Origin of the sequence: Shewanella sp. SM71, from assembly GCF_025653905.1 — a bacterium.
GTDB classification, from domain to species: Bacteria; Pseudomonadota; Gammaproteobacteria; order Enterobacterales; family Shewanellaceae; genus Shewanella; species Shewanella oncorhynchi.
Genome location: NZ_JAKKRW010000021.1, coordinates 57672 through 101612, shown reverse-complemented (window position 1 = coordinate 101612; position 43941 = coordinate 57672). Strand labels below are relative to the sequence as shown.

Genomic DNA, 43941 nt, shown 5'->3' with positions numbered 1-43941 from the left:
AACGCAAACGCGCCGATGGTAGTGTGGGGTCTCCCCATGTGAGAGTAGGTCATCGCCAAGCGCCTAATTTAGGTTAACGTGTAGACGTTAAGCTAAAGGAGCGGTAGTTCAGTTGGTTAGAATACCGGCCTGTCACGCCGGGGGTCGCGGGTTCGAGTCCCGTCCGCTCCGCCAACATTAAGAGATAAGCCTCATCGAAAGATGAGGCTTTTTTCGTTATGGTGTCGCGGATAATTCGTGTCAGTGACGTTGATGCTTCGTGCTCGAAGTACATGGTTATCCTCATACTCGGCCATCATGTAGATGACATCCTTACCAGAATATGAATTTTTTGTTTTAAAGCTAAACCTATTCTATTAATTAGCAAAATTTATCCATTCCCGAAAGCCCAACTGGTCATCCTCTGTAGCTCCTCAATGCATTCAGGCTATCGAGCATTACATAACAATATCCGCCATACCTATTGAAACAACGATTTGCCAATGTGTGCTGCCTTGGCCATGACTACGTCTGCTCTATCGGATTCAATTTGATTCAAACGGTTGCTGTCTAATGGCACTAGGACGTGTTCCTGTTGTAGCCCAAAGCCATGCTACTTCATTTTCAAAAAGGGTAGATAAGCGCACAGATGCCGCAAGGTGCGCTTATGAAGGAGGACTACTGGTTGTGCTCAGAATGTTTGCGATGGAGAACTTCAAGTAGTTCATCTTCGAGTTCGAAGCGTGTTTCCATGTTATGGGCGAGCTCAGATAGGTCTTTATCGAGTTGATATAATACGAAATCGTCTTGTGTTTCCGCATATTTATCGTTGAAATCTAATGCTGCATTCGTGGTTGGCGTGATTTTGGGCAATACTTGTTGCGCGAGCGTTTTGCTTGATTCGCCATATTCACTGCAGGCATTAACGACTTTATCATAGACCTCGAAATGTCCTTCGGAGACATAGTCAACTAATAAGTCACAGAAAGATTTAACATGTTCGAACGAGGGAAGCGATTTTTCTGATTTACTATAAGGAGGAAGCCCAGCAATTTGGCAGTAATGCACTAACAGTTTTCGACGGTTTTTTAGCCATTGATCAATAAGCTTATTTGAACCGCCCCACTTCTGTTCTGCTTTTTCGAGTTCTCTCAGCATGATGCATTCCATTTAAGTGCCAGCACATAACTCTAATGTAGGGACAAGTTGCTAATCGATCAACTCTTTTCATGCGAATTTGCGAGAATGACGAAATGGACAAACCAGCTGTTTCGTATCGAAAAATGCAAATAAAAAGCCCAACGATAGAAACCTATCGTTGGGCGAGTAAAGTTTATAGCAGGCTCGATGCGACGAGCTTCTTGATTGTTCTTGCTAGCGCAGACTTTTTATACCAAAGGCGGGGAACCGGCGCAACTTTTTTCTGTCTGAGTGTGACTTCGTTACGAATAAATAAGCAGTATGTTAGCTGGCTAACATTTTCCGGTTTATGCGGTCAAATCGACGCCAATGATGGGGAATAGCTCACATAAATTTGCACATAAAGGTTACATTATTCGCGTAAATGCTAAACTACCGACCCAGCGGATCTCAATAAGACTAGGAACCAAGCCCAATGGCAGAATTAAAGAATGATCGTTATTTACGCGCCCTACTAAAAGAGCCTGTCGATGTGACCCCTGTGTGGATGATGCGTCAAGCTGGCCGTTATCTTCCTGAATATAAAGCCACTCGCGCTCAAGCGGGTGACTTCATGTCTTTGTGTAAAAATCATGAGCTTGCCTGTGAAGTCACGCTGCAACCTTTACGTCGTTATGATCTTGATGCGGCGATTTTGTTTTCCGATATCCTAACTGTGCCCGATGCTATGGGTTTAGGTTTGTATTTTGAGGCGGGTGAAGGCCCACGTTTCGAGCGCCCAACAGACACTATCGATGCGATCAAAAAGCTCTCAATTCCAGATCCAGAAGATGAGCTGGGTTATGTGATGAAAGCCGTTAGCACTATTCGCCGTGAACTGAATGGCGCAGTGCCGTTAATTGGCTTTTCTGGTTCACCTTGGACCTTAGCGACTTACATGGTTGAAGGTGGTTCGAGCAAAACCTTCGAAAAAATTAAGAAGATGGCTTACGCTGAGCCAATGGCATTACACATGCTGTTAGATAAATTAGCCGATTCAGTGATCCTATACCTGAATGCTCAAGTTGCTAACGGTGCGCAATCTTTGATGATATTTGACTCATGGGGCGGTGCGTTATCGCACTCTGCTTACCGTGAGTTTTCTTTGCGTTATATGCAGAAGATTATTGATGGTCTGACACGCTTTGCCGATGGCCGTAAAGTGCCAGTGACGCTGTTTACTAAAGGCGGTGGTTTGTGGCTAGAAGCGATGGCAGAAACTGGCTGTGATGCACTAGGTTTGGATTGGACGGTAGACATTGCCGATGCCCGTCGTCGTGTAGGCCATAAAGTGGCATTGCAAGGCAACATGGACCCATCTATGTTGTATGCGCCAATTCCACGTATCGAAGAGGAAGTGGGCCATATTTTAGCGGGTTATGGTGAAGGTACTGGCCATGTATTTAACCTAGGCCATGGTATTCATCAGCATGTCGATCCAGAACATGCTGGCGCCTTTATCAAGGCGGTTCATGCGCAATCAAAGCAATACCATAAATAATTTTGGGTTTGCGAAACAGGCCCGCTTGCGGGCCTGTTTTATATCCGACATTTGAATTTGATAGCGTTGGAGCTTCTGGCGAAGGTATCTTTATGGATTAGCGTATGCGGTGGTTTCTATCGTCTGCGAGCTTAATGAGTCTTACTTTTAAATAACGACTTAAATACCCTATATTCACATACTGATTATGTGTGAATTATCTTGATAAAAAGTAAAATTCAGAATTGTTTAATTTATAAATTTTATTTTTAAATCAAAGGTATGAAATGGATTTAATTGCATGAAAATGTCTACTTTAGCAACGACTAAAGCGAAGTGATGTTTAATACTATTCGCAAATGAGATATGTTGCATGGCGCAGTGAAGGATTATGCAAGGCCGTCAATCAATTTAGTCATAATAAGCCGTGGTAAGAGATGCACATTGGCAAGAAAATAATGGTATTTATTGCGGGCTTTTGTCTCCCTGCGGTGGTAATTGTCTCCTATTGTCTTGGTTATTGGTACGACCATCGCGTCGAGCTATTACGTCAAGATAGTGCTAACCGTGAGCTTGCCAATATCCAGCAGCAGTTTCAAATTGATGTCGATCGCTTAACCTTTCTCACTAATATCTATGCCTTACCTTTGTCTCAATTAGATGAAGACCAACTTAAAAAGCTTGAATCCTCGTGGCGCGATAGCTCAATGTCAGCCAATCTGAGTTGGTATATTCTACGGCAGGGTGAATTGCACCCTTTTTTCCCCAATGAACGTCCCTTTGAGAATGATAAGTTACGAGAAATCGCCAGTGCTATTGTCAGTGCCGATAAGCCCAGTGTTGCTGGCGCTTATTTGATGGGCCAGTATGCTTATGTCGTTACTTCCGTGGCTTCTGCGTCCAATGAATCTGTGCTGCTGGTACGCCAACTGACTGATAAAGACTTACTGGAATATGCTCAGGCCTTATTGGTTACTAAGGTGAGCATGAGCCATTCTCGTGAAGTTACACCAACAGTTGATGGTGTGCACAGTGACGCGATTAACATTCCAAGCCTGTTAAAAGATAAGCCTGTCTACCTGCAAGTACTGTTTTCCGATGGTCCCTTTAGGGAGGTTAAATTTCAACTCGATTGGGTATCGCTTGGATTTATTCTCTTTGGTGTGTTTATTGTTGGTCTTGGTTATATTTGGCTGCGTTCGGGCTTACTCAAACCCTTTAAAAATCTGATGCATCAATTGGCGCTGGTCGATCCTATGTCCAGTGTCTATCAACCCGTTACAAGCGAGGGTAATGAAGAATTAGAAGTGCTCGCCAGCCGTGTTAATAGCTTGCTGGCCAGAATTTATCAGCAAAAAGAACGCGCGAAAATCACCTTAGAATCCATTGCTGAAGCGGTGATTTTGACCGATGTCGATGCCAACGTGATTTATATGAATCCACGGGCCGAGTTGCTTCTCGATGTTGCTAGTTGCTATGCCATAGGTCAAAGCCTTGCGAGTCTGTTAAAGGCTGGGGAGCAGTTGAATCAGGCGGTTTTTACCTGCATTCGTCTCGAAGAATCAGCGCCGCAGGTCGAGAAAATCAAGCTATTAACTGCTTCGCCTCGGATTATGGAGCGCAGTATCAGCAATTTGCGTAATCACGATAAAGAAATTGTTGGTACTGTCGTGGTATTGCGGGATATCACTCAAGAAGAGTTGCTTAAACACCAGCTACAAAAAAGGGCAAATTTCGATAGCATTACAGGGCTGCTAAACCGTCAGGCATTTGATGAGCAGTTACCCCAATTTGCCGCTTCAGCCAAAACTATCGCCGTTTGTTATCTCGATTTGGAGCAATTCAAGTTGATTAACGACAGTTGTGGCCATACTGCAGGCGATCGTATGCTTGCTATGGTGGCCAAGGCAATGCAGGCTTGTCTTGGGCCACAGGAGCTATTGGCGCGCCTTGGTGGCGATGAGTTTGGTTTAGTGATTTGTAATCGTAGTGCCTTATCTGTGGCGCAATTACTGAAGCAAATGATCGCACAAGTCTCCATGCAAGTGTTGAACGATAAAAACTGTAATTATAAAGTTGGCCTCAGCATAGGTGTTGCTTTTGGCCGAGCCCCCTATATCGATGCACAAGAGTTATTAAAAGACGCTGATATCGCCTGCATTGCCGCTAAAGCTAAGGGCGCCAATCAAATTCATTTTTACGATGATAAAGATAAAGAACTCACCTACCAAAGAAATGCGCCTAAGTGGGCGGTGCGTATCGCGCAAGCGATTGAAGAAAACGAGTTGATCCTGTATTACCAACCGATCCGCGGACTAGGCAGTGGTCCGCAGCGACAACGAATGGAAATTCTGTTACGAATTCAAGAGCCCTGTGGCCGCATTTTGGCGCCTGCGCAGTTTATAGCCGCCGCAGAACGTTTTAAGTTGATGCCTGATATCGATAAAGAAGTCATCCGCAAAGCTTTTTTATGGTTGTCTTTGAACCCCGTGCTTTGGCCTGATCATTGTATTTCGATCAACCTTTCGGGCAATAGTTTAGGCGCCGAAGGTATGGTGGAATATATCGCCCAGCAGCAACACATTTTTGATATTCCAAGCCAATGTATTTGTTTTGAAATTACTGAAACCACCGCGATCCAAAATCGCAATCGTGGTATGGAAATGTTGAAGCAGTTACGTAAACTCGGTTTTTCATTTGCACTGGATGATTTTGGCAGTGGTTTTGCCTCTTATGGCTATCTGCGTGAGCTGCCCGTGGATTATGTCAAAATCGACGGCTGTTTTATTAAGAATCTCGCCGTGAATGCTAAAGACTACGCCATCGTTAAATCGATTCAGGATGTTTGTCGGGTTATGGGAATCGAGACTGTTGCTGAATTTGTTGAGAATCAGGATATTATTGACAGATTGTTGAGCATAGGCATTAACTATGCGCAAGGTTATGCGATAGGGCGCCCGCAACCCTTAGCTAATTATCGTGAGCAATATGAGATGAGGCTTGCACAACGCGCGTGAAGGATTGCGCTTTTAGCGTGATTATGCCAATTTAGCAAAAGGCGTAATTAACATGGCGATAACAAAGGAATGACTATGGATGGACTCACTGGCAAGGTCGTGATCATCACGGGTGCCTCAGAAGGTATTGGTCGGGCGCTCGCCGTGGCAATGGCGCGAATGGGCTGCCAACTGGTGCTCAGTGCGCGTAATGAAACACGTCTCGCCTCACTCGCTTTAGAAATCGCTAATTATGGTCCGCCTCCTTTTGTGTTTGCAGCCGATGTCTCCAGTCCTGAACAGTGTGAAGCCTTAGTTGAAGCTGCAGTTGCGCATTATGGCCATCTCGATATTTTGATTAACAATGCTGGCATGACTATGTGGTCACGTTTTGATGAACTGACTCAGCTCTCGGTGCTTGAAGACATTATGCGGGTGAATTATCTTGGTCCTGCGTATTTAACCCATGCCGCGTTACCGCACTTGAAAGCCAGTAAAGGCCAAGTGGTGGTTGTGGCGTCAGTCGCTGGATTAACGGGCGTTCCTACTCGTAGCGGTTATGCCGCTTCTAAACATGCTGTGATTGGTTTTTTCGATTCTTTGCGGATTGAATTAGTGGATGACAATGTGGCCGTAACTGTCATTTGCCCCGATTTTGTGGTGTCACAAATTCACAAACGCGCCCTTGATGGTGCAGGTAATCCTTTAGGCAAGTCACCGATGCAAGAAGCTAAGATACTGACGGCTGAGCAATGCGCTAATATGATGTTGCCAGTGATTGCAACTCGAGGCCGTCAACTGATTACTTCACTTCGCGGTCGTTTGGGGCGTTGGCTTAAGCTGATCGCACCAGGCTTAATCGACAAAATTGCCCGCAGGGCGATCGCCTCCGGGCACTAAAGTCTTTGCCACTACAAGCTATTTGCCACTCTTATTGAGGTGCTTAATGATGGATTGTTCTGCCTCACTTTGGGTCGCTTTGTCCCCATCGATATCGATAGTCACAGTCGCGTTATGGCCCGTCATATCCTCTGCAATATGAAACCAATCTGGATGCCAGTAAAAGCTGGCTCCTTCTAGGGTTTGCCAGTTATGTACGCCTGATTTTTCACCTTGATAAATAAGATCTTTTATCGAATAACCCATATATTTACCCCATTAATTTCATGATTGTTAAAAATATAAGAAGCTAAATGGTGCACGTCATCTTAACCTAGGTGTGTGCTTTACATCACATTTTCAGGTAAACATAAACCCCGCCAGAGCGAGGTTTATGAATAGCGTTAGTATCTTAGCGAGATTAAGGTTTAGCACACTTATGGTTTGGTGCACTGGGTTGGCGAACCCACGCCTTTCCACTGTGTAGTGCCATCAGTGAGTGACAGGGGCACAAAGGTTAAACCTTGGCTCATATTGGCGGGTGGCAAGTCGGTTTCTAACTCATACATGCCCATGGGGATAGCCCCTGATGTGGCATTGGCGGCTGTTTGTGCGGCCGCAAGGCTTGAGTAGTGCAGGCCTAACATATCGAAATGGCTGCGCCAATCTTTGCCTGTGAGTTTACTCAAAGACACTAGCATAAAGTCGTTGCCCGGAATATCTTTCACCGTTTTGCCACCGTAGACACTATTGCCTTCAAACGAAAATTGGCTAAAGCCCAGTTTGCTACGATTCGCTTCCCAATCACTGGCGTTATTCGCATATTTACCGAAAATACGACTGTGTTGATACAGCAAGGTAAAGAGATTAAAGCCATTGTTGAGAGTGGTGCCGTCACTGAGCGTCATGCCGTGAGCCTTAAGCGCCATTTGGATGTAAAACGCCATGCGATAACCGTTATGCACTGCATAAGCATTGCTGGCCCAAGGCGCAGTGTATCTGTCTTCACCAGCATCGAGCACCTTACAATTGGCGCCAAACACTACGCGTTTACCACTGGTGTCTGTTGTACCTGCGGCATCGGACATAAACACATAAAAGAGATCCTTGTGGTTCATGTGACCATCGGTCACTGTGCCTGTATTGCTGTCGCGCAGATAATGGGTTTTCCACTTCACCACATAGGGGAAGATATTGTTGGAGTTTTCCCCTGCGCGGCTGCCATAACCTGCCCAGTTTTCATTATCACTTGCCGCAGCATATTGCACATTGAGACGGTTAGTTTGCAGATTGTGGCCTAACTCATGGTTATCACCCCAACCCGTTGGGTCGATATTCCATGCTGCGTCCCAAGGATTACCGCTACAACCTCCACCGCACTGGGCATTTTGGTCATAATTCGCGTGTTGAATGATAGTGCGGGTATGCAGACTATTATCGATACAGTCGTCGCCAAACAGTCCTTTGCAAGCCGCTAGCACATCGGCGGGTAAGGATTCACTTAAGCTCTTGCCTTGGATCTTAAGTCCCGCAAGGGTGTAAACGCTGTTGATATGGTCATCGACAATACTTTTGAGTAGCGCGTTTACATCGGGTACATCCCCGCCGATGGCGTTTAAAAAGCGTTCGCGACGCAGATGCTGCTCGGCACCATCGGTACGCAAGTCCACATGGGGTAATTCGGTATTTTGGATGCGATCGTTAAAGGCTGCTATTTCTGCAGGGTTTGAAAAATCCATAATGGTCGGATGTTTAGCCACATGCTCAGCGTTGACTTCGACACTTAACGCGCCGCCATCAGTACTCGAAGTATCACTACTGATATACAGATAAATCGGCCCGCCGTAGGGGGAAGAAAATTCAAGACTTTGTCCTTGAGCTAAGCGCAGGCGTTGCTGCGCCAACTCCAATGGGCCGCGGTAGATTTTCTGCTCATAGGCACGGTTAGTATTGCGTCTGTGGTAGTTGAGTTTGATCTCCACATTCGCAGCGCTGCTATCGAGACGAGTCAGCTTAATGGTTTGTCCTGGCAGTGCATACCAGCCCGTGGTCGTCCATTGGCCTGCATAGGGCACGCTAATAGTTTTACGTTCTGTGACAGTCGCAGGATAAGCGTAGTGCGCATTGCTGCCCTTGCTGAGGTTGGCTCTGTCGGTAACATATTCACCTAAATCTGGCTGGGCTAAGTTATGGCTACGGGCATAGCTGACGGTCCAATCGGCAAATAGGGCCTGCTGCCACTGGGCGTATTCGCTGTAGGCTATGGGGTAGTCAATCTCGCTGCGATACTTATCGGCGAGCAGCAGTCCGGCCTTCATCAAGGGGAAGTCTGCTTTGGTAAACACATCGATAGCATGGTTATCTAAGGTTTCAGCATTGGCTCGATACCAATCGGCACCCGCCTTGAATGAGTCAACAAAGGCGGCAGTATTACAACTCAAGTAATTACCGCCACAGTCGTTGAGTACTGAGGTGTCGAAGCGGCCTTCGTTAAGCTTACCGAGCAAATTATTCACTTTGGCCAGGGCGGTGTCTTCGACCAAAATATCGGTCACACTGAGGTTATTGGCATTGAGTTTTGACCAGTAATTGCCAGAGGTAGAAAGCCCCATCTCAAGGTAAAGTGGCGACAGTATTGGGCTTTCATTACGCCAGTAGTTAGAGAGCAACAAGGGAATTCCTGCCGCTTTGGCGTTAGCGATCGCGGCTTTTATGCCTGCAAAACCGAGTGACTGACGGTCTATGTCACTAATGATAATCAGATCCGGTTTCAGTGTGTTGATACAGTTGCTTAACTCGCTGTAGTCACAGGTATTTGCTGTATTAATGCTATGGGCTGCGGGGTAGTTGTTTGTGAGCCAAGTGCGGATCCCTTCATTATGGGGAAAGTACCAACTGTCAGCCTTGCTCGGCATTTGGGCGGTCACTATGCTGAGGCCGTCGGTTTTATCGGCGCCTTTGGTCAGCCAGCCTAAAAGGTTTTTCAATAAAGTATCGGTTTGCGCCGAAGTGTTGACAGAAAATAGATTTCCTCCCATGGCCGCATATCTTTGCCCCTGTTGCTCGCCCGCCATCACTAACCCACGAACGGCGCTTGCCCCACTGCCATCGACATTTGATGGTAAGACAGTAAAAGTGTTCTCCGGCATAAAGCTCGAAAAGGTAATTGAGTCATGGGTTGGATGCCAAGAGATGCTGCTACCGACACCTTGATATAGCTGATTTATCTGGGCTTTACGTTTGATGTCGATATTAGCGAGTTCGGCGATGCTGAAATCAATTAACTCACTCGCACTGGCAAGCCTGTGGTCTTGGTGTTTAATGGCATTTTCGGCATTACTGATAAATGTCGGCGTGATAGTGCAATCGGCCGTCATGGCCGCAGTGGTGTAAGTCAGCACATTGAGCGTGCCACCACAGCCAGTAATGCCCTCAAGCGTAAAGCCGGTATCGGCAGTAACGCTAAAAATAGCGCTTTTGCCAGACTCCACTTTTTGGCTGCTTGGACTCAGTGCGCCACCTATTACCGATAGGCTGTTGGCGGTGTATTGTACCAGCGCGGGAGGTTGGACTGGCGGCTGAGTGGGTGGTGTTGTCGTGCCAGCATCTTCTGAGCCGCCACCGCATCCGCTAAGCAGTATGGCAATGGAGGCATAAAGTAGTCTAATCCTCATGGGGAGTCCTTGAACTTGGTGTATTTAACATTTGGTTGACATTGTATCTTGTTGCTCCTGTTTTCAATAGAATTAATTATATAATTTTATTGAAAATCATGATGTTATATTTGACGCTTGTCAAAAAACAGGCACAAAAAAACCGGCTTCTTGCCGGTTTTTTAATAGAGATATTAATTAATCTTGCTGTTCACGTGCGATTGCGCGATAACCAATATCGGTACGGAAATACACATCATCCCAGTGAATTTCATCAACCAATTTATAGGCGGCTTTTTGCGCTTCGGTGACTGTGTTACCCAGTGCCGTCGCACACAATACGCGACCGCCGTTGGTAACGACGTGGCCGTTTTTCATCTCAGTGCCCGCATGGAAAACTTTGCCGTCGTTATCGCCAAGGCTGAGACCGTCGATGACATCAAATTTGCGATACTCATCTGGGTAACCGCCAGCAGCCAATACCACGCCCACGGCTGCGCGCTCGTCGTATTCGGCGGTCACTTTATCGAGTTCGCCACGGGTGGCGGCTAAACAAAGTTCCACTAAGTCAGACTTTAACCGCATCATAATCGGCTGGGTTTCTGGATCGCCAAAGCGGCAGTTGTACTCGAGCACTTTGGCACTGCCATCGGGGGCAATCATTAGACCTGCATAGAGGAAGCCTGTATAGATATTGCCTTCTGCCGCCATACCATCCACGGTTGGGCGAATGACGTTTGCCACAGTCCAATCGTGTACCGCTTGAGTCACCACAGGTGCTGGCGAGTAAGCGCCCATGCCGCCAGTATTTGGGCCGTAATCGCCGTTATCACGGGCTTTATGATCTTGGCTGGTGGCCATTGGCAGAATGTTTTTACCATCGACCATCACGATAAAGCTGGCTTCTTCGCCCTTGAGGAATTCTTCGATCACTACACGAGAACCCGCTTCGCCAAATTTGTTGCCGGCGAGCATGTCATCAATGGCGGCATCGGCTTCGGCTTGGTCTTGGGCGATGATCACGCCTTTGCCTGCGGCTAAACCATCGGCCTTGATCACCACTGGATAGCCAGTGGTTGCTGTCAGTTCACCTACGTAGGCTTTGGCATCGCTGATCTCGGTACAGTTTTTGTAACCCGCCGTTGGAATATTGTGGCGGGCTAAAAAGTCTTTAGTGAAGGCTTTTGAACCTTCGAGCTGAGCTGCGGCCTTAGTTGGGCCAAAAATCGCTAAACCTGCGGCGTTGAAGGCATCGACGACACCGATCACGAGCGGCGCTTCAGGGCCGACTATGGTCAGTTCAATCTTATTGGTTTTGGCAAAATCCAGCAGGGCAGGAATGTCGGTGGCGCTGATCGCCAGATTCTCAACATTAGGTTCTAGGGCTGTGCCCGCATTGCCCGGTGCTACATAAACGGTATCAACTTGAGCCGATTGAGCGGCTTTCCAAGCTAGGGCATGTTCGCGGCCGCCGCCACCAATGATTAACACTTTCATGGTTAAAACTCCCACACATCGCAAAGGAAAAGGCCCTAATCGCTAGGGCCAAGTTTGATTTAAGTTGTTATCAATGACGGAAGTGGCGCATGCCTGTCATCACCATGGCCATGCCGTGCTCGTCTGCTGCTGCGATGATTTCAGCATCGCGCATTGAGCCACCCGGTTGGATGATGCAGCTAATGCCCGCAGCCGCTGCGGCATCGATACCGTCACGGAAGGGGAAGAAAGCATCGGATGCCATTACAGAGTTCACCACTTCTAAGCCTTCATCGGCGGCCTTGATGCCAGCGATTTTCGCGCTGTAAACGCGGCTCATTTGGCCTGCGCCGACACCGATAGTCATGCCGTCTTTGGCATAAACGATGGCGTTAGATTTAACGAACTTCGCCACTTTCCAGCAGAACATTAAGTCTTTCAGTTCGCTTGCAGTAGGTTGACGTTTAGAAACCACTTTGATGTCTTCTAAACCGACCATACCTTGATCGCGATCTTGCACTAGTAAGCCGCCGTTAACACGTTTGTAGTCTAAGGTTTGGGTCTTAGTGCTCCACTGACCACATTCCAATAAACGCACGTTGGTCTTCTTGGCAACCACATCGCGCGCCGCTTGGCTAACGCTTGGGGCGATAATCACTTCAACGAATTGACGCTCAACGATCGCACTCGCCGTCGCAGCATCTAATTCGCCGTTGAAGGCGATAATGCCACCGAAGGCTGAGGTTGGGTCAGTTTGATAAGCGCGGTTATAGGCATCGAGTAAGTCTTTACCTAAGGCCACACCACAGGGGTTAGCGTGTTTAACGATAACACAGGCGGGTTCCAAGAATTCTTTTACGCACTCAAGGGCGGCATCGGTATCGGCAATGTTGTTATAAGACAAGGCTTTGCCTTGCAACTGAATCGCGGTAGCCACAGAAGCTTCATCAATTTTAGTGTCAACATAGAAAGCCGCTGCTTGATGGCTGTTTTCGCCATAGCGTAAGTCTTGTTTCTTCACTAATTGGGTGTTGAAAGTGCGTGGGAACTTAGAATCAGCAAAGCATTCGTCCGTGCTGTGTGCAGGAACCATAGTGCCGAAGTAGTTGGCGATCATGCCATCGTAACCCGCAGTGTGCTCAAAGGCCGCAATCGCTAAGTCGAAACGCGTCGCATGGGTCGTGCTGCCATTGTTAGCCGTCATTTCTGCCAGTACGCGTGAGTAATCGGCGGCATTAACGACTATGGTAACGTCTTTGTGGTTTTTTGCCGCCGCGCGCACCATAGTTGGGCCGCCAATATCGATATTTTCGATAGCGTCTTCTAAGGTACAACCGGCTTTAGCCACAGTTTCAGCGAAGGGATAAAGGTTAACCACAACCAGATCGATGGCATTGATATTGTTATCGGTCATCACGCTTTCATCAAGACCGCGGCGCGCTAAAATGCCGCCGTGCACTTTAGGGTGCAGCGTCTTAACGCGACCGTCCATGATCTCAGGGTGTCCTGTGTAATCAGATACTTCGATAACAGGCACGCCATTATCTGCTAACAAGCGAGCGGTGCCGCCAGTTGATAACAATTCTACACCTTGGGTGTGAAGTGCTTTGGCGAACTCGAGAATTCCGGTTTTATCTGAAACGCTTAACAGCGCGCGACGAATGGGTCTGGCATTATTTGCAGCAGTCATTTGGGTACAGGGTCCAGTTATTTTAGTTTCAAGGATCTTTCGGAAAACAGAACAGCGTTAACGCTGCACTGCTTTCCAAAAGTCCCTTGGTCCTATTTTTACTTTATTAGTTAACTTTTTATCCCTTCGTCACAGCGCGCGTATTCTAGCGTAAAACTCGATTTACGGGTGTTTTTTCTGCGTGATTTCACAATATTCATATCAGAACAAAGCGGCATTGCCGTGTTGGCTTTCAGTAAAGTTAAAATTACCTCTTGACCTTGGAGTAGGCTCCAAGGTTTATACTTGCATTATTGAGTTGTATGCTGGAAATGATCCCTGAGTTGTGGGTTATTTCGCAAAGGATGAAGACATGTATCGTATTGGTGAATTGGCGGATTTATGTGAGGTGAAAGCCGACACGTTAAGATTCTACGAGAAGCACGGCCTACTCGCGCCTTCGAGCCGTACTGAGTCTGGCTATCGAGTATATACCGAGGCCGATGCTGCGCGATTACGCTTTATTTTACGGGCGAAAGCTGTGGGTTTTACCCTCAATGAAATCAGTGAATTGCTGTCGATTGAACTCGATAAATCTAACCGAGTCTGTGCCGATGTAAAAGGCATGGTTGATTGTAAATTGGCTCAAGTACAGGCAAAAATTGCTGAGCTGAATCATTTTCAAGCGAGTTTACAAAGCTTGTCTGATGCCTGTTGTGGTGGGCCACGTAGCGCCGAACATTGCTCTATTTTAGAGGCGTTGGAGTCCAGCACTGAGCGGGTACGCGTTGAGCATCACTCTCATAATGTAAATCAGTATCAAGCGCAGAATAATCACGGCAAAGCCATTTATGAAGAGTCAGGGAATTAATTATGTTATTGAAGAATTTTATTGATCTGTTTTTAGACTCGGCGCCTTGGTTATTACTGGGCCTGATTTTAGCTGGGCTATTAAAAGTATTCGTGCCAATGGCGTGGATGCAAAAGCAGCTAGGTGGTCACGGTTTTAAAACCGTAGTGAAAGCGGCGCTGCTTGGCGCACCTTTACCTTTGTGTTCCTGCGGAGTGATCCCCGCCGCCGTAGGGCTGCGTCGCTCGGGTGCTTCTAAAGCGGCCACCACCTCCTTTTTAGTCTCAACCCCTGAAACGGGCGTCGATTCCATCGCGGTTTCTTATGTGTTACTTGGCCCCTTTATGGCAATCATTAGACCGATTGCGGCCATTACCAGTGCGATAGTGGCGGGCTTACTCGTTGGTCGCGATGATGACGATGGTAAGTCAGTGGTTAAGGTAGATACTCAATCAGATAAGCCATTAGAGGGTGAGGCGTCTTGCTGCGCCTCAAAATCAGTGGCTCAGCCAGAGATGGTAAAAGCCGAAGCGGTTAAAAGCTGCTGCTCATCGACTACGCCTGCGATAACGCCCGTAACGTCTTCCTGCTGTGGTAATGACAATGTTGATGCACCTGCAGCCGAGCCAAAGCCGAAGATCAAAATGACGCCTATGGCGGTGCCGAGCTTAATGGCGGGTTCTTCAAGTGTTATGGCTGTTGGCGGTCAAACCATGGGATCTGCTCAAACTATGGGTTCTGTGGTCAAGGTTAACGCTGTTAAAGTAGAAAGCGTGGGGTCATGTTGTGGCAGTCAAACCACAGAGCCTGAAAAAATAGTGGTGGTGAAAAAAGGCGCTTGCTGTGGTGGCAGTGCTAAGGATGCTGAGCAGGTGAGTACTAACACTGCAGGCGATAGCTGCTGTGCCTCTACTCAAGATATGGCGACTGAGTTTAAGTCGCAATCGGTACTCAGTCGTATCGGAATTGGCCTTAAATATGCGGCAACGGATTTAGTGCGTGATACTACGCTGTGGCTGCTGGTGGGCTTATTTTTCGCAGCTCTGGTACAAACCTATGTGCCGGCTGACTTTTTGGCTAAATGGGGCGATGGCATTCTGGCTATGCTAGTGATGGTGCTCGTTTCTGTGCCTATGTATATTTGCGCGACCGCATCGACACCGATAGCCGCTGGATTATTACTGGCGGGAGTGTCACCGGGTGCTGTACTCGTGTTTATGATGGCAGGTCCGGCAACCAATATCGCGACTTTAGGCATAGTGGCTAAAGAGCTAGGTAAACGTGCGCTGTGGGGCTATCTTGGCGGTGTGATTGGCGTAGCCTTAGTGGCCGGTATGTTGGTCAATTATCTGGTTAATACCTTTGGTTTTGTGGTGATGCCACAAATTGGTGAAGAGCACCAAATGTTACCTCAATGGCTAGTGGCAACCTCTGGCATATTGCTGGCGTTACTCATGGCAAAAGTGGTTTTTGAGAAGATCCCAAGAAGCTGGGTTCGCCGCAACGATTGCTGTTCTTAGTCGATTCATATTCCGCTAAGCAGTATCAAAAACATAAACATCCCAGTGTTGTTGCTAACACTGGGACTTTTTATGGGATTGATTTGCAAACCTATCAGTATTTGTTTGCTTTTTTATCGTCGATAAACGTAGGCAGCCTGTCTGCTTCAGCCTTGTTAATCAATTAGGATGTGAAGGAGCTTATCTCCGCCAAGGTTAAGTTGCGCCATTTCCCTACATCGATATCTAAGGTCACTGCGCCAATTTGCGCCCTGTGTAGGGCAACCACTTTATTGCCCACGGCGGCAAACATCCTTTTGACTTGATGAAACTTGCCTTCGGTGAGTGTGAGTAGCACGGTTTTTTCATCCACTTGCTGCAGTGTTGCTGGCAGAGTGAGGGCGGTTTCGCCCTGTAGATTTAGCCCTGCGGCAAACTTTGCGGCTATGGCTGCAGTCGCTTCGCTGTCGAGTGGATCTCGCAGTTGAACACGATAGATTTTTTCGCACTGATATTGAGGCGAGATAATATTAAACGACCAGCGGCCATCGTCAGTCAGTAGCACTAAGCCTGTGGTATCAGCATCTAGGCGGCCAACGATGTGCAGGTCAAATGCGCGATCGATATCGAGCAGATGAAATAGCGAAGGGTAGGCTCCATCCACATTTGAGCACAAGGTATTAGCAGGTTTGTGCAACATGATATAGCGAGATGGGCGTGGCGCTAGCGGCTTTCCATTAAGGCTGACAGTATTATTTTCATGTACTTGCATCGCGCAGTTTGTCGCGATAGCGCCATTGACTGTCATTGAGCCGCTAAGAATGGTGACTCTTGCGGCTTTGCGATCAAGATCTGTGCTTTTACAGAGGAATTTATCGAGGCGCATAGTGAAATCTCAGGAAAAACAATCAGCACAGGTGTTTAAGTAAGCTGCATTATCGCGACTTAGGGAGGATAAGCAACTGCCCTGTCTGAATGTTAAAACTAAGCGTACTGATTTTTAATGTTATGACCTTTGTGGAGCATTTTGCTGTTCGTTTTGTGTTGATTTGACCGCAGATGTTTTCTATTTGAGCCACTCGATGAGCATGTCGTTTACTAAGTGGCTGCTTATTGAGTCGCAGTGCAATGTATTTTATGGGACTTGTTAAGGCGAGGAAAAACTTGGCTTAGTATTAATAAGTAATTGAGCAAAAATGTAAATACTGCTCAGAATACAGCATATTCCTAAATAAATGAGTAAGCCGAACTCCGTTTGGCCAAAACTGCTGGCAACTAATGGGCCTATTACTGACCCCACCGAATAGCTCAGTAGCATCACTTGAGTCGCTGAAACAATTTGGCTAGCAGGCAAGTCGTCACAAGCTAAGCTGATTGCAATCGGGTAAAGGGCAAAAGCGCTGGCGCCAAGCAAGAGAAATCCAATAATCAGCGTCATATTTGAATGCTGAGTGAGCAGTAATAATGCTGCGAGACCCAGTAGGCAAAAGCTTACTATCAAGCCACTTTTGTTAACTCGAGGAGATAAATAACTGACTAAAGGTTGTACCAGCATGCCACCCACTATGATGAGGGCCATAAATTGTCCTGTTTGCTGATCAAGCCCCATATCCAGTGCCACATAGATGGGAAGTAAACCATAGATAGGGCCAAGCAATAATCCAGAGACTAAACATCCCATAATGGCAGGCTGACTTAGGTTTTTTAGCGCAGACAATGACATTGATTGTTGTTCGCTTACCTGAGGTTGACCGCGTTTTACCAGTAGCGCGGGTAAACTTGCCGCGGCTAATAATCCCATGATCACTAGGTAAGGTAGATTGCCCTTTGTACCTAAATAATCAATGGCTAATTGTCCTAAGGCAGTGCCTCCATAAAGCGCTGTCATATAAAGTCCAAGCCGCTTAGCGCGTTGCTTTTGGGTATCGGCCATTAATAGCCATGATTCAACCACCACAAAAACTCCTGCAACCGCAAATCCCGCTATAAGTCGAGAGGCTAACCAGACTCCACTTTTGGGGATTAATATCATAGCGACAACGCTGCAAAGAAGGATATTCAAAAAAAGGATAAAGGCTTTACTGTGGCCGATACGGGCAACAACAGGAGCAATACAAGGCGCCCCCAGTAATAAACCTAAATAAAAAATACTGGCCAGTAATGGAGCAAGTGAGGTGCTGAGTTCGAAAAAAGTGAGCGACAGTGGGATTAAGCTCATCAAGTAGCCTGATGCCAAAGCAAACAAACTTAACCCTGCTACGGGGACGAAAAGGCTGGGCTTTTGAGCCGACTGAGTTAAGGCAATTTTTTCCACGGGCGGTTCCGAAAACAGACAAATAATATACAGCGGGCGGGGTTGCGGTCGCGACTTTAGGCTGGATCGCTGACAGGGTAAAGTGAGTTAGATTGACTGTGATGGTGAATAATATTTGTGTTTACGATTCATGTAGATATTGGGTTTTCTATGTTGCCTTGTTGCAATACGTTTGTGTTGGTCGCTTGCTGTTCACTGCGTCGCAGTTTTAGTGCACATTCAACGATATCTAGATTCGATTTAGCGCTACACATTCAATTTTGTGCCAAATTGGGGGAATAATATCTAATCCTACCAATGATCAGAAGGTATGATTAATTAGTTGATTATCACCTTGGTAAAAAGTGTGGCGTGATCTATATCTCAGTTTTAAACATTAATTAAATTACAACGTGGGCAAGGTTTTGTTCGATCTTTGTCCGTTTGAAATTTTAAAACAAAGGTGTCGATCAGAATTTGGTGATTATTGTCGCTAATCGGCCGTTTGTGCGTGCTAGCTCAGCAATAAATGTTGTTGCCAAGTGATAAAATTACAAAATAAACCGCTTTGCCAAGTGTGATCTATGCCCTAAATTTGCGTCAAAATAAAATGGTATTAAGGTTGTAACCATGTCTTTAACAGATTCAAGTACTGCTCCACCCAATAAAGCTCCCGTCAGCGAGGGGCTCGATAAGAAAAAAATGCTGATCCTAGTGGCTGATATCGTGCTGTTATTTGCACTTTATTACGGTTTACCTTTCGAACAAGGGGTGAATACTGGGCTGGCCATTTTGTTCTTTGCAGCGATTCTTTGGCTGACCGAAGCGATTCACATCAGTATTACTGCGATTCTCGTTCCTATACTCGCTGTATTCTTTGGGGTGTTTGAAACCAAGGAGGCAATGAGTAACTTTGCCAATCCCATCATTTACTTATTCTTTGGTGGTTTCGTATTGGCTGCGGCCTTGCATCATCAAAAGATTGATACCCTCATAGCGCAAAAGCTGCTGTTAGCCTCTAAGGGCAAACTCAGTATCGCCTGTTTGATGCTGTTTGGAGTAACTGCGCTGCTATCGATGTGGATCAGCAATACCGCGACCACGGCGATGATGTTGCCATTGGCACTCGGGATTTTGCAGCAGCTCGACCGCGAAAAATACCACAGCACCTATGTATTCCTTCTGCTCGGGATTGCCTATTCGGCCAACATAGGTGGTATCGGTACTTTAGTGGGTAGCCCACCGAATGCGATTGCTGCGGCCCAAGTGGGCTTGAGTTTTAGTGATTGGCTGAAGTTTGGTATTCCAACCGTTATCCTCATGCTACCTATGATGTTGATTGCCTTGTATTGGTATTTTAAGCCTGATCTTTCTGCCAAATTCGATGTGAATGTTGAAGCTCAGAAGCTGACATTTCAGGGGAAATTTACTCTGCTTATCTTCCTGACTACCGTATGTTGCTGGATTTTCAGTGTGCCGTTAGCCAAGGCATTAGGTGGCATCACTCAGTTTGATACCATAGTTGCCTTAGGTGCCGTCGTTTTACTCTCGGGCTTAGGTTTGGTCGGCTGGAAGAAAATTGAATCGACCACAGATTGGGGCGTACTCATATTGTTTGGTGGCGGTTTAACACTGAGCGCAGTACTAAAAACGACTGGCACCAGCGTATTTTTAGCTCACTGGATGACAGATATTTTCGGTAGCACCCACATGTCGTTGTTCGTCTTTGCTGTGATTGCTTTTGTGGTGATGTTGACTGAATTTGCCAGTAACACCGCCAGCGCTGCACTGTTAGTGCCTGTATTTGCTGCGATTGCTGAGGCATTAGGCATATCGCCTGTGATGTTATCTGTGCTGATTGGTATTGCAGCTTCTTGCGCCTTTATGCTGCCGGTGGCGACACCGCCCAATGCTATCGTTTATGGTTCTGGCCATATCAAGCAATCGGAAATGGTGCGAGTGGGTATGATCATCAACTTTATCAGTATGATAGTCTTGGGTATTATCGCCCATACCTTCTGGGATATTTAACACTGATATAGTTCATGGCAACTTTGTGTTTCAACGTTGCCGCTAGAATAGTATTCGCCTTATGAAGAGCATAGGGCGGATACTGATTTTGTTTTTAGCTGAGTCGTACCGAGTTTTTGGGCTTAGTGTTTCGAAGTTTACTCTATGCTTATGTTTTGCACTTAATTTGAGCTTAAGTTGCGACTAAAAGTATTTGCGCTATAAATTGCTTGATGTTGATAACGTAGATAAAAGATTTCTTTTACATTGATGATATCAATCTGTTCAATGTCATTTTTATATAATACGGGAGTGGTATCGCCTTCAGTGACAGTAACGGCTTGTAAAATAATATGCTTATCTGTTATGGCAAAAAACACTTTTGCTTGCTGTAAATTCTCTGAAAGATAAACATAAGCTGTCTGCGGCTCGGCAGAATTATGATCACTGCGAGTAAAGGCTATCCCTTGTTCGAATGGACGAATGCATTGCTGAGTTTCATCGTTCCAAGTCCCTCCCTTGTCGAGACAAGTATCAATTGTGAGATGTTGTTGTAAACCCCATCCTGTCACCACTAGCAAGAGTACTGCGCCCAGTAAGAACATTGCTTTTTTCAATTTTCGTTACCTTTACAAAATTAGCTCGGCTGAGCGTTTGTATCTTAGCTCAATCCTCTTATTTATAGGCATTTAACCATTGGTTAAACGCTGAGGAGGGTAAAGCTCCGGCTTGCTGGGTGAGTATGTGGCCTTGTTTAAAAATCATTAAGGTTGGAATAGATCGAATATTAAATTGAGCCGCGAGGGCTTGCTGTTCTTCAGTATTGATTTTACCGAAGCGAAATTGAGGCTCCCAAGTTTTAGCTGCTGCAGAAAATATTGGCGCAAAACTTTTACAGGGCCCACACCAGCTGGCCCAAAAGTCAACGACAAGGGGAAGCTCTGATTTATTAGCATGGTTGGCAAAGTTTGCGCTATTGAGTTCAATTGGCGCAGCCGTAAAGACACTGAGCTTACATTTACCGCAAGTGGGTTGTTGGTTTAAACGCTCATCGGGAACGCGGTTTAACGTATCGCAATGGGGGCAGGCAATAATCATGGCAAAGCTCCAAAATAAAACGTTTATATGACTTATATATTGGGCTAACCGACAGTAATTTAAAGAGCGAGTGATGATGTTATCGCCCATGATGACCTTATTATTAAGGATAAAGAAGTGAACCGAGCTGCAGAAATGTTTAGATTGCGCCGACAAGCCCGCTCGTCGGTGATAAAATCCTGCGCAAAGTTGAATATCACGCCCTAAGTGCGAACAAGAAAAGAGAATGAAGATATGACTGAATTAGAAGTAATCGATCTGCAAGTGGGCGAAGGAAAAGAAGCGGTAAAAGGCGCACTGATCACCACCCAATATCGTGGATTTTTGCAGGATGGTACCCAATTCGATTCATCCTATGATCGTGGTCAGGCGTTTCAATGTGTAATTGGTACTGGCCGAGTCATTAAAGGCTGGGATCAAGGTATTATGGGGATGAAAGTGGGTGGCAAACGTAAGTTGTTAGTCCCAGCTCACTTAGCCTATGGCGAGCGTCAAGTGGGGGCACATATCAAACCAAATTCTGATCTCACCTTTGAGATCGAATTGCTCGAAGTGCTGACTCGCGACTAAGCGTGACAGGACTGCGAGAGTCTGTGTAAGCTCAATTGAGCCAATATGATTCTGGCTCATTTTGCACTCCTCGCTATGTTTCTTCGGCATTGGGTGATTTACACTGGACTCAATTTTCCCACTTAAAGGAAAGAGATTTGTCGTGGCTTCGGATACTGCAGCAGAGTTAATTGCGCAACTTCAGGCTGAGATCGCTCAGCTAAAAAGTGAAAACGCTCATTTAGCAGCGTTGAATTATCGTGCCGAAGAAAAACTCTTTGCGGCCCTCGATGGTAATGGTTTATGTCTATGGGAACAGCATATTCCAAGCGGAAATTTAACCATATTTAACATGCGCTGGGGCGAAATGCTCGGGTTTAGTCCTGAAGAGTTTGCTGCCCATGTTGATATCTGGAAAAGTAAATTACACCCAGAAGATAAAGAATGGGTGATAAAAGCCTTTGAAGATCATGTGAATGGTCAAGCCGATTACTATCAAGCAGTTCACAGAATGCTACACAAAGATGGCAGCATAACTTGGGTGTCCGATCGTGGGCGTATTGTCGAGCGCTTAGCTGATGGAACACCACTGCGAATGATGGGCAGCCATATTGATATTACTCAAGAAAAGCGCTACGAAATAGATTTAGCCCGTTTAGCCCACAGTGATCCACTCACCAACTTAATGAATCGCCAAGCTATTGCCAAAGTATTCGATGAATCCTCGCAATCAGGTATTCACGGTGCGTTATTTTTTATCGACCTTGATGGTTTTAAAGCGTTAAATGACCGTCACGGCCATAAGTTTGGTGACTGCCTGTTGATGCACGTTGCGCATACTTTGGTATTTCACGCAGGTGAATTCGCGCAGATCGCACGGTTAGGGGGTGACGAGTTTGTGATATTACTGCCGTCATTTGATCGTGAATCTTTAGGGGTGCTCGCACAATCATTGCTCGATGTTTATCGAGATAAATTCCTGCTAGAAGGTTGTGAAGTAGAGGTAGGCCTGAGTATCGGTATTGATATATTTGGCTATGGTGATAGTTTTGCCGAGAGTTGTGATCGCGCGGATGCCGCCATGTATCGCGTGAAACACCAAGGAAAGCATGGATATTGTTTTTATCAGTCGTCGGAATAATGATCCAAGCCTGCAGATCTTAGTAATACTTCATTTAGATTTGATTACAGTGCCTTATTCGAACAAAAAACCACCTTTAATGGTGGTTTTTTGTTTTTAGCTTTTTAAGCTTAGTGTCATCAGCTTATGGAGTTACAAAATTAAATGGTTGATGGCAACTGACACAATAGTTTTCAGATTTTTTGTGTACATGGTGGCACTTACTGCAATCAGTTTCTGTGTCGAAGTGGCGATTTTTATGAGGATTGGTTGGTTTTACATCCGCCGTTTTTTCCGCTAATTTCTTAGTGTTGTGGCATTGTACACACTTGAGCATAGGGACGGCTTGTCGTTCTTCTGCACCATGGCAGCTTGCACATTTAAGCCCTTTCGCCATATGAGTTTGATCGAGTAAAGTACTCTCTTTAGCGAACGCGCTGCCAGCGAAAATACCCAAAATAATAGCCAATATAATTGTTAAGTTTTTCATTGTTTGATCCCATTATTCATTTCACAGGATGCCAAAATGTGAGGCATCCATTATTGATGACTATGTGTTCTATAGTTTTGCTACATATTTGCCCGCTAAATAGCCGAAGGTGTAGCAGCGACCTAAAGACAAGCCAAATACCGTTAATGGGTAGTCAACGCCACCATAGAAACCTGCTCCTAAGTTACCAACAATGAATAAACCTGGAATTTCCTTACCATCGGCATCAAGTACTTGGTGGTTGTCGTTAACGAGAATTCCTGAACATAAAGTAGAAATACGCATACGACGGTGAATACCGTAAAACGGTGGTTTGAGCACTGGTACCATTTTGCTTCTAGGTTTACCGAAGTCCTCATCTTTACCTTTTTTGCACAGCTCGTTATAACGGTTAACGCTGGCAACAAAGGTTTTTGGATCGCACTCTAACTTCACCGCCAATTCTTCTAATGTGTTAGCTGAATGGGTGTTGATCAAAGAGGGAAATACCCCTTTTTTTTCACCTGGAGCTTCAGGCATATAAACTTTAAGCTCTTCAGGAGAATAGAGGTGGCCAGGCCAATCCTTCGCTTGCGTCATATAGTCAGAATCAAATACTTGTGAGTAATGCCCCGCATTCTGCTCATCTTTCAAGTAGTTATTCATTAGAGACATCTCAACCTTCTCATTCACAAAGCGCTCACCTTTACGGTTTACCGCTAAGAATGGCATGTCACACATGGAAGCCGGGCCGGCATCGAAGTCGTGCAACATTTTGGTATGTCCAACAGGTTCAATAACGCCGCCAGCCCAATAGGCCATAGCAAAACCGTCACCAGTACGATCCATTTGTTTACGTTCAAAGTTTTTCAGTTCGGGGATGAAGAAGTCACACATGGCTTTGTTATTTTGATAGTCACCAGAGGACAGAATGACACCTTTCTTCGCCATGTATTTGTGGTACTTACCATCACGAGTTTGAGCAATGACGCCGATGACTTTTCCTGACTCATCCTGAATTAATTGTTGTGCAGGAGTATTAAAGAAAAACTTAACGCCTGCTTTTTCTGCTGTTTTAGCTAATGCGCGCATAGCATCACCCGTGGTGTAGGGTTTAGGGCCGCAGAAAGAAGTGATAAAATTTAAACGGTCATCAGTATCAGCAATTCCGCGAATACCGTGCTGCACTTTGGTACCTTGGTCAACAATCTGGCCGCCACCTTGTTTCACTCTATCGATAACCCAAGTGACAGCTTCACCTGAATTGTAAGCCCATTGCTTAAGAAGACCGGGATGTGAACGGTGCGCGTTATCCGCCATTAAACGGCTAACTAAAGCTTCAATTGCTGATTTATCACTGTTTTTCAGGTCAATCCCTGAACCAGTGTTTCCTTGAGAGACTGGGATGGCTTGCTTTTGTAAACACGCAACGGTTGCACCACTTTCTCTGGCAGATAGAGCCGCAGGCACACCAGAAGCTCCAGCACCGACGACAACAACATCAAAGGTTTGGGTTGTTGCAATATCTTTATCAGCAATAGGTTTTGGCTTAGGTAGAAAATTGAGCGTTGCGCCACCAATTTCGCCATATTCAGTGCCAACTTGAAGTGGTGCTGCACTCGCTGAAGCAATACCAAGACTTGCAAAGGCTAAGCCACCACTTCCCACTGCAGCTCGAGTTAGGAAACTTCTTCGAGATATACCATTCTGAAGCACGCTAGCAGTGTATTGATCGATTTCTTTCGGTTTCTGTGAATGCTCTTTACTCATTTTGATACTCCTTGGGTCCTCATTGCTAAGGTCGATATGACATCGTTAGCAACGACAATGGATCTGGCCATAACCGCATGTGATTTGTTTGCTTTAAAAACTAGAAGTGCAGTTGCGTGAAAGTGATTAAATTCTCATCCATTAACAACATACGTTTAAATGTATGACATATGATAATAAACCAAAAGAGGTATTAATTACATCTTTGCAGTGCTTCACAAAATGCTGGCGTTTTGAGCGATGAATGTGATTATTCTTTTTGAAACAAGCTAATGTAGGACTTTCTTTATTAAATAATGCAGTGAATTTTTTGAGGAAGATAATTTTCTTAAATACAGTGATCAAAATAAAATATGTGTTGTTAAGCTATTTCACTACATATATTTAGTGTTCTAGGTTTACGGGAGTTAATTGTGGTAACGAGGCGTTAGAGTCATCGTTATTTACGCATCCGCTAAATAAGACACATGAAATAGCCATGGCTGGAATAATTAAGAAATTATTTTTTCCATTTTTGATCTCAATAATTAAGTCAACGCATTCACCGCAACATTTAAATGGATTGAGAATTTTGCAGTGTAAAAACCGGGTGTATCCAACAAGGCGTGATACACCCGCATTAAGTTTGGTGCAGGGGAGTTGTATTTGTGACTATTTACCTAAAACAAATTTATAAGTGACATATAAACGCAGATCGTCAAGATCTTCAGCTTGATCAAAATCGACCATGGCATAACGCGCCTTAAGACCTAGGCCCGATAACATGCCTGAAAATTTATAGGCGATTGAAAAGTTTGTTTCATTAAAATCTGACGCAGTCCCCTCTGGCACATCGTACTGCCCATAAAAGGCATAGGCTTCTAATCCACTCACCCCTAATTTTTCAAAGTCATAGGCCAGCTTTAACGCGTTGACCTCTTCATTCGCCCGTGCAGATTGATATACCTGTTGAATGACCACTTTTTCATCGCCCCATGGGGTCAGCACTGTGTCATCCCCGGTTTTGGCGTACATATAAGTGAGATCTGCCCCCGCCAATTTGGCGCCAAGATGGAAGCCATATTGATAGGTATCGAGTGGGCCGCCGGTTTCATCACCTATTGCCTGTTGAGTTAAATAGGAAGGTGTTAAGTACAAATTCGTTGGACCAACATCAGCGGCTAATTTCACTTTGGCATAGGTTTGATTGAAAACATCTTCCATGCTGTAGTGCCAAAGATGGGCTTCAGTTTGGACTGTTTTAAAGGGCAATTGATATTTAGCACCTAGGGCATAAACTGGGTTATCGGCAACATCTGCCACAATACCCGCTCTTGCTAATTCGCTTTGTACCGCCTCTTTTACGGATACGAAGTTATTATCAGACCACCCCATGGAATCTGTAATATAGAGTGCTGATAACGTTAGATTGTCAACACTCTTATTTTCTGCTGAAAAGCCGCGAAAAGTTCGTGGGATCGCACGAATGTCATGGGGATTCATCATTGGTGTGCGCAGTTCTTGTGCACCTAATTTGAATTGAGTATCCCACCAATTACCTTGGACAAAATACTCCTGTAAACGGTTGACGTTGTCATGGTCGCCTGCGGCATCGCGAGCAACTAGGCCGTAGACGTCATCTGAATCATTGGTCCAAATGGGATTTGCAGATGCGAAGCTGGTCCCAAAACTGAGGCCATTCACTTTTGCGGTATTGTAATAAAACAGTCCGCCAAATGACGTATCGTGTTTAGTGTTCGTCGTATTATCAAAGTCACGGGTAAAATCGAATAAGCGTAATTCCCCTTTTAACGTACCTTGGCTAAACATTTGATCAATGCTGGTATCTGCTGTAGCTGGAATCGCTAGCGTAGATAGCACAAGCAAAGATAAATAAGATTTTTTCATCATCATCTTCCCTATTATTAGTAAGCCCTGATCAGAATTGTCTGAGCTAGTTAAAGAAATTATGTTTAACATTCTTAGGTTAAATGTATGACGTATGACTAATGTCGACAACGAAGTTAAGATGAATATGAGAAACTAGTTACGAAATTCGCACAGATGTTACTTGGATCAACAAAGATGAATGTTTTTTAATCACTAATGTAGGAAAGATGAGAGTACTTTTTCTGCGTTAATGCGGTTTTATGCTAGTATGGCGACACTAAGCATATTTGGGATAATCAAGTGCATATCTTCAAGCCAATTAAGCAGATAAGAGCATCGAGTGAAGTCGGGCAGCAACTGAAAAATGCTATTTTAGATGGCGAATATAAGGCTGGCGATAAATTACCCTCTGAGCGCGAATTAATAGAATTATTTCAAGTTAGCCGCACTGTGGTGAGAGAGGCGATCAAAAGCCTCGAAGCGGGTGGATTAGTGGAGATTCGCCAAGGTGCAACAGGTGGCGCATTTGTTAAGCACTTAACCTTTGAACGTTTAAGTGATGCTTGCCAAGATTTATTTCTAATGGGGAAACTTTCCCTTCCTGAACTGTGTCAAGCACGCATGCTGATTGAGCCGCAAGTGGCTAGAATGGCTGCTAAAAATTGCACTCCAGAGCAAGCTAAAGCTTTGCAAGAGGCGAATAGTCATGAAAGTGACTCATTGGCTTATCCCGAAACTGTCATATTGCGATCTCAAGTACATTATTTGCTCGCTGAAATGTCTGGAAATCGCTTTTTAGAAGCGATCGTAAAATCCTTGTTGGTTTTATTAAGTAATCAAACGACTAAGTTTCAGCCACCGACTGATGAAATTCATCCTTTAGGTTTGCATGATGTCATTGTCGAAGCGGTTATCGCAAAAGATGGGGCGAAAGCTGAGGCCGAAATGTTTGCACACCTTGAGGATTTTAATCGGCGCCTAATAGAAATTGAGCGTAAATATATGGATAAACGCGCTTAAGGCAAAGAGCCGCAACCCCAAAGTTCAACCGCGGCTGTTTGTTTGTTGGGTACGCCAATCCAATGACTCATGGCTTGGCATTGCACTTTTCCTGACATTTGAGTGAAGCAAAGTTCAAAATCCCCTGCTTCGGGCGTGCGACCTAAGCGCAACACAGGTAAAATGGGCAGTTTGGGCTGATAATGCCAGCTGCCATTTTTAAGATAAGCATCATCTGGGATTTCCATTCCTGCACCCGTACCTTTCACTCTTGCTCCGACCAACACTAATCCTTGTGGCGTGACGTTATAGTCTTCCTCCCAGCGAATTTTTTCTATGCTATGGTTCCATGCCAAGGTGAAGTTGTCTGTGGGCACTTGGGTCCACAGTGTGCCCGCTAGGCCTAAACACAGGCCTAGCATCTGTTTACCTTCAAAGACTGATTAACGACCAATAATCTCAAAAGCTTATCCTTGCTCTGCGAGACGTTTGAGTTTGCGTGCTCGCCAGCTGTGTTGCACGATAAATAGCAGCGCGAGCCCAAAGCCAATTTCATCACTCAACGGCGTAGCAAGAATTAAGCTAGCACCTGCAAGGAAGCCGATAACGCGTTCCCACCAGTAGAGTTTTTGTAATAGATATCCGGTAAAGATGACGCCCCAAATACCAATACCCACAGTCGCTTTTAGCAAGACAAACCCAGTGGCTAACCAGCTATCACCTTGAAGCATCAAAGCGGGATCGTAAACCGCCATAAAGGGGATCACAAAACCTGCAATGGCGATACGGATTGCCCAAAGGCTGATCTTAAGGCCTGATTCCTTCGCGATTGGTGCTGCGGCAAAACAGGCTAAGGCAACGGGAGGCGTGAGATCGGCCATGATGCCGAAATAAAATACAAACATATGCGACACAATCAGTGGCACACCGAGGTCGAGTAATGCGGGAGCGGCAATCGAGCTAGTAATAATGTAGTTAGGGATGGTGGGGATCCCCATGCCGAGCACTAGGCAAGTGACCATAGTTAACACGAGTGATAAGAACAAGTTATCTTGGCCAACGGCAAGAATATAGCTCGCGAAGGTCGAGGCAATTCCTGTCAGTGACACTATGCCGATAATCACACCGACTAAAGCACAGGCGATACCCACAGGCACGGCATGACGGGCGCCTTCTACCAGTGCATGCAAGCAGATGGTAAGAGTATCTCTGCCGCCTTTAATAAACCAACAAATGGTGACTAATAAGGCGATAACCCCAAATACGACCCCGATCCCGAGTTGGAAGAAGCCTGCGCATAGGATGCCAAGGGCAATCCAAAAGGCAATCCGCATCGCCATTGAGGAAAGTCGCAGTACTATGGCTGAGCCTAAAATTACTATCGATGTGAGGGCGAGTCCTACCATGCCTGAGAACAGCGGCGTTCTACCCGAAAACAGCAAGTAGACTAAAATAAACAAGGGGATAAGGAGATACCAACGCTCTTTAATTGCCGCCCATGGATTAGGGCACTGATCTTTAGGCAGGCCACAGAGATTGGCGCGTTTGGCTTCTAAATGCACCATCCAAAATACGGAGCAGAAATAAAGTAGCGCAGGGATCAATGCCGCTTTGGCTATCTCGATAAAGGGGACGTTAATGGTTTCGGCCATGATAAAGGCCACTGCGCCCATGATCGGCGGCATGATTTGGCTGCCCATACTCGATGTTGCCTCTACCCCGCCGGCGAAGGCAGGGCGATAACCGAATCGTTTCATGAGTGGAATGGTAAATTGGCCCGTTGTGACCACGTTGGCAACACCTGATCCTGTAATCGTCCCCATCAATGCCGATGACACTACTGCAACTTTTGCAGGACCGCCGAGCTTGTGGCCAAATAATCCCATAGCAAAGTCGGTAAATAAACGGATCATTCCGGCTTGTTCTAAAAAGGAGCCGAAGAGAATAAACAGGAATATATACGTCGCCGACACATAGGTTGGTGTGCCGTATAGCCCTTCGGTACCGAAGGCTAATTGATTGATGATCTGATCGAATCCATAGCCGCGGTGCATTAAGTCACCGGGTAAATATTGGCCAAATAAGCCATACATCAAAAAGATGCTACAGATGATAGGTAGCGCCCAGCCCATGACTCGGCGCGCTGCTTCAAACACTAATACGATCAAAGTGATACCTATCACTATATCCGCATCGGTTAGATCGCCTGAACGTTGAATTAAGTCGGCTTCGAAATACCACTGATAAGCCGCTGTGGCCATACCAGCTAGACCGAGTAGCCAAGCGAGTGGCTGCCAAGGCTGAGATTTTCCTCTAGCGGGATAACTTAAAAAAACCACTAACAGTAAAAAGCCCACATGGGTGGCACGCAGTACTTGAGTCGAGACGGGATGAAAAGCGGCAGTGATGATTTGAAAAATAGAAAAAATTAAGGCTGTATAAAATAGAGCCTTGGGCCAATCGCCAGTATTTGCGCTGAGACCTTGTTGGGGATCACTCATATTATGCCTCACAGCATTAGACTACAGAGATGATATAAACGAGATGCCGTTATTCAACGGCATCTCAATTGCTTAGTTTGGAATAGGATGCACAGATATCAGTAAAACTTAGAGTGCACCAACTTCTTTGTAATAACGTTCTGCACCTGGGTGCAGTGGTATTGGCAGATTTTTCGTCGCTTTATCTACGCTGATGGTCTTCGCGGCGGAGTGCGCGTTACCGAGTCGGTCTAAGTGCTCGAACATGAGTTTTGTCATCTGATAGGCTAAATCATCCGATACACCGCTTTGAGTCACCAGTAAATTTTGAATGGCGACGGTAGAAACGTCGGTGGTTTGGCCTTCATAGGTCGATGCTGGGATCACGCCATGTTGATAGGCGGGATTGTTAATCTTAGCGATCACATCTTCTGGAATTTCAACAAAGTTGATTGCCATAGTCGCAGCTAAGTCACGGATAGCAGCCATGCCGAGACCGGAAGATTGTAAAGTGGCGTCTAATTGACGATTTTTGATTAGCTCAACGGATTCGGCATAGGGTAAAAACTCGACTTTCCCCATGTCTTCGTAACTTAGTCCCGCAGCCTTGAAAATCGATCTAGCATTGAGTTCTGTCCCTGATTTAGGGGCACCCACTGAGATGCGTTTTCCCTTTAAATCAGCCAAGGTTTTAATGCCAGACTCTTTATTGGCGACGATTTGAATGTAGTTAGGATAAGCCGAGGCAAGTACTCGGATTTTATCCAGCGGCGTTTTAAAGCCTGCATCAATATCACCTTGATATGCTGCTGCGACTGAATCACCTAAAGCGAACGCTAATTCGCCACGACCCGCTTGCAATAAATTGAGGTTTTCTACTGAGGCTTTAGTTGCTTGAACTGAGGTTTTAGAACCTTCGATTCCTGTGCCGTAGAGTTGCGACAGCGCAACGCCAATAGGGTAATACACACCACTGGTGCCGCCTGTGAGAATGTTGATAAAGGCGGGGGCAGCAGCCATAGCGGCAGCACTGAGTGTGAGAGTCACTGCTGCGCCGACGGCGACAAAACGTTTTTTGATTTTCATTATGAAATATCCTTATTTTTTATAGTGTTATGTAGGGTCTTTCGAGCGGTAAATACCGTAATCAGCTCAATATAACTACATAAAACCTGAAAAAGGTCAATTAGGCTATAGTCGATAGCTGCTACTTTTGTATCACAAAACTGAGATCTGAGACTGTTTTGAGCAAGGTTGTATTGTGAGGTAAAACTTGGTTGGTTCAATGAAGCGGGCAATAAAAAGGGCTAACCTAAGTTAACCCTATTTGTGTTATTAGAGGACAAACCTCCTAATAACAAGACACTATTTAGTATTATCTAAGAAACCTTTAGTTGCGTTTTTCGCATGTTTTGCTGCTCTTTTCTCTTTAGGAGACATCAGCGGTTGTTTCTTCGATTCTTTACGGTTTTTTTGCTCTTTACTCATATAAAACTCCATGTACTCTTTGGTTATTCATCAGGCTAATCATGTAAGCCGTACTTAATTGAACCTATTCCATGACGTCCTGATTGAAGCGAAATTTTTATCTCGAATTACAACATTTTAAATTACAAATATCTAAAATCATTGATAATTATCTGTGAATTTATTTGCCTCAATGAGCGATTACAGCAAAATAATCTTATCACCGAATTCCGTACCATGATCCATCTATCACTTAGAATAATTAATGCTAATGCTAGCGTTAACCTGTATAAGAAATATGCGAACAAGGACACAGTACCTCTATTTTCATCATTGTTTGTGGTTTTAGTGGGCCCTAATTGGAGGCTTAACTAAGTACCATATGCCTAACGTCGGCTCGATTTACCTAACATGCCACCTAATATACCGCGCAAAATTTGTTTACCTAATTGGCTTCCAACCGTGCGAGCCGCTTGTTTTGATAATGTTTCAGCTAACCCTTGGCGACGCTTATTGCCAAAAATGAGTTCACTGAACCAACCTTGTTCTTCGGCTTTTTGGCCCGTTTGAGCATCACTTGCTGTGGATGTGGTGTCGCTGGTGGCGTTACCAACTCGTCTCTGGTTAAGGCGTTCGTAGGCCGATTCGCGGTTGATTAACTGATCGTATTTACCTCCAATCGGGCTTTGGACACGGACTTGTTGTAACTCCTCACTTGTGGCGGGTCCCATGCGGCAACGTGGCGGTGCGATGAGCGCGCGCTCGACCATAGTTGGCACGCCTTTGTCGGCTAACATAGACACTAAGGCTTCACCTACAGCGAGCTGGGATATGACGTCGCTAACAACCAGTTTGGGGTTAGGCACAAAGGTTTCGGCGGCGGTTTTAACGGCCTTTTGATCCCTTGGCGTGTAAGCTCGCAGGGCATGTTGAATACGATTACCTAATTGTCCGAGAATTTCGCTTGGGACATCATCAGGAAATTGCGAGCAAAAATAAACGCCTACGCCTTTTGAGCGAATTAGGCGCATGATCTGTTCGACGCGTTTTAATAGACTCGGTGGGCAACCCTCAAAGAGTAAATGCGCCTCATCGATAAAAAACACTAGCTTAGGTTTTTCGGGATCGCCGACTTCGGGCAGATTCTCAAATAATTCTGAGAGTAGCCATAGTAAAAAACTTGAATATAAACGGGGAGTTAAAATCAGTTTGTTTGCTGCTAATAAATTGATAATGCCGCGTCCTTGCAAATTAGTGCGCATTAAATCTTCAAGCTGTAACGCGGGTTCACCAAAAAAGTCTTTGCCACCATCGCGCTCTAATCCTAGTACCGAGCGTTGAATTGCTGCGAGGGATTGGGCGCTGATTAAACCATATTTGGCGGAGATTTCTTTGCGTTCCTCGGCAACTAAGGCCAGCATGGCCCGCAGATCATCTAAGTCGAGCAGTAATAACCCTTGGTCGTCCGCTAGTTGAAAGACTATGTCTAAAATACCGCTCTGGGTGTCATTCAATTCTAAAATTCGGCCGAGTAAGGTTGGGCCCATTTCGCTGATGGTGGTACGCAGCGGGTGGCCTTGAACGCCCGCTAAATCCCATAACACTACAGGATTGGCTTCGTTGTGATAATCCTCAATGCCAATTTGAGTTGCCCTTTGTAATAGCTTTTCACTTGGAGTGCCGGTCATCGCTAGACCCGAGATATCGCCTTTAACGTCTGTGATAAAAACTGGCACGCCTTGGCGTGAAAAACCTTCGGCAATACTCATCAGCGACACGGTTTTGCCTGTCCCTGTGGCACCGGCAATTAACCCATGGCGATTGGCATACTTAAGATTTAAGTGAACCTGTTGTTCACCTTTTCCTATTAATAGCGTATTCAAAGGCATTCCTTATGTTAACGGTAGGGCTTATATTGGAATCGTTGCAGCATCCTTATTTTAGCCACTGTGTATTTAATCCACTTTAGTGTCGTCGTTCATGCGTATAAAAATTCATCATTGAGTGTTGGCCTTAGCGTAATTTATGTCAACATGGGGCCTGAATAAGCTTGATATCACTTAGTAAAAATGTGTGATTGGCAATATGGGCGTTACCTATGAATGAGGTGTGTTATTTGGGTCATTCACTGAGGCGTGCTTGATGGTGAAATTCCCTTTGATTATGCTGCTCTTGTTCTTTACTGTGCTGACATCTGCCTGCACCTAATGAGTCTGTGGTGCAAGAACCTGTGTTGAATCTTATGAGCCTATGCGAGATAAACAGCGCTGTGTTGCTGAGGTGGATAAAAACCTTTATTTGTATGAAAAACTAAAAGCATTAGAAGAAAATCAACGGCTGAAAATGGCCAAAGAACAAGCCACTCAAAAATCGTTAATGTAGAAAGGATATCTATGAAAGGTGCGGGCGGAACACAGGGCGGGACGGGACAATTTTTTATGGGTCTTGCCATGATGTGTGGTGGATTTTATTTATTGTTCAATGCAATACAGGTGAGCTCTAGTTTTGGACTGGGCTATGGCTTATATCGAGTGAATGCCTTTGGGCAAGGCATGTCGATTACCACTGGCATGGTGATGCTACCGTTTATTATCGGTATTGTGATGGTGTTTTTTGACGCTAAGAGTAAGTTAGCTTGGCTGTTGAGTCTAGGTTCGCTAACGGCCTTGGTTGTGGGCGTGATCAGCTCGATTCAATTCCACTTTAAATCTATGTCGGCCTTTGAACTTATCGTGATCCTCGTTTTGGCCTTTGGTGGTTTAGGGTTGTTTTTACGCTCACTGAAAGACGCGCCCACAAGCGATACACAAGCGAAATAACCACTAGACTCTTAATCGCTAGGCTTTTAACCACTAGGCGCTAGAGTGCAAATACGAAATCAGAGCTGTGCATCTAAGTGGCTCAAATAGCGATTTAACGAACGGTTTAACGAGAGTTTTTAACTACAGAGTGAAGGAATGCGATGCGCTGGCGTGACACTGACAGAAGCTCCAATATCGAAGACAGACGCGGCCAGCAAATGGCATCTGCGGGTGTGCCGAGTGCCTTGTTACTCAGGTTCTTGCCCTTTTTGCTGAGAACTAAACTTGGCCGCGTGGTGTTGCTCATCGGCGGCATTTATATTGCTTTTCAGTATTTTACCGGTGGTCTTTCACTTGACCCGAATACTCAAACTCATCTTAGCCAATCCCAATCTAGCTCAACAACAGCGGTACAGGATGAAAATGCCCAGTTTGTGGCGGCCATTTTAGGCACCACAGAAACCGTTTGGGGCCAGTTGCTCAAAGGGCAATATCGAGAGCCTAAGTTAGTGCTTTATCGCAATATGACCTCCACTGGCTGCGGTATGGGACAGGCGCAGTCTGGGCCTTTCTATTGCCCCGCCGATAGCAAGGTGTATATCGATCTTAGCTTTCTTGATGAGCTTAAAACCTTAGGCGCGCCCGGTGATTTTGCCTTTGCCTATGTGATTGCCCACGAGGTGGGTCACCATGTGCAAAACCTGCTGGGCACTAGCACTAAGGTGCGCCAAGCCCAGCAATCTGGCAGTAAAGTGCAAGCGAATCAATTGAGTGTCGCACTTGAATTGCAGGCTGATTGCTACGCAGGGATTTGGGGGCATTATGTCAATCAACAACTTAACTTACTTGAAGCAGGCGATTTAGCGGAAGGCATTGCCGCAGCCAGTGCAGTGGGTGACGATCGTCTGCAAAAGATGGCGGGTCGCGCCGTACAGCCTGATGCTTTTACCCATGGCAGTTCGGCGCAGCGGGTGAAATGGTTTAAGACAGGGTTTGATTCGGGTAATCTCGCCAGTTGTAATACTTTTGCGGCGAAGTGATTTAGTCTGATATCTCAAATACGTACCGAACAGAAATGCAAGGATAACTGAGTGGCCTTTAACGATACCTTTAGATTGAGCAGCCACGCGGTTATCACTAATGCGCAGGGACAAGTACTGTTGCTTAAGGCCAATTATGGTAATTTTGCTTGGGGTTTGCCCGGCGGCGCACTCGAGCCAGGTGAAACGATTCACGAGGCCTTGGTGCGCGAATGCCAAGAGGAATTAGGCTTAAGTGTGCGGGTTAACTATTTGAGCGGCGTGTATTATCACAGCGCCTATCAATCCCAAGCCTTTATTTTTCGTTGTGAACTGTTGTTGCCTGATGGGCCTGAGGTGGCAAAAAATGTGGCAGAAGGTGAGCCATTGCCGATCCACTTAAGCCACGAACATTCAGAGTTTGCCTTCCACGATATCGATACCCTCAGCGCGGTGCAGCAGCAAAGAATCCAAGATTGCCTCAATTTCAACGGGGTTGTCATTAGTGCAAAGTTTTAGTGCTTTACTGGTAAACCGCCAGCCGTTAATCGGCTTGGGTTTGCGCGAGTAAGGTTTCTAAGCAGTGTTCCTTGATACCGTAATAGGCTTTAATGTCAGATATTTGCGCGAGGATTGCGGCGCTGTCTTTTTGATTGTGTTGTGGCTTTTTAACGGCCAAAATCATCTTATTTTTATTGGTATGTTCTAGGCTGATAAATTCAAACACCTTAGTCGCATAACCATTGGCTTCCAAAAATAGCGCACGTAATGAATCCGTCACCATTTCAGCCTGTTGGCCCATGTGCACTCCATATTGCAGCATAGGTTTGAACAATTCTGGGCTGTGCATCTGTGGGCGAATTTGTTTATGGCAGCAAGGCGAACACATAATGATGTCGGCATTGGCGCGAATACCATAATGAATCGCATAGTCAGTGGCTATATCGCAGGCGTGCAGCGCGATCATCACATCGGTTTGCTTAGGCGCGTGGGTTCTCACATCGCCGCAGACAAACGACAATCCTTGATGATCCAGCGTTGCCGCCGTTTCATTACATAAATCGGCCAAGGCTTGGCGTAATTCCACCCCAGTCACCTGCGCATCATTATGATGTAGGCTGTGGCGAAGGTAATCATGGATTGCAAAGGTGAGATAACCTTTACCTGAACCAAAATCGACCACATTGATCGGTTGATCATTCTTGTGGGGTGAGGCTTCGAGTGCTTGGCTAAAAACCTCAATAAATTTATTGATTTGCTTCCATTTACGCGACATCGCAGGAATAAGATTATGTTGGCTGTCCGTCACCCCTAGCTTGGTCAGGAAGGGACGTTCAATATCCACAAAACGCTTTTTCTCACGGTCATGTTCTAACGGCGCCGCGACGGCTTGTTTAACGTTATGTGTGCTGATTTGGACTTTACCTTTTTTGCTGATCTCAAGCTGAACTTCTGCCTGCGCCGTGGCTAAGTGGGCACTCTTAAAATCGTTACCGAATAACAGTTTTATGCTGGCTAAGCCTTCGTCATAACTCAGGTTTTTAGTGATGTGATTCGTCTGATGCTGATACACAAACGACAGCACAGGCTCATTTTGCAAACTAATCGGCCGAATCGTGATGCGCTGCAGGCTTTTATCTGCCCCTCGGTACTTACTCAACAATAGTTTGATCAGACTATTCTTCGCCAAGCTGTCAGCCAAAAGCTGGTAAAAATCATCAAAAGAATTAAGCGCTGAATGGGACATTATTGTTTCCGAAAAAGTAACCAAGAAAAACAGGGAGAGTATTCTAACCGCGATCCGCCGCTACCTAAAGTTATTCTCATCGAGAAGGGGTTTGGGGCAGAGCTCCGCTGCTGATCTATTTGTTGAAATTCGTAATCTCGTGTAGGTTTTTGGCAAGCGGGATTTTGTCCCAACTCTTGTTTGAATTATTTAATCAAAGTCAAAGTCAACATCGTGGGGCTTCACCCCACACCCGACCAAGGAGGACTGCTCGTCCTATCCTCCTTGGATGCTCCATGACGCCCCCAACGGAGTTGAAAGCCCCTTGTGCTCATTGCCAAATTTGCTATCGCTTCCGAAGGATGCGTCCCTGCACCTGCGAAAGCTAGCTCGCCATCCATGGCGAGACTCACGCAATTTGTCTATTCGCCCTGCGGCAACTCCGAGGGGATGCGTATTCCGTCGATTTTTGAGTTGTCTGATTGGTCACTTAAAGCATTAAAGAGTTGTGGATGTCCTGTTTCATCCGTTTCTTATTAGGTATTTAGCTTTCTTTTATAACAACAAAGTCAATAAATTTACCCAGAAGATTCTCTGCATGAGTGGTTGCTATAATTTCACCGTGTTCATCTTTGGTAAAACCATCTATTCCTTTTAAAAGCATTAGTATCGTATTTCTACTATAAACGTCTCTATGATAGCGAGGGTGTTTCCCATCATGCCTATCCGAATACACCTCTGGTGGTTGCAGAACTGGGTTAATACCTTTACGAACAACTTTCTTTAGTTTTTCATTGTCAGAAAGTGTTTCTTTCGCTTTAGCTATTGGAGTTAATCCTTCATCGACATAAGATTTAAACAAAAACTCATGTTTTTCTGTAATTTCCTCTTTAATGTATAACTTATATTGTTTAATAATTTTTCTACGTTTTCGCTTCGAAAAAAAATCTGAGGCAATAGCGATTGGAGCTATCAGTAAAACTATTGAGAATAGGAGTCCAAAAAAGTAGATGGGTAGGCGAGCTAGGTGTACAAAGACATTCCCAACAAATACATTATCCCAAAAAGAAACATCCTCTTCAGAATCTATATATTTTGAAAGCCTAATCTCCCTTATTCCAGCTATCTTCCCAAAGATCTCAAGCTCAACATCTGAGCCTGCTAAATGTAAAGCTAATATCTTTATCGTATAACTCTCACCCTCCTCAAGGATAATCTGGGGAAGTAATATAATTTTTTCCGTATCAATACTAGGTAAAGCAGAAGACTTTAAATAATCATTGGTTGAGCTAATTTGTTCAGACTTTAAAAACTTCCCTTCTTTGATTGTTAAGTTTAGAGGGTATTTATCATCGTAATATCCATTAAGTATAGGAGCTCCACCATCATTCTTAATTCTCAAAAATAGAACTGATAAAGTCTGGTTCAAGCTTTTTATATCTACGTCTCCATAGAATACCTTTAACTCGTTAACATCCTCTTTAACATCAAGAACGTTGGTATCGTTTAATACCTCAATAATAAGCTCTGGATTATTTACACGAAAAAATTCAGTATAAATTGTTAGGCTACCGAAAATTGCAGCCAGCATGAATCCTAAAAACGACCATGCAAACCTCTTATCCAGATTGTTAAAAGATGAAATAATGCTCATCTATGAAATACACTCCTTTCTTATTTGCCTAACGTCTTAGTATTTATGCGCTGCGCTGTTTGCAGGGCATAAATCGTTTGTTGGACTTGGTCGCTGTGTCGTGGCACATCCATGTCAATTGATATAAATGATGCTATAGGAATCTGCTATTTTGCGGTAGCGGTTTTTTATACAGTTTGATGGGTAATCACTTGATATCGTTTTAGCTTTATCATCCTTTGCTGGCTAGCAGAGATACGCAAAGGTTAATAGGATTAAGCACTGTCATGGAAGTGACCGTTGACAGCATGGATGTCGTCGTCGAGCCCTCAGGGATGAGTTAATGGCGAGTCACTGGAATGACAGTGCTTAATTAATTTAGTCATTATGACGCCATTGCAAAGTAAGATGCGGCAACTTGTCATTCGTCCTATGGTTCTCGTCTAGTGGCTCTTGTATTGTGGATCAAGCGCGCAGGCGGGTTTTCTTCTGTTATAATGCCTCCTCGATTTTTTGGAGGCGAGAATGGACGTATCTTCTTTACTAGACGGCCTGAATGATAAGCAGCGCGAGGCTGTCGCGGCACCGCAATCTAGCATGTTAGTGTTGGCGGGCGCGGGCAGTGGTAAAACTCGGGTGTTGACCCACCGCATTGCGTGGCTGATGCAGGTTGAACAGCAGAGTCCTTACTCGATTCTTGCGGTGACATTTACCAATAAAGCTGCGGCTGAGATGCGCGAGCGAGTTGAAAAAGTCGCTGGCACCAATATGGGCCGCATGTGGATTGGGACTTTCCACGGCTTGGCGCATCGCTTGTTACGCACTCACTTCCAAGATGCGGGTTTACCGCAAAGCTTCCAAATCCTCGATTCTGACGATCAAGTACGCTTGATTAAACGTATTCTAAAAAGCCTGAATTTGGATGAGAAACAATATCCTCCACGCCAAGCTCAGGGTTATATCAATGGTAAAAAAGACCAAGGATTACGCCCTAAACATATCGATGCGGGCGGTTTTCCGCTTGAGCAGAACCTGTTAAAAATCTATCAGGTTTACCAAGAGTCTTGTGACCGCGCTGGTTTAGTCGATTTTGCCGAAATCCTATTACGTGCCCATGAGTTATGGCTCAATAAACCGCACTTGTTGGCCCATTATCAAGACAGATTCAAGCATATTTTGGTGGACGAGTTCCAAGATACCAACGCGATCCAATATGCGTGGATCCGTGTGCTTGCCGGTCAAACTGCCAATGTGATGATAGTGGGTGATGACGACCAATCGATTTACGGCTGGCGTGGTGCTCAGGTTGAAAACCTACATAGATTCTTAAAAGATTTTCCGAGTGCGACCACGATTCGCCTCGAGCAAAACTATCGCTCTAAGGGCAATATTCTTAAAGCGTCCAACGCCTTAATCGCCAATAACCCAGAACGTATGGGCAAAGAGTTGTGGACGGATGAAGCCGATGGCGATCCGATTTCGCTCTATTGCGCCTTTAATGAAATGGATGAGGCGCGCTTTATAGTCGGTCGAATTAATGATTGGCACGAAAAGGGCGGCAACCTCAGTGATTGTGCGATTTTATATCGTTCTAACGCTCAATCGCGGGTATTGGAAGAAGCCTTATTACACAAAGGCTTAGCCTATCGCATCTACGGCGGTTTACGCTTCTTCGAACGCCAAGAAATTAAAGATGCCATGGGTTACCTACGGCTGATCAATAACAAAGACGACGATGCGGCGTTCGAGCGTGTAGTTAACACGCCGCCCCGTGGCATTGGCGATCGCACTTTGGATATTTTACGCTCCACTGCGCGCCAGCATGAATTAACCCTGTGGCAGGCGAGTGTGCGTTTGCTCGACGAGAAAGTGCTTGCGGGCCGCGCGGCAAATTCTGTGCGTGGTTTCATGGACTTAATCATGACACTGCGTGAAGACACCCAAGATATGGTGCTGTATCGCATGGCCGATACAGTGATCCAGGCGTCGGGCCTTAAGGCCATGTATGAAGCCGAAAAGGGCGAAAAAGCCCACGCTAGAATCGAAAACTTAGAAGAACTCGTCACGGCGGCGCGTACTTTCGAGCTACCAGAAGAGCTGGAGGACATGGGCGAACTTAACGGTTTCCTATCCCACGCGGCGCTCGAAGCGGGCGAAGGCCAAGCCGATGCCTTTACCGATGCGGTGCAGCTAATGACGCTGCATTCTGCCAAAGGGTTAGAGTTCACTATGGTGTTTATGGCGGGTGTCGAAGAAGGGATTTTCCCGAGTAAAATGGCGCTCGAAGAGGGCGATAGACTCGATGAAGAACGCCGCCTCTGCTATGTGGGCATGACCCGCGCCATGGAAAAACTCTACATAACCTATGCCGAATCGCGGCGCATTTATGGCCGCGAAGATTACGCTCGGCCGTCGCGTTTTATCAAAGAGATCCCGCCGCAATATGTGGATGAAATCCGTCTTAAGGCGCAGGTTTCAACGCCGATGGCGAATAATCGTTTCAGCGCCCCAAAATCGGCTGCGACAAACGATACCGGTTTTAACGTCGGCCAACGAGTCAATCACCCTAAATTTGGTGAAGGTAAAGTGACCAACTTTGAGGGCAGCGGTGCCCAAGGGCGAGTTCAAGTGAGCTTTACTGACTTTGGCAGCAAGTGGTTAGTGGTGGCTTACGCTCGGTTAGAGGCGCTTTAATACCAGCCCTGAACGCGATGAATGTCAGCTTTTTATGACACGCTTTTAGGGCGTAAATTCGCATCGGGAGAAGCATGGGTATATGATGCTAATCCTGAAACCGAGTGGAAACTTGAGGGTATTGGGAGTACCTAGTTAATGAATTTAAAGCAGAAATGGGATGTGTATTCCCGTCTTACTCGAATCGACCGTCCCATAGGTACGCTATTGTTGATGTGGCCATGCTTGATGGCGTTGATGTTAGCGGCGGGTGGTATGCCCGATCTTAAGGTATTGGTTATCTTTATTATTGGCGTGGTGATCATGCGTGCCTGTGGCTGCATTATTAACGACTATGCCGATCGCGATCTCGACTCTTTTGTGGAACGTACTAAATCTCGGCCGCTGGCCAGTGGTGAAATCAGCACTAAAGAAGCCTTGATACTGTTTGTCGTTTTAGGTTTATCTGCTTTTGGTTTAGTCTTATTACTCAATGGATTAGTGGTTAAATTATCCGTTGTTGGTATTATCCTCACGATCATTTATCCCTTCACTAAACGCATCACCAATATGCCGCAGATGTTTCTAGGCGTGGTGTGGAGTTGGTCTATCCCTATGGCTTACGCCGCGCAGACGGGTGAAGTACCCATCGAGGCTTGGTGGTTATTTGCGGCCAATTGGTTTTGGACTGTCGCCTACGATACCATGTATGCCATGGTCGATAGGGATGATGATTTAAAGGTGGGCATTAAATCCACTGCAATTTTGTTCGGTAAATATGACCGCCAAATCATAGGTTTATTTCAGCTTGCTGCGCTGGCTTGTTTTATCGCCGCCGGTTGGAGCGCCGATCGTGGTTTACTCTATGGCCTAGGTTTACTGACTTTTGTCGGTTTTAGTACTTACCAGCAAATGCTGATCTTTGATCGCGAACGAGCCCCTTGTTTTAAAGCCTTCCTCAATAACAATTGGGCAGGACTCGCATTATTTGTTGGGCTGGGCGCCGATTATTTAGTTTAGTGAGCATCATTTTTGCTGTGGTAGATCCTGATGGATCATCCACTGATTCTGTGGCGCTAATATTTGTTCTAAATCAATCTGGTGGATGTTGTCTTGGGAGATGACCTTGATAACTGGGCTCACTCTGTGGGGATAAGGCACACCTTCGAGTGCGCGTATTGCGAGATCGATGGCAATTCGAGCCTGCAATACTGGTGAGTCGCTGACCGTCGCGAGTAGCTGTTTTTTCTGCACTAATTCTATGGTCTGTGCATTCGAGTAGAATGCGATGACTTTTCCCGTTTTATTCCTACGCCCGTCTAAATAGCGCGCCGCAAAAGTAGCAGCAACTGCATTGGCGATCACATAATCTACACTTTGTTTAGTAAGCACTTTTCGCACTAAATCAGCTTGAATAAATAACTCTGTAGTGCCAAACCCTCCTTCAATTGTGTCGAACTCTTGTTTGGCTGCCGCCCGCCTAAATCCTTGTTCCGCCGCCATAACCCAAGAGGCGTCCTTAGGTCCAGGAAACCAAGCAACTTTAAGTTTCGCAGGCGCTTTATCGACAGGGTCTCGTTGCTGCGATGCAATATACTCAATCGCCGCCGCAGACATATCTTCAAAGCTGACTAAGGAACGACTCGTGAGTTTGTCGGTCGCGATACCATTCACTAAATCAATAACAGGAATGCCCACAGCAGAGAGTTGTTCGATATCCGCAATCAGTCCGTCAGCCGTATTCGCAGCAATAATATAGGCTTGAGCTTTGAGGGCTTGGCAATCATAGAGTTGTTGTTTTTGTTGCTCAATATTGTCATATCCTCCAGCATCATAAATGCCGAGAGTTACACCTTGACGTTCGGCTTCCTGCGATAACCCAAAGGCGACGCCCCACCAATATTGGTCTTTACCATGGGGAAGTAAGGCGCAGATCCGCCATAGTTTATTGGCTTGAGTTAGTGGTGTGTATGCCGTTTTTTTGCCATCAGCAATCACATCGGTGGGATACCAAGTTGCCTGCACTGCAAAGGTGAAACTATAGAGGATTAAGGTGAGGCAAATCCTGAGGGAGTAAGCGAAGAATGCAGTAAAGTGCATAGGATCATCATGTTAAGTTAACAATAGATTAAGCATAGATGAATGATCCATAGTTGCTAAGTCGATGCTAAATAAAGCTGATTTATTCTTAATAACCAGTGCCATGAAGTGTTATGGCACTTTTATGATGGGCTGCAGAGTGGTTGAAATTGTAGGGTAGTCTTACATTAGCAGGCTTTACGCTTTGACTTGTTCACTGAATGCT

At 45.6% G+C, this 43941-nt stretch carries 35 protein-coding genes and 1 tRNA gene; 16 read left to right on the top strand and 20 right to left on the bottom strand.

What is annotated here, in order from left to right; translation table 11 throughout:
• Window positions 1-97: 97 nt before the first annotated feature.
• A tRNA-Asp gene (locus L5L97_RS18635) sits at window positions 98-174 on the top strand.
• 483 nt (window positions 175-657) lie between these two features.
• Here the strand turns inward: L5L97_RS18635 and rsd are convergent.
• Window positions 658-1137 carry a sigma D regulator gene (gene rsd, locus L5L97_RS18630; RefSeq protein WP_113941703.1) on the bottom strand — a complete coding sequence of 160 codons (480 nt, stop codon included), beginning with the start codon at window positions 1135-1137 and terminating at the stop codon, window positions 658-660.
• A gap of 457 nt (window positions 1138-1594) precedes the next feature.
• Between rsd and hemE the strand changes: the two genes are divergently transcribed.
• The 3 genes from hemE (at window position 1595) to L5L97_RS18615 (ending at window position 6534) form a co-directional block, all read left to right on the top strand.
• A complete protein-coding gene (gene hemE, locus L5L97_RS18625) occupies window positions 1595-2659 on the top strand; it encodes a uroporphyrinogen decarboxylase (protein WP_006079904.1) in 1065 nt (354 codons plus the stop codon).
• 416 nt (window positions 2660-3075) lie between these two features.
• Window positions 3076-5655 carry a putative bifunctional diguanylate cyclase/phosphodiesterase gene (locus L5L97_RS18620; protein WP_263183393.1) on the top strand — a complete coding sequence of 860 codons (2580 nt, stop codon included), beginning with the start codon at window positions 3076-3078 and terminating at the stop codon, window positions 5653-5655.
• A gap of 75 nt (window positions 5656-5730) precedes the next feature.
• Entirely contained in the window at window positions 5731-6534 is an 804-nt protein-coding gene (locus tag L5L97_RS18615) for an SDR family oxidoreductase (RefSeq protein WP_113941707.1), read from the top strand.
• 18 nt (window positions 6535-6552) lie between these two features.
• Here the strand turns inward: L5L97_RS18615 and L5L97_RS18610 are convergent, their stop codons facing one another.
• The 4 genes from L5L97_RS18610 to purH form a co-directional block, all read right to left on the bottom strand.
• A complete protein-coding gene (locus L5L97_RS18610; RefSeq protein ID WP_105250390.1) occupies window positions 6553-6780 on the bottom strand; it encodes a hypothetical protein in 228 nt (75 codons plus the stop codon).
• Window positions 6781-6950: 170 nt separating this feature from the next.
• Window positions 6951-10187, bottom strand: a complete 3237-nt coding sequence (locus L5L97_RS18605; RefSeq protein WP_263183391.1) for an ImpA family metalloprotease — start codon at window positions 10185-10187, stop codon at window positions 6951-6953.
• Between the two features lie 177 nt (window positions 10188-10364).
• Window positions 10365-11663, bottom strand: coding sequence for a phosphoribosylamine--glycine ligase (purD, locus tag L5L97_RS18600; protein WP_263183388.1), 1299 nt, complete (start codon window positions 11661-11663; stop codon window positions 10365-10367).
• 70 nt (window positions 11664-11733) lie between these two features.
• Complete coding sequence (purH, locus tag L5L97_RS18595) at window positions 11734-13332, bottom strand: bifunctional phosphoribosylaminoimidazolecarboxamide formyltransferase/IMP cyclohydrolase (RefSeq protein WP_263183385.1); 1599 nt, start codon at window positions 13330-13332, stop codon at window positions 11734-11736.
• Window positions 13333-13684: 352 nt separating this feature from the next.
• Here purH and zntR point away from each other — a divergent pair, with 352 nt between their 5' ends.
• Together zntR and L5L97_RS18585 are read left to right on the top strand one after the other, a co-directional pair.
• On the top strand, window positions 13685-14182 hold the full coding sequence (gene zntR / locus L5L97_RS18590) for a Zn(2+)-responsive transcriptional regulator (protein WP_263171890.1): 498 nt from the start codon (window positions 13685-13687) through the stop codon (window positions 14180-14182).
• Between the two features lie 2 nt (window positions 14183-14184).
• A complete protein-coding gene (locus tag L5L97_RS18585) occupies window positions 14185-15681 on the top strand; it encodes an SO_0444 family Cu/Zn efflux transporter (protein ID WP_263183383.1) in 1497 nt (498 codons plus the stop codon).
• A 163-nt stretch (window positions 15682-15844) separates the two neighbouring features.
• Here L5L97_RS18585 and L5L97_RS18580 read toward each other — a convergent pair whose 3' ends face one another.
• Both L5L97_RS18580 and L5L97_RS18575 read right to left on the bottom strand, forming a co-directional pair.
• Window positions 15845-16546 (bottom strand): pseudouridine synthase, encoded by a 702-nt coding sequence (locus L5L97_RS18580; RefSeq protein WP_263183379.1) that lies wholly within the window; start codon window positions 16544-16546, stop codon window positions 15845-15847.
• Window positions 16547-16807: 261 nt separating this feature from the next.
• Window positions 16808-17974, bottom strand: a complete 1167-nt coding sequence (locus L5L97_RS18575; protein WP_263183377.1) for an MFS transporter — start codon at window positions 17972-17974, stop codon at window positions 16808-16810.
• A 609-nt stretch (window positions 17975-18583) separates the two neighbouring features.
• Here L5L97_RS18575 and L5L97_RS18570 point away from each other — a divergent pair.
• Window positions 18584-19984: a DASS family sodium-coupled anion symporter gene (locus L5L97_RS18570; protein ID WP_168827785.1), complete on the top strand. Its 1401-nt coding sequence runs from the start codon at window positions 18584-18586 to the stop codon at window positions 19982-19984.
• A 161-nt stretch (window positions 19985-20145) separates the two neighbouring features.
• On the opposite strand, the gene L5L97_RS18565 is transcribed toward L5L97_RS18570, so the two are convergent.
• Both L5L97_RS18565 and trxC read right to left on the bottom strand, forming a co-directional pair.
• Entirely contained in the window at window positions 20146-20580 is a 435-nt protein-coding gene (locus tag L5L97_RS18565; RefSeq protein ID WP_263183375.1) for a hypothetical protein, read from the bottom strand.
• Window positions 20581-20638: 58 nt separating this feature from the next.
• Complete coding sequence (gene trxC, locus L5L97_RS18560; RefSeq protein WP_212599577.1) at window positions 20639-21061, bottom strand: thioredoxin TrxC; 423 nt, start codon at window positions 21059-21061, stop codon at window positions 20639-20641.
• Between the two features lie 234 nt (window positions 21062-21295).
• On the opposite strand from trxC, the gene L5L97_RS18555 reads away from it, so the two are divergent.
• Window positions 21296-21631, top strand: coding sequence for an FKBP-type peptidyl-prolyl cis-trans isomerase (locus L5L97_RS18555; protein ID WP_011845636.1), 336 nt, complete (start codon window positions 21296-21298; stop codon window positions 21629-21631).
• Window positions 21632-21773: 142 nt separating this feature from the next.
• Window positions 21774-22751 carry a diguanylate cyclase domain-containing protein gene (locus L5L97_RS18550; protein WP_263183372.1) on the top strand — a complete coding sequence of 326 codons (978 nt, stop codon included), beginning with the start codon at window positions 21774-21776 and terminating at the stop codon, window positions 22749-22751.
• Window positions 22752-22875: 124 nt separating this feature from the next.
• Here L5L97_RS18550 and L5L97_RS18545 read toward each other — a convergent pair whose 3' ends face one another.
• The 3 genes from L5L97_RS18545 to L5L97_RS18535 form a co-directional block, all read right to left on the bottom strand.
• On the bottom strand, window positions 22876-23220 hold the full coding sequence (locus L5L97_RS18545; protein WP_105250378.1) for a cytochrome c3 family protein: 345 nt from the start codon (window positions 23218-23220) through the stop codon (window positions 22876-22878).
• 69 nt (window positions 23221-23289) lie between these two features.
• Window positions 23290-24969 carry an FAD-binding protein gene (locus L5L97_RS18540; RefSeq protein WP_263183370.1) on the bottom strand — a complete coding sequence of 560 codons (1680 nt, stop codon included), beginning with the start codon at window positions 24967-24969 and terminating at the stop codon, window positions 23290-23292.
• Window positions 24970-25620: 651 nt separating this feature from the next.
• Window positions 25621-26859: an OprD family outer membrane porin gene (locus tag L5L97_RS18535; RefSeq protein ID WP_317629546.1), complete on the bottom strand. Its 1239-nt coding sequence runs from the start codon at window positions 26857-26859 to the stop codon at window positions 25621-25623.
• Between the two features lie 279 nt (window positions 26860-27138).
• Here L5L97_RS18535 and L5L97_RS18530 point away from each other — a divergent pair, with 279 nt between their 5' ends.
• Window positions 27139-27858 carry a FadR/GntR family transcriptional regulator gene (locus L5L97_RS18530; RefSeq protein ID WP_113939236.1) on the top strand — a complete coding sequence of 240 codons (720 nt, stop codon included), beginning with the start codon at window positions 27139-27141 and terminating at the stop codon, window positions 27856-27858.
• Here L5L97_RS18530 and L5L97_RS18525 read toward each other — a convergent pair.
• The 5 genes from L5L97_RS18525 to L5L97_RS18505 all read right to left on the bottom strand — a co-directional run bounded on the left by L5L97_RS18525 (window position 27855) and on the right by L5L97_RS18505 (window position 33667).
• The gene (locus L5L97_RS18525) at window positions 27855-28259 is read right to left on the bottom strand and encodes a DUF1850 domain-containing protein (protein ID WP_263183362.1); all 405 of its coding nucleotides are present in this window, start codon (window positions 28257-28259) and stop codon (window positions 27855-27857) included. The genes L5L97_RS18530 and L5L97_RS18525 overlap by 4 nt on opposite strands.
• Window positions 28260-28304: 45 nt before the next feature.
• On the bottom strand, window positions 28305-30338 hold the full coding sequence (locus tag L5L97_RS18520) for a TRAP transporter permease (RefSeq protein WP_263183361.1): 2034 nt from the start codon (window positions 30336-30338) through the stop codon (window positions 28305-28307).
• Window positions 30339-30446: 108 nt separating this feature from the next.
• Window positions 30447-31403 (bottom strand): TAXI family TRAP transporter solute-binding subunit, encoded by a 957-nt coding sequence (locus tag L5L97_RS18515; protein ID WP_105250372.1) that lies wholly within the window; start codon window positions 31401-31403, stop codon window positions 30447-30449.
• A 279-nt stretch (window positions 31404-31682) separates the two neighbouring features.
• Window positions 31683-31805 carry a hypothetical protein gene (locus L5L97_RS18510; RefSeq protein WP_105250371.1) on the bottom strand — a complete coding sequence of 41 codons (123 nt, stop codon included), beginning with the start codon at window positions 31803-31805 and terminating at the stop codon, window positions 31683-31685.
• Window positions 31806-32170: 365 nt separating this feature from the next.
• Window positions 32171-33667 (bottom strand): DUF853 domain-containing protein, encoded by a 1497-nt coding sequence (locus L5L97_RS18505; protein WP_263183358.1) that lies wholly within the window; start codon window positions 33665-33667, stop codon window positions 32171-32173.
• Window positions 33668-34034: 367 nt separating this feature from the next.
• Between L5L97_RS18505 and L5L97_RS18500 the strand changes: the two genes are divergently transcribed.
• The 4 genes from L5L97_RS18500 to L5L97_RS18485 all read left to right on the top strand — a co-directional run bounded on the left by L5L97_RS18500 (window position 34035) and on the right by L5L97_RS18485 (window position 36123).
• Window positions 34035-34166, top strand: a complete 132-nt coding sequence (locus L5L97_RS18500) for a hypothetical protein (RefSeq protein ID WP_263179985.1) — start codon at window positions 34035-34037, stop codon at window positions 34164-34166.
• A gap of 11 nt (window positions 34167-34177) precedes the next feature.
• Window positions 34178-34603 carry a hypothetical protein gene (locus L5L97_RS18495; RefSeq protein WP_107949438.1) on the top strand — a complete coding sequence of 142 codons (426 nt, stop codon included), beginning with the start codon at window positions 34178-34180 and terminating at the stop codon, window positions 34601-34603.
• A 143-nt stretch (window positions 34604-34746) separates the two neighbouring features.
• Window positions 34747-35625 (top strand): neutral zinc metallopeptidase, encoded by an 879-nt coding sequence (locus L5L97_RS18490; protein WP_263183355.1) that lies wholly within the window; start codon window positions 34747-34749, stop codon window positions 35623-35625.
• A 51-nt stretch (window positions 35626-35676) separates the two neighbouring features.
• Window positions 35677-36123: an NUDIX hydrolase gene (locus tag L5L97_RS18485; RefSeq protein WP_263183353.1), complete on the top strand. Its 447-nt coding sequence runs from the start codon at window positions 35677-35679 to the stop codon at window positions 36121-36123.
• Window positions 36124-36148: 25 nt separating this feature from the next.
• Here L5L97_RS18485 and L5L97_RS18480 read toward each other — a convergent pair whose 3' ends face one another.
• Window positions 36149-37351, bottom strand: coding sequence for a class I SAM-dependent methyltransferase (locus L5L97_RS18480; protein ID WP_263183351.1), 1203 nt, complete (start codon window positions 37349-37351; stop codon window positions 36149-36151).
• A 523-nt stretch (window positions 37352-37874) separates the two neighbouring features.
• On the bottom strand, window positions 37875-38984 hold the full coding sequence (locus L5L97_RS18475; protein WP_263183349.1) for a hypothetical protein: 1110 nt from the start codon (window positions 38982-38984) through the stop codon (window positions 37875-37877).
• A gap of 504 nt (window positions 38985-39488) precedes the next feature.
• Here L5L97_RS18475 and uvrD point away from each other — a divergent pair.
• Both uvrD and ubiA read left to right on the top strand, forming a co-directional pair.
• A complete protein-coding gene (gene uvrD, locus L5L97_RS18470) occupies window positions 39489-41657 on the top strand; it encodes a DNA helicase II (protein ID WP_173247810.1) in 2169 nt (722 codons plus the stop codon).
• Window positions 41658-41795: 138 nt separating this feature from the next.
• Window positions 41796-42656: a 4-hydroxybenzoate octaprenyltransferase gene (gene ubiA, locus L5L97_RS18465; RefSeq protein WP_263163724.1), complete on the top strand. Its 861-nt coding sequence runs from the start codon at window positions 41796-41798 to the stop codon at window positions 42654-42656.
• A 6-nt stretch (window positions 42657-42662) separates the two neighbouring features.
• Here ubiA and torT read toward each other — a convergent pair whose 3' ends face one another.
• Window positions 42663-43736 (bottom strand): TMAO reductase system periplasmic protein TorT, encoded by a 1074-nt coding sequence (gene torT, locus L5L97_RS18460; RefSeq protein WP_263183346.1) that lies wholly within the window; start codon window positions 43734-43736, stop codon window positions 42663-42665.
• Window positions 43737-43941: the final 205 nt, after the last annotated feature.

Coding starts and splice junctions, on each gene's coding strand:
- zntR (WP_263171890.1), top strand. CDS start 13,685: ATGTATCGTATTGGTGAATTGGCGGATTTATGTGAGGTGAAAGCCGAC.
- purD (WP_263183388.1), bottom strand. CDS start 11,663: ATGAAAGTGTTAATCATTGGTGGCGGCGGCCGCGAACATGCCCTAGCT.
- L5L97_RS18580 (WP_263183379.1), bottom strand. CDS start 16,546: ATGCGCCTCGATAAATTCCTCTGTAAAAGCACAGATCTTGATCGCAAA.
- L5L97_RS18510 (WP_105250371.1), bottom strand. CDS start 31,805: ATGAGTAAAGAGCAAAAAAACCGTAAAGAATCGAAGAAACAACCGCTG.
- hemE (WP_006079904.1), top strand. CDS start 1,595: ATGGCAGAATTAAAGAATGATCGTTATTTACGCGCCCTACTAAAAGAG.
- torT (WP_263183346.1), bottom strand. CDS start 43,736: ATGCACTTTACTGCATTCTTCGCTTACTCCCTCAGGATTTGCCTCACC.
- purH (WP_263183385.1), bottom strand. CDS start 13,332: ATGACTGCTGCAAATAATGCCAGACCCATTCGTCGCGCGCTGTTAAGC.
- L5L97_RS18480 (WP_263183351.1), bottom strand. CDS start 37,351: ATGTCCCATTCAGCGCTTAATTCTTTTGATGATTTTTACCAGCTTTTG.
- uvrD (WP_173247810.1), top strand. CDS start 39,489: ATGGACGTATCTTCTTTACTAGACGGCCTGAATGATAAGCAGCGCGAG.
- L5L97_RS18500 (WP_263179985.1), top strand. CDS start 34,035: ATGCGAGATAAACAGCGCTGTGTTGCTGAGGTGGATAAAAACCTTTAT.
- L5L97_RS18585 (WP_263183383.1), top strand. CDS start 14,185: ATGTTATTGAAGAATTTTATTGATCTGTTTTTAGACTCGGCGCCTTGG.
- L5L97_RS18520 (WP_263183361.1), bottom strand. CDS start 30,338: ATGAGTGATCCCCAACAAGGTCTCAGCGCAAATACTGGCGATTGGCCC.
- L5L97_RS18475 (WP_263183349.1), bottom strand. CDS start 38,984: ATGAGCATTATTTCATCTTTTAACAATCTGGATAAGAGGTTTGCATGG.
- L5L97_RS18620 (WP_263183393.1), top strand. CDS start 3,076: ATGCACATTGGCAAGAAAATAATGGTATTTATTGCGGGCTTTTGTCTC.
- ubiA (WP_263163724.1), top strand. CDS start 41,796: ATGAATTTAAAGCAGAAATGGGATGTGTATTCCCGTCTTACTCGAATC.
- rsd (WP_113941703.1), bottom strand. CDS start 1,137: ATGCTGAGAGAACTCGAAAAAGCAGAACAGAAGTGGGGCGGTTCAAAT.
- L5L97_RS18605 (WP_263183391.1), bottom strand. CDS start 10,187: ATGAGGATTAGACTACTTTATGCCTCCATTGCCATACTGCTTAGCGGA.
- L5L97_RS18555 (WP_011845636.1), top strand. CDS start 21,296: ATGACTGAATTAGAAGTAATCGATCTGCAAGTGGGCGAAGGAAAAGAA.
- L5L97_RS18515 (WP_105250372.1), bottom strand. CDS start 31,403: ATGAAAATCAAAAAACGTTTTGTCGCCGTCGGCGCAGCAGTGACTCTC.
- L5L97_RS18545 (WP_105250378.1), bottom strand. CDS start 23,220: ATGAAAAACTTAACAATTATATTGGCTATTATTTTGGGTATTTTCGCT.
- L5L97_RS18495 (WP_107949438.1), top strand. CDS start 34,178: ATGAAAGGTGCGGGCGGAACACAGGGCGGGACGGGACAATTTTTTATG.
- L5L97_RS18535 (WP_317629546.1), bottom strand. CDS start 26,859: ATGATGAAAAAATCTTATTTATCTTTGCTTGTGCTATCTACGCTAGCG.
- L5L97_RS18610 (WP_105250390.1), bottom strand. CDS start 6,780: ATGGGTTATTCGATAAAAGATCTTATTTATCAAGGTGAAAAATCAGGC.
- L5L97_RS18525 (WP_263183362.1), bottom strand. CDS start 28,259: ATGCTAGGCCTGTGTTTAGGCCTAGCGGGCACACTGTGGACCCAAGTG.
- L5L97_RS18570 (WP_168827785.1), top strand. CDS start 18,584: ATGTCTTTAACAGATTCAAGTACTGCTCCACCCAATAAAGCTCCCGTC.
- L5L97_RS18540 (WP_263183370.1), bottom strand. CDS start 24,969: ATGAGTAAAGAGCATTCACAGAAACCGAAAGAAATCGATCAATACACT.
- trxC (WP_212599577.1), bottom strand. CDS start 21,061: ATGATTATTGCCTGCCCCCATTGCGATACGTTAAACCGCGTTCCCGAT.
- L5L97_RS18490 (WP_263183355.1), top strand. CDS start 34,747: ATGCGCTGGCGTGACACTGACAGAAGCTCCAATATCGAAGACAGACGC.
- L5L97_RS18615 (WP_113941707.1), top strand. CDS start 5,731: ATGGATGGACTCACTGGCAAGGTCGTGATCATCACGGGTGCCTCAGAA.